This window comes from Lactobacillus sp. ESL0259, assembly GCF_003693045.1.
In the GTDB taxonomy this organism is placed as follows: Bacteria; Bacillota; Bacilli; order Lactobacillales; family Lactobacillaceae; genus Lactobacillus; species Lactobacillus melliventris.
In genome coordinates, this window is the sequence record NZ_REHP01000002.1 from 1 (window position 1) to 42,439 (window position 42,439).

At 35.9% G+C, this 42,439-nt stretch carries 39 protein-coding genes, 3 tRNA genes, 1 rRNA gene, 1 pseudogene and 1 riboswitch; of the genes and pseudogenes, 23 read left to right on the top strand and 21 right to left on the bottom strand.

The window, feature by feature from the left end:
• Window positions 1–19: 19 nt before the first annotated feature.
• The 6 genes from rrf (at window position 20) to F5ESL0259_RS00525 (ending at window position 6,263) form a co-directional block, all read left to right on the top strand.
• Window positions 20–136 (top strand): 5S ribosomal RNA (rrf, locus tag F5ESL0259_RS00500).
• Between the two features lie 10 nt (window positions 137–146).
• Window positions 147–219 (top strand) — tRNA-Asn (locus F5ESL0259_RS00505).
• Between the two features lie 260 nt (window positions 220–479).
• On the top strand, window positions 480–1,322 hold the full coding sequence (locus F5ESL0259_RS00510) for a PRD domain-containing protein (protein ID WP_122037115.1): 843 nt from the start codon (window positions 480–482) through the stop codon (window positions 1,320–1,322).
• 39 nt (window positions 1,323–1,361) lie between these two features.
• Window positions 1,362–3,248, top strand: coding sequence for a beta-glucoside-specific PTS transporter subunit IIABC (locus F5ESL0259_RS00515; RefSeq protein WP_122037116.1), 1,887 nt, complete (start codon window positions 1,362–1,364; stop codon window positions 3,246–3,248).
• Between the two features lies 1 nt (window position 3,249).
• Window positions 3,250–3,960 (top strand): glucosamine-6-phosphate deaminase, encoded by a 711-nt coding sequence (locus F5ESL0259_RS00520; protein WP_122037117.1) that lies wholly within the window; start codon window positions 3,250–3,252, stop codon window positions 3,958–3,960.
• 422 nt (window positions 3,961–4,382) lie between these two features.
• A complete protein-coding gene (locus tag F5ESL0259_RS00525; protein ID WP_122037144.1) occupies window positions 4,383–6,263 on the top strand; it encodes a flavocytochrome c in 1,881 nt (626 codons plus the stop codon).
• A gap of 42 nt (window positions 6,264–6,305) precedes the next feature.
• Here the strand turns inward: F5ESL0259_RS00525 and F5ESL0259_RS00530 are convergent, their stop codons facing one another.
• A complete protein-coding gene (locus tag F5ESL0259_RS00530) occupies window positions 6,306–7,145 on the bottom strand; it encodes a triphosphoribosyl-dephospho-CoA synthase (protein ID WP_233558031.1) in 840 nt (279 codons plus the stop codon).
• 149 nt (window positions 7,146–7,294) lie between these two features.
• Window positions 7,295–8,209: a LysR family transcriptional regulator gene (locus F5ESL0259_RS00535; protein WP_122037118.1), complete on the bottom strand. Its 915-nt coding sequence runs from the start codon at window positions 8,207–8,209 to the stop codon at window positions 7,295–7,297.
• A 518-nt stretch (window positions 8,210–8,727) separates the two neighbouring features.
• On the opposite strand from F5ESL0259_RS00535, the gene F5ESL0259_RS00540 reads away from it, so the two are divergent.
• The 5 genes from F5ESL0259_RS00540 to F5ESL0259_RS00560 all read left to right on the top strand — a co-directional run bounded on the left by F5ESL0259_RS00540 (window position 8,728) and on the right by F5ESL0259_RS00560 (window position 14,624).
• Complete coding sequence (locus F5ESL0259_RS00540; protein ID WP_122037119.1) at window positions 8,728–9,927, top strand: MFS transporter; 1,200 nt, start codon at window positions 8,728–8,730, stop codon at window positions 9,925–9,927.
• Window positions 9,928–9,948: 21 nt separating this feature from the next.
• A complete protein-coding gene (locus tag F5ESL0259_RS00545) occupies window positions 9,949–11,718 on the top strand; it encodes an FAD-dependent oxidoreductase (protein ID WP_122037120.1) in 1,770 nt (589 codons plus the stop codon).
• 40 nt (window positions 11,719–11,758) lie between these two features.
• Entirely contained in the window at window positions 11,759–12,673 is a 915-nt protein-coding gene (locus F5ESL0259_RS00550; protein WP_046324097.1) for a shikimate dehydrogenase, read from the top strand.
• A 15-nt stretch (window positions 12,674–12,688) separates the two neighbouring features.
• Window positions 12,689–13,447: a type I 3-dehydroquinate dehydratase gene (gene aroD / locus F5ESL0259_RS00555; RefSeq protein WP_122037121.1), complete on the top strand. Its 759-nt coding sequence runs from the start codon at window positions 12,689–12,691 to the stop codon at window positions 13,445–13,447.
• Between the two features lie 151 nt (window positions 13,448–13,598).
• Window positions 13,599–14,624 (top strand): alpha-L-fucosidase, encoded by a 1,026-nt coding sequence (locus F5ESL0259_RS00560; protein ID WP_122037122.1) that lies wholly within the window; start codon window positions 13,599–13,601, stop codon window positions 14,622–14,624.
• Window positions 14,625–14,880: 256 nt separating this feature from the next.
• Here F5ESL0259_RS00560 and F5ESL0259_RS00565 read toward each other — a convergent pair whose 3' ends face one another.
• The 6 genes from F5ESL0259_RS00565 to F5ESL0259_RS00590 form a co-directional block, all read right to left on the bottom strand.
• Window positions 14,881–15,114: a type II toxin-antitoxin system prevent-host-death family antitoxin gene (locus F5ESL0259_RS00565; protein ID WP_122037123.1), complete on the bottom strand. Its 234-nt coding sequence runs from the start codon at window positions 15,112–15,114 to the stop codon at window positions 14,881–14,883.
• A 375-nt stretch (window positions 15,115–15,489) separates the two neighbouring features.
• On the bottom strand, window positions 15,490–15,720 hold the full coding sequence (locus tag F5ESL0259_RS00570) for a cytochrome b5 domain-containing protein (protein ID WP_110445406.1): 231 nt from the start codon (window positions 15,718–15,720) through the stop codon (window positions 15,490–15,492).
• Between the two features lie 70 nt (window positions 15,721–15,790).
• Window positions 15,791–16,678, bottom strand: coding sequence for a lysophospholipid acyltransferase family protein (locus F5ESL0259_RS00575; RefSeq protein ID WP_122037124.1), 888 nt, complete (start codon window positions 16,676–16,678; stop codon window positions 15,791–15,793).
• Complete coding sequence (locus F5ESL0259_RS00580; RefSeq protein WP_122037125.1) at window positions 16,675–17,622, bottom strand: glycosyltransferase family 8 protein; 948 nt, start codon at window positions 17,620–17,622, stop codon at window positions 16,675–16,677. The genes F5ESL0259_RS00575 and F5ESL0259_RS00580 overlap by 4 nt, the downstream gene beginning before the upstream one ends.
• A gap of 21 nt (window positions 17,623–17,643) precedes the next feature.
• Window positions 17,644–18,483, bottom strand: a complete 840-nt coding sequence (locus F5ESL0259_RS00585; RefSeq protein WP_110445409.1) for a glycosyltransferase — start codon at window positions 18,481–18,483, stop codon at window positions 17,644–17,646.
• A gap of 10 nt (window positions 18,484–18,493) precedes the next feature.
• Window positions 18,494–19,258 carry a 1-acyl-sn-glycerol-3-phosphate acyltransferase gene (locus F5ESL0259_RS00590; RefSeq protein WP_122037126.1) on the bottom strand — a complete coding sequence of 255 codons (765 nt, stop codon included), beginning with the start codon at window positions 19,256–19,258 and terminating at the stop codon, window positions 18,494–18,496.
• A 304-nt stretch (window positions 19,259–19,562) separates the two neighbouring features.
• Here F5ESL0259_RS00590 and deoC point away from each other — a divergent pair.
• Window positions 19,563–20,159 (top strand): annotated as a pseudogene (gene deoC / locus F5ESL0259_RS00595) (deoxyribose-phosphate aldolase); the annotation flags it as partial.
• 109 nt (window positions 20,160–20,268) lie between these two features.
• Window positions 20,269–20,988 (top strand): GntR family transcriptional regulator, encoded by a 720-nt coding sequence (locus F5ESL0259_RS00600; RefSeq protein ID WP_122037128.1) that lies wholly within the window; start codon window positions 20,269–20,271, stop codon window positions 20,986–20,988.
• 55 nt (window positions 20,989–21,043) lie between these two features.
• Here the strand turns inward: F5ESL0259_RS00600 and F5ESL0259_RS00605 are convergent, their stop codons facing one another.
• The 8 genes from F5ESL0259_RS00605 to F5ESL0259_RS00640 all read right to left on the bottom strand — a co-directional run bounded on the left by F5ESL0259_RS00605 (window position 21,044) and on the right by F5ESL0259_RS00640 (window position 28,417).
• Window positions 21,044–21,784 carry a DUF4097 family beta strand repeat-containing protein gene (locus F5ESL0259_RS00605; protein WP_122037129.1) on the bottom strand — a complete coding sequence of 247 codons (741 nt, stop codon included), beginning with the start codon at window positions 21,782–21,784 and terminating at the stop codon, window positions 21,044–21,046.
• A 359-nt stretch (window positions 21,785–22,143) separates the two neighbouring features.
• On the bottom strand, window positions 22,144–22,878 hold the full coding sequence (locus tag F5ESL0259_RS00610; RefSeq protein WP_046324114.1) for a DUF4097 family beta strand repeat-containing protein: 735 nt from the start codon (window positions 22,876–22,878) through the stop codon (window positions 22,144–22,146).
• A 203-nt stretch (window positions 22,879–23,081) separates the two neighbouring features.
• Window positions 23,082–23,972, bottom strand: a complete 891-nt coding sequence (locus tag F5ESL0259_RS00615; protein WP_122037130.1) for a DUF4097 family beta strand repeat-containing protein — start codon at window positions 23,970–23,972, stop codon at window positions 23,082–23,084.
• A gap of 80 nt (window positions 23,973–24,052) precedes the next feature.
• A complete protein-coding gene (locus F5ESL0259_RS00620; RefSeq protein ID WP_122037131.1) occupies window positions 24,053–24,850 on the bottom strand; it encodes a DUF4097 family beta strand repeat-containing protein in 798 nt (265 codons plus the stop codon).
• 2 nt (window positions 24,851–24,852) lie between these two features.
• Window positions 24,853–25,497, bottom strand: a complete 645-nt coding sequence (locus F5ESL0259_RS00625) for a DUF1700 domain-containing protein (protein ID WP_122037132.1) — start codon at window positions 25,495–25,497, stop codon at window positions 24,853–24,855.
• Window positions 25,478–25,804: a PadR family transcriptional regulator gene (locus F5ESL0259_RS00630; RefSeq protein ID WP_046324117.1), complete on the bottom strand. Its 327-nt coding sequence runs from the start codon at window positions 25,802–25,804 to the stop codon at window positions 25,478–25,480. The genes F5ESL0259_RS00625 and F5ESL0259_RS00630 overlap by 20 nt, the downstream gene beginning before the upstream one ends.
• 561 nt (window positions 25,805–26,365) lie before the next feature.
• Complete coding sequence (locus tag F5ESL0259_RS00635) at window positions 26,366–27,454, bottom strand: DUF4097 family beta strand repeat-containing protein (protein ID WP_122037133.1); 1,089 nt, start codon at window positions 27,452–27,454, stop codon at window positions 26,366–26,368.
• Window positions 27,455–27,541: 87 nt separating this feature from the next.
• The gene (locus F5ESL0259_RS00640; protein ID WP_122037134.1) at window positions 27,542–28,417 is read right to left on the bottom strand and encodes an alpha/beta hydrolase; all 876 of its coding nucleotides are present in this window, start codon (window positions 28,415–28,417) and stop codon (window positions 27,542–27,544) included.
• A gap of 139 nt (window positions 28,418–28,556) precedes the next feature.
• Between F5ESL0259_RS00640 and F5ESL0259_RS00645 the strand changes: the two genes are divergently transcribed.
• The gene (locus tag F5ESL0259_RS00645; RefSeq protein ID WP_122037135.1) at window positions 28,557–29,078 is read left to right on the top strand and encodes a zeta toxin family protein; all 522 of its coding nucleotides are present in this window, start codon (window positions 28,557–28,559) and stop codon (window positions 29,076–29,078) included.
• Window positions 29,079–29,141: 63 nt separating this feature from the next.
• On the opposite strand, the gene F5ESL0259_RS00650 is transcribed toward F5ESL0259_RS00645, so the two are convergent.
• Together F5ESL0259_RS00650 and F5ESL0259_RS00655 are read right to left on the bottom strand one after the other, a co-directional pair.
• Window positions 29,142–29,217 (bottom strand) — tRNA-Lys (locus F5ESL0259_RS00650).
• Window positions 29,218–29,494: 277 nt separating this feature from the next.
• Window positions 29,495–29,567: transfer RNA gene (locus F5ESL0259_RS00655), tRNA-Lys, on the bottom strand.
• A gap of 140 nt (window positions 29,568–29,707) precedes the next feature.
• On the opposite strand from F5ESL0259_RS00655, the gene yycF reads away from it, so the two are divergent.
• From yycF to F5ESL0259_RS00695, 8 genes are all read left to right on the top strand, one after another.
• Window positions 29,708–30,424, top strand: a complete 717-nt coding sequence (gene yycF, locus F5ESL0259_RS00660) for a response regulator YycF (protein ID WP_046324122.1) — start codon at window positions 29,708–29,710, stop codon at window positions 30,422–30,424.
• Window positions 30,425–30,485: 61 nt separating this feature from the next.
• On the top strand, window positions 30,486–32,339 hold the full coding sequence (gene walK / locus F5ESL0259_RS00665; RefSeq protein WP_122037136.1) for a cell wall metabolism sensor histidine kinase WalK: 1,854 nt from the start codon (window positions 30,486–30,488) through the stop codon (window positions 32,337–32,339).
• A complete protein-coding gene (locus F5ESL0259_RS00670) occupies window positions 32,329–33,663 on the top strand; it encodes a hypothetical protein (protein ID WP_122037137.1) in 1,335 nt (444 codons plus the stop codon). Before walK ends, F5ESL0259_RS00670 begins: the two co-directional genes overlap by 11 nt.
• Window positions 33,664–33,665: 2 nt before the next feature.
• Complete coding sequence (locus F5ESL0259_RS00675) at window positions 33,666–34,493, top strand: two-component system regulatory protein YycI (RefSeq protein ID WP_046324125.1); 828 nt, start codon at window positions 33,666–33,668, stop codon at window positions 34,491–34,493.
• A gap of 15 nt (window positions 34,494–34,508) precedes the next feature.
• Complete coding sequence (locus tag F5ESL0259_RS00680; protein WP_122037138.1) at window positions 34,509–35,306, top strand: MBL fold metallo-hydrolase; 798 nt, start codon at window positions 34,509–34,511, stop codon at window positions 35,304–35,306.
• Between the two features lie 64 nt (window positions 35,307–35,370).
• A complete protein-coding gene (locus F5ESL0259_RS00685; RefSeq protein ID WP_122037139.1) occupies window positions 35,371–36,579 on the top strand; it encodes a S1C family serine protease in 1,209 nt (402 codons plus the stop codon).
• 491 nt (window positions 36,580–37,070) lie between these two features.
• Entirely contained in the window at window positions 37,071–37,550 is a 480-nt protein-coding gene (rlmH, locus tag F5ESL0259_RS00690; protein ID WP_122037146.1) for a 23S rRNA (pseudouridine(1915)-N(3))-methyltransferase RlmH, read from the top strand.
• A 33-nt stretch (window positions 37,551–37,583) separates the two neighbouring features.
• Window positions 37,584–38,999, top strand: coding sequence for a sucrose-6-phosphate hydrolase (locus F5ESL0259_RS00695; protein ID WP_122037140.1), 1,416 nt, complete (start codon window positions 37,584–37,586; stop codon window positions 38,997–38,999).
• Window positions 39,000–39,041: 42 nt separating this feature from the next.
• Here the strand turns inward: F5ESL0259_RS00695 and F5ESL0259_RS00700 are convergent, their stop codons facing one another.
• Window positions 39,042–39,695 carry an energy-coupling factor transporter transmembrane protein EcfT gene (locus tag F5ESL0259_RS00700; RefSeq protein ID WP_122037141.1) on the bottom strand — a complete coding sequence of 218 codons (654 nt, stop codon included), beginning with the start codon at window positions 39,693–39,695 and terminating at the stop codon, window positions 39,042–39,044.
• Window positions 39,696–39,704: 9 nt separating this feature from the next.
• Window positions 39,705–41,063, bottom strand: coding sequence for an ATP-binding cassette domain-containing protein (locus tag F5ESL0259_RS00705; protein WP_122037142.1), 1,359 nt, complete (start codon window positions 41,061–41,063; stop codon window positions 39,705–39,707).
• 40 nt (window positions 41,064–41,103) lie between these two features.
• Window positions 41,104–41,195, bottom strand: a riboswitch (TPP riboswitch).
• Between the two features lie 160 nt (window positions 41,196–41,355).
• Here F5ESL0259_RS00705 and F5ESL0259_RS00710 point away from each other — a divergent pair.
• Window positions 41,356–42,294 (top strand): helix-turn-helix transcriptional regulator, encoded by a 939-nt coding sequence (locus F5ESL0259_RS00710; protein ID WP_122037143.1) that lies wholly within the window; start codon window positions 41,356–41,358, stop codon window positions 42,292–42,294.
• Between the two features lie 49 nt (window positions 42,295–42,343).
• Here the strand turns inward: F5ESL0259_RS00710 and F5ESL0259_RS09055 are convergent, their stop codons facing one another.
• A complete protein-coding gene (locus F5ESL0259_RS09055) occupies window positions 42,344–42,436 on the bottom strand; it encodes an IS3 family transposase (protein WP_370448790.1) in 93 nt (30 codons plus the stop codon).
• Between the last annotated feature and the right edge of the window lie 3 nt (window positions 42,437–42,439).

Consider the following 42,439-nt stretch of genomic DNA (forward strand, 5'->3'; position numbering starts at 1 on the left):
AAAAGCTCACAAGGAAAAGTACGGTGGCAAGAGCAAGAAGGAAACACCTGTAACCATGCCGAACACAGCAGTTAAGCTTCTTCACGCCGAGAGTAGTTGGTGGGAGACTGCCTGCGAGGGTAGGACGCTGCCGTGCTTTTTAGTATTCCGGCTTAGCTCAGTTGGTAGAGCGCTTGACTGTTAATCAAGATGTCGTCAGTTCGAGTCTGACAGCCGGAGCAAAGAGAGAAGAGGACCAAAAGGTCCTCTTTTTTTGTGTTTTTAATGTCTTGATATAGAGCATAGACTAAGATATCTATTAATAAAATTTAGAGTTAAAATATTATAATTTAAATGTTGTAAACGCTTTTTTTATGTGGTATATTTACTACGTAATGGAATAGTTACCAACTTTTGTTGGGCATAACCATAGCTATATTTTAGACTTATATGTCTCAAATATGGCTATGGTTTTTTGCTTTTTAGGAGGTTAAGTTAATGTGAAAATTAAACGAAGAATTAATAACAATGTAGTGCTTGCAACAGGAATCGGAGCAGGAAGAACGGAAGGTGTGATAATTGGCAAAGGACTCGGTTTTAAGGCACATCCAGGGGACATAATAAAAAAGAATCTAGTCCAGACGATTTATGTTTCTAGTGGTCAAAGAAATCTTCAACAAATGGCTGCAGAATTAGGAAATGCTGATGAAGAAGATATTAGTTTAACATATAAAATAGTTAAATTTATTGAAAAACAAATTGGAAAAACAACAGGTGAGGGTCTTTTTTTTGGTCTTTTAGATCATTTAACTTTTACTTTTCAACGTTATAATCAGGGAATAAGCATTAAAAGTCCCCTTGATTGGGAAATAAAAAACTTTTATCCAAATATTTATAAAATTGGGCTTAAAGTTGTAAAGTTCATAAACGACGAACGTAAAATTAGTCTTCCGTCTTCTGAAGCAGCATTTATTTCATTACATGTGATAAATAATGTTGAAAATCTGATTTCTATTGATACTACTATTGACTGGCTTCAAGTGTCAAAAGATGTAAACCTATTAATTAGAATTAATAGTAATAAGAGAATAGATCAACAAACTATTTCTTATAAACGGTTTAATAAGCATTTACGATATTTGGTTTTAAGGTTAGCTAGTAAGGAAACTGTGCCGACCACTACAAATAATGAACCATTAATGCAAATGATTATCGAACAGTATCCTATTGAGTACAAAATCAGTAAGAAGATTAGCCAGTACTTAACAAAGAAATTTAACTCAAAAGTCAGCGAAGATGAATATCTTTATCTTACTTTGCATTTGGTACAGTTATTAAATTAGCTAAAAATTTCTAATATTAAAATATATTTTGGAGGAAAAATGTCTGAAGATAGTTTAGCAAGGGAAATCATTGAGTTAGTTGGCGGTCAATCAAATATTCAATCGCTGACTCATTGCGTTACAAGATTACGCTTTAATTTAAAAGATGATTCTAAGGCTGATGATAAAAAAATAGAGTCTTTAGAAAATATAATGGGAGTTCAACAAAGGGGTGGACAATATCAAATTATTATCGGTCCAAAAGTAAATCAAGTCTATAAATCTATTATTAAAGAAATTCCGATACTTAGTGAAAATAACAGTAAAATATCAAATAAAAAAAAGGAATCACTTGTTAATAGAATGATTAACGCTTTATCAGCAATCTTAGTTCCTAGTTTATCACCAATAATTGGTGGAGGAATGCTTAAAGGCTTTTTATATTTGGCAACTACTTTAAAATGGACTAGTCCTAATAGTGGTACTATGCAAGTGCTGAATATTGCTGCAGATGCAATGTTCTATTTCTTTCCATTTTTGCTGGCTGTAAGTTCTGCTCATTTTTATCGAACAAATGAATATATGGCTGCAACTTTAGCAGGAGTATTATTATATCCAACTTTAATAGCTGCTGCTACGGCAGGAAAAGTTACGCAAATTATGTTTTTGGGATTTTTACCAATTCCAATATTTAATTATAGTCAATCAGTACTTCCTATTATTTTATCAGTTTGGTTTTTAAGTTATATTTATCGTTATTTAGAGGATCATCTTCCTAGCATGATTACGGTTATTTTTACGCCATTAATTTCTTTAATAGTAGTTGTACCAATTATGCTTTTTTGCATTGCACCTCTCGGATTTTATATTGGAGATTATGTTGCAAAGGGCTTACAAATATTAATTGATTTTTCACCTTTGTTAGCAGGAGCAATAGCTGGTGGCTTGCGTCCAATACTTGTTCTAACTGGTATGCATCATGCTTTAAGAACATTAACAATTCAACAAATTTCAACTTATGGTTATTCAACACTTGCTGCAATGAACTTTATGAGTACTATGGCACAAGCCAGTGCAGCTCTTGCAATTTACTTTATTGTTAAGAGCAAGAAAATGAAGCAAATTTCTTTATCTGCTACAATTTCAGGCTTCTTAGGAATTACTGAACCAGCTTTATATGGAGTTTTGGTAAAGTATCGTGCAGCATTTGTTGGTGCTTGTATTGGAGGAGCTTGTGGTGCCGGAGTTGGAGCAGCAATGGGAGCAAAGGCAATGGCAATGGTAATGCCAAGTGTACTTTCTGTTCCAGTATTTTTAAATGATAAAACTCTCGGCTTTTTAATTGGCGCAATTGTAAGTGTTATTAGTACACTGATTATTACCTATTTGCTATCTAAAACAGTCTTAAAAATCGACGAGGTTCAAACTAAAAACACAGAATCTAGTGTAACAAATTTAAACTCTTTTGAAATTAAAAGTCCTGTAAATGGTGATGTTTATTTAACAGAAGATATTCCAGATGAAACCTTTTCAAAAGAATTGATGGGTAAAACAGTAGCAATTATGCCTAAGGATGGTAAGATTGTAGCACCGATAACTGGGAAGATTAAAATGGTATTTAAGACAAAACATTCAATTGGTTTGTTTTCTGACGACTTAGGCGTCGAAGTCATGATACATGTTGGTGTAGATACTGTAAATTTGAATGGGCAGTACTTTGATTGCTTGGTTAAGGAAGGAGACCATGTTAAAGTAGGACAACAAATACTAAAATTTGATTTAAATAAAATTAAGGAAAATAAATATGATCCCACAGTGATTTTGGTAGTTACTAATTCTGATGACTATTTGTCTGTTCTAACTCCTTCAGATAGTAAGCCAATTAAATCAGGAGATCCATTAATTGAAATCATACCATATCAAGATTCAGTAAGGAGAGCAAACTAAAATGAAAATTATTAAAGTAAAAGATAAAGCAGAATTAAGTGTTTTAACTGGAGAAATGCTGATTGGTTTAATGTTAAGTAAATCTACTAGATATAATCTTTCGATTACTGCGGGGTCCACTCCTGTAATGACATACGAATACATGGCACCACAAATTAAAAAAAGCCATGCCTTTGATCATGTTCATTACTTCAATTTTGATGAAATTCCGTCAACTGATCCAAATTTCATCGGAATAACAATGCGAGATTTAAAAAAACTATACTTTGATCCTGCTGAAATAAGTGCTAAAAGAATCCATCATTTAGATAGTTCAAATTATCAAGTACACGATCGAAAGCTGGCACAAATTGGTGGCCTAGATGCAATGCTGTTGGGTATTGGCAAAGATGGACACTATTGTGGCAATTTACCAGGAGCTACTAATTTTGAAGATCAGACAGTAAAGGTTAGTGCAAAAGGTGAATTAAGAAAGAAAATTAGTGGCCATTTTAGTAATTCAAAATTGGTACCTGACCATTGGATTACAATGGGTCCACGAAGTGTAATGGCTACACGAAAATTAATTTTAATTGCTACAGGAATTGAAAAAGCCGAAGCAATATGGCATTTAGTTGCAGGTCCTGTTGATAAAACATATCCGGCATCTATTTTGAAATTACATCCTGATTTAACAGTGATAGTGGATCAAGAAGCAGCAACAAAAATCTGATTTTTCTGGGAGTAACTGATATTAGCTAATCGATTTGATTTTAAATTATGTATGATATTTTTTTAGTAATATGGTATCGCAGAAATTGATTTATAACGAAGCACTTAAGGTGGTTAATGTAGAGTAACTTGACTTAAAATCTTTTTTAATTAAATATATAAAAAGACAAAAAGCAAAATTTCATTACAAGAAAGAGTATAAGTAATTAAGCCCAAAAGTTAGATAACTTTTGAGGCTTTTTTATGATTAAGTTATAGTTTTAACAAATATTGGATTACTCTAATTAGACCAAAAGTTTATAACTTTAAAATAATGATATAGAAAACAAACTTATATTTAATAAACTTTCTTGATTTGAAGTACAGCTAAAAAGTTAGTAAAATTTAACTGATAAGTATTTAAAGAAAGGAAGTATATTAATGATGAAACCTGGTACTTACAAAGTTAAGGCTAAAGGTCATGGCTCCAGTTTTATGCCTATGGAAGTGACCCTTTCTGAGGATAAAATCAAAGAAATTGATATAGATTCAAGTGGTGAAACTGCAGGAGTAGCCGATGAAGTTTTTAAACGTTTGCCAAAGCAAATTATTGCTAGCCAAACTTTAAATGTTGATGCGGTTAGTGGAGCTACTATTTCCAGCCATGGAGTAGTCGATGGTGTGGCTCAGGCAATTAATAAGGCCGGTGGAGACGCACAAGAATGGTTAAACAGGCCAAAACCTCAGACCGCTAATAGTTCAGACACTGAATACCAAACTGATGTTGTGGTGATCGGTGCCGGCGGGGCTGGTCTTGCTGCAGCCGCAAGAACAATTCAAAACGGTAAAAAAGTAATAGTATTGGAAAAATTCCCTCAAATCGGTGGTAATACTACTAGGGCTGGTGGTCCTTTAAACGCTGCTGAGCCAGAATGGCAAAATAAGTTCAAGGCTTTACCAGGTGAAAAAGAAAGCTTGGAAAAATTAGCTGCTACGCCGATTGCTGAAATTGATCCAGAATACCGTGATGATTTTAAAGAATTGCAAAAGCAAATTAAGGCTTATGTGGATTCTGGAGAAAATTATCTTTTTGACTCGGTATTATTACATGAGATACAGACTTATTTAGGTGGCAAAAGAACTGACTTAAATGGTAATGAAATTCACGGCAATTATGCTTTAGTTACCGAGCTTGTCAATAGCGTACTTGATTCGGTTAAATGGCTAACTGATTTAGGAGTAAAATTTGACCGCTCTGATGTCACTATGCCGGTTGGTGCTTTATGGCGTCGCGGTCATAAGCCGGTTGAACCTATGGGCTATGCATTTATTCACGTTTTAGGTGATTGGATAAAAGATCATGGCGCTACGGTTTTAACTGAAACTAGGGCACAGCATTTAATTATTGAAGACGGTAAAGTTACAGGTGTTGTAGCCCAAGGAAACGATGGCAGTAAGGTTACTGTTCATGCCCAAAAAGTAATTTTGACTTCTGGTGGCTTTGGTGCAAATACTAAAATGGTACAAAAATACAACACTTACTGGAAGCACATTGATGATGACATTGCTACTACCAATTCACCAGCAATTACTGGTGATGGGATAGCTCTAGGCCAAGAAGCAGGTGCTGATTTAGTAGGTATGGGATTCATTCAATTAATGCCTGTTTCTGATCCTAAGACTGGTGAATTATTTACCGGTATCCAAACTCCGCCTGAAAACTTTATTATGGTTAACCAAAAGGGTGAACGCTTTGTTAACGAATTTGCAGAGCGTGATACTTTAGCCAAGGCAGCAATTGCTAATGGTACTTTGTTCTACTTAATAGCAGATGAAAAAATAAAAGGTACTGCCTATAACACAACTGAGGAATCACTTGAGGCTCAGGTAAAGGCCGGTACACTGCTGAAGGCTGATACTCTTGAAGAACTAGCCGAAAAAGCCGGTATGGATCCCGCTACTTTGGTAAATACCATTAAAAAGTATAATTCATACGTTGATGCTGGTAACGATCCGGAATTTGGTAAAAGTGCATTTAACCTTAAATGTGAAGTTGCCCCATTTTACGCAACGCCTCGTAAGCCAGCTATTCACCATACAATGGGTGGCTTGAGGATTAATCCAAAAGCACAGGTATTAAATAAAGAGAGCCAGGTTATTACTGGTCTATACGCTGCTGGTGAGGTTGCTGGCGGCTTACATGCTGGTAATCGTCTAGGTGGTAATTCACTAGCTGATATCTTTACCTTTGGTAGAATAGCTGCTGATACTGCATGCGATGAAATTGCACATAATGATGCCGTGACTGGTGCATCTGAAAAATAATATTTTGATTCTAGTAAAAAGGAAGGCGATTTGCCTTCCTTTTTATATATATCCTCTTTCAAAAGCAACAAAAATGGTGACAATTAGTAAATCTGCACAACCGCCTAAGCTGTAATTATGTACTAAGCACTCTTTACTTAATTTTTGCAATTGCTTTTTCCCAGCTGCAGCAGCATAGCCGCCAAGATCTAAATATTTTGTTGCTTCTTGGTGGAGCCATTTAACTACATCATAATTTCCGGCCCGTTTAATTAGGTTACTGTCAACCGCTACTGTAGCTATTTTCATTAATGTGTCAAGAAGCCTGGTTTGAACAGTCCCAGTACTGCTTTTTAAAAAAGGCAATGCCACTTCTCTAACTATGGGATAGCCCTGCTCTGCCTGTGCTCTGGCTCCGCCTATCTTATATTTAACAAATTCTTGTTCACCAGCTGTTTGTAATTCATTATTTTGAACTAAATCATGCTGTACAAGCCCTTTACACATCTTGGTAATAGTAAGAAACAGTTCGGTCTTGTTTGTCATACTGTAACTTTCGGCACAAACAAAAATTCCTAATGCAAAAATAGCACCTTTGTGTGTATTGGCACCATGGGTAGCGGTAAACATTTCTTTTTCAGCAGTAATGCCTCTTTGCCTTAATTGCTGAAACATTTGGGTTAAGTCAGTTGAGTGAAAAGTCTGGCCAATTTTAACAGCAGTGGCAAAATACGATTCTAAACTGATAGAGCTGTCAATAAAAGTATAAATATCCATGTCGGGATGTGGGCCTGGGCTCCCAGGATCTACCAGACCAGGTTTGGGTTCAGTAACAACTTCATACAAAAGCGAGCGTAAAGCGTTTTGAGTAATTGAATTAGTCATATTATAGGTTTGATTCATTAGTTAATTAATTCTTTGACAACTTGTTGAACGATTTTAATAATTTTTATGTTATAACTCTTTGCCATAATATCAGTATATCCTATTTCAAGACCCCGCTACCATATATTTATTAATTTCTGATAGATGTCAGTTTTACTTTTTATATTTTAGTTGACAGGAATGTTATCAACAATTTTTTGAATATCTGGTTTATGACTTTTAAGAAAGTCAATGAAATCAACAGTTCCTGGTGAAAAATTTTGGCTGGAATCATAAACTAAATAAACCTGACGAGTATTTTGGGGTAAATCCAGTTTGATAATGTGAATATCGAAACCACTCAGATAAATAGTTTTGGCAACGATGCCTACAATATCATTGGTCAATACTTGTCCTGCAATTGCTAATTCATCATGTAGTCTATTCGTGATATTTAGATCAGATGCAGTCGCCAATAAAGCATTAGTTATGTCTTTACCAATCTGAATTTTTTTAGAGTAGGTAATAATTGACTCGCCTTGTAATTCTGCAGGCGTAATTTCTGTTATTTTAGCCAGGTTGTTTTCTTTTGAAACGATAGCAATAATTTCTTCAGTGTAAAGGGGAATATAAGTAAAATAACTAAATTCAGGTACAAATGAGGAAATTCCAATATCATACCAACCATTTTTAATACCTTCGCAAATTTGATATGAAGGATTATCGTGGTAGATGAAGTGAGGGGAAATATTACTTTCTTGTTGATACTGCTTAGTTAAGTGGGGCAATATAGTTCCAATTGCTGTAGGGATGCCGGCAATATGGATATTGCCCTGATCCTGACTGATACGCTGCTCAATCTGCTTTTTACCACGATCTAAAGTATTTAAAGATTTGGTTACAGTATCATAAAAAATTCGCCCATATTCAGTTAATTGCACATAACGTCCATTATGGTTAAACAGTTTGCATTGGAGCTCATTTTCCAGTTGCTTAATCGATATCGAGAGGGTAGGTTGACTGATGAACAAATTGTCTGCTGCTTTTGTGTATTGTTTTTGGTCTGCTAATTCACGAAAATAATAAAGTTGATTTAGATTCATGATGTTACCTCAAAATTATTTTTATATTCAATATTCATATTAATAAATACTATACTTAGCTTGATAAAGCCTTTACAAAATTTATTTATATTATTATTGCTGAAATTAATATTCATACGTTATTGTTAATTTTACTATGTTTTGACGCTTTTAACTAATGAGTCTTTTTTATTATTGGCAACTATTTACGGCTAAACTTTACATTTTTGTTTCCTTTATCTGACTGCTGCAAAAGAATTAATTGACATAATTCAAAAAAATAGTTTTGAGTTAAAGTAACGGTTCAGTTTTTATATGCGTAAACTATTAATTAGTGGTATAAAGACAACTTGCTATTCAAAATGAGCCTAAAAATTAATAATCTGAAATTATGAAAATGAAAAATATTGTTGTAGTAGCGCTTTTAACTATAGTTATTTTTTATAATTCCGTAACCAGAAATAATTATTCGTATCAGCTTTAATAGGATATATTTATTTTTGAGATTATCAGCAGTCTTAATTTTGAAAGGTAAAGCTATGAGAAAAGGAAAAAGTTATAGTGGCGTTGCTGCTTCTGTTTATACCCATTTTGCAGTTGTGGGAGCAGCTACCTTATTTATTAGTCAATACAGAGAAATATTGGCCCATTCTTGGAATGCCAGTGCGACCCAAGTTTCACTTGTAATTGCAATGGTAGGCTTGGGTAGAATTTTCACAATTCTATTTGCTGGTGCTATTTCAGATAAGATTGGTCGTAAAAGGGCCTTGTTAATTGCATTGCTTAGTGACGCAATTTTTCTTCTTGGTGCTGCTTTTGCAAACAATATTTGGATAGCGGGGTTAGCAGCAATGTTTTTCGGTGCAACCAATTCATTTGGCGATACAGCCGGTTATCCTGCACTAGCAGATGCTTTTCCAGACAAAACAGCCACAATGAACTCGTTTGTTAAAGCCGCAATGCAAGTCATGCAAATGTTATTTCCATTTTGCGTAAAAATAATTAAAAATCCTAAGATTACAGCGTTAATATTAGTCATTATCATTTTACTGGATGTTGTTTTTACAATGAAAACAGCTTTTGCCCCACAAGCTGAGGCAAAAGAGGCTCCTGCAGAAGAAAAAAGCCTAGAAACTGGTATTAGTGAGCAGAATCAGCCTAAGTTAGCTGTTGATGGCTTAATGATCATTGGTTTAGGTTTTACAATTTGTTTTACATTCTATATTTTTTCTCTTTATGCTCCCTACTATGGGCAGTATGTGTTAAATGAGTCCGCTGCTAACGCCAATCAGCTTGTATCATGGTATTCGATTGCTTCCTTAATATCTGTGTTTGTGACCTCAGCTTTAGTAACTAAGGTAAAAAGGTTGAATTTGATTATGATATATTCGGCTATTAGTGCTCTTGGTTTGCTATTGATGGTCTTAAAGCCGTCTCTACTAGCTGGTGAAATAGGTTCTTTAGCTGTCGGCTTCTTTACTGCAGGGGGAGTGTGGCAAGTTGCACTTTCAGTCTTGACTTCTTATTTCCCCCAAAGTCACGGGAAAATCACTTCATACTACAGTTTTGCGCCAGCCGTGGTTTATTTTGTAGCACCACTTATAGCCGCGTTTGTATTAAAGGCCAATGCTGCAAGTACGCTGATGGTATTTTGGATAACTACAGTGATAACGATCATTTCGGTAGTTCTGTGTGTTGTCTTAATTAGTCGTAGTAAAAATTTCAATATCAAAAATTAATATAAAGTAGAAGGTGAATTTATGTCAGAAAAAACAATTAAAGCAACAGCAGAAGGCAGAAATGGTCAAATCGACTTTGATATCAAAGTCGAAGACAATCAAATTACTGATATCAAGGTAACCAAAACTGCCGAAACCCCGGGTATCTTTAACCAGGTTGTAGGTAAATTAAAAAAGAATATTCTAAATAATCAAAGTTTCGCTGTTGATGCTATTTCCGGTGCTTCGATTATGACACAAGCTATGCTTGACTCTGGTAAAAAGGCCTTAAAAGCAAATGGTGTAAATATTGCTTCTCAGCCTAGCAATCAGTCACATCAAGATGTAACCTATGATGTGGATGTAGCCGTAATTGGTTCGGGGATGGCAGGCTTAATGGCTGCCTCTCGGGCATTATCAATGGGTAAAAATGTTCTTTTACTTGAAAAAAATGGCTATCTCGGTGGAGCTACAATTTTAAATGGTTCAAACGTAGTTGGCACTGGTTCAAAATTAGCAGCTACTTTATTTGGTGAAGAAGCAAAAAAAGATTCTCCGCAGCTCTTGGTTCAAGATATTGCCCGAGAATGCCGGGGGACAAATTATCCCCTGCTTTCAGATTTACTAGCGCAAAACATTGGTAAAGCAGTTGATTTTATTACTGAATTTGCAGATCTGACCTATCAAAAGGCCGAAACACAAACTATTGAGCATTCCGTTGACCGCCAAATTGAAATGCCAACTGAAAGTTCTTATGAATTGATAACTAAAGTGGCAAATGCTTTTACCAAAAAGGGTGGCAAAATTTTACTTGAAACTCGGGTGGAACAACTTAATAAAAATAAACAGGGCCAGCTTGTCTCGTTAGTTGCTGAAGGCAAGCACGAAACTGTTACCGTAAACTTTAACTCCTTAATTATGGCAGCTGGCGGCTGGGGTGCCCGTGATTACCTTAAACATAAGACCAATATCCCTTATTACGGCCCGATGACTTCTACTGGTGATTATTTTGATTTTGCTAAAAATATGAATTTGGCTTCCCGCAATCTTGACTGGTATAAAGTTTATCCTCATGGTTTAGAAGTTGAACCTGGTATCGCCAAACTAACCACCTATTCAACAAAAGAAGCGACGGACATGGGTGCTATTTTTGTTAATACCAGTGGTAAACGAATTGTAAATGAATCTGCCCCATATACTCATTTTCGGGATGCCATTGCAGAGCAAAAGGATAAAATTGCTTTTGTAGTAATGGATGAAAGAACATGGAACAGATTTTATGAACTGTTACTTAAATATGGTTTTAGCAAAGATGAAGTTCAAGGCTTCTTTGATCTTGACGGCAAGAAGAGTCCGATTTTAGTTAGCGGAGACCTGCAGACGGTGGCTCAAAAAGCCGGCATTGATTATGAAAACCTCAAGAAGACTTTAACTGACTACGATAAATATGTGGATTCAGGTGATGATCCTGAGTTTGGTCGCCCTTGTCAGTTTATGCATAAATATGAAGGCGAGACCTACTTTGTAATTGAGCAGAAATTACGCTTTTGTACTACCCTTGGTGGCTATGAAACTAATCAGCGTATGCAACTTTTAGACCAAGATTTAAAAGCGTTAGACAATTTCTATGCCGCCGGAGAGATTGTTGGCGGTGCTAACGGTCATGATTCAATGCCAAGTATGATGAATTCTTGGTCTTATGCTTCAGGTTTTGTGGCCGGAACAGAGGCTGCTGATAATGCCAATTATCAAAAATTGGAAAAGACTGCACCTGATCCAACTGATGCAGTGTCTGGTGCTTCTAAAAATTAGTATAGAATAATTATTTTAAATTTAATAAAGGAGAAAAATGATGACTAATAAAATTACTGGTGTTAATGGTCCTATTACTGGCTGGCTCGATGGTCATACCTACTTAATTGGGTTGATGGCTTATCCTATTCGGCATTCAATGTCACCAACAATGCACAATAATGCGTTTGCTAAGCTGGGCTTGAATTACACCTATCTTTGTTTTGAAGTTGGCAACGATAAATTAAAAGGCGCAGTTGACGCTATTCGCACGTTAGATATGCGTGGTTCCAACGTTTCGATGCCTAATAAAAAAGAGGTTATTCAATACCTCGATAAATTATCACCTGCTGCTAAAATGTGTGATGCTGTTAATACTATTGTGAACGATCATGGCGTTTTGACAGGCTACACCACTGATGGTATCGGTTTTGTGCAATCACTTAAAGATGAAGGCTTTGATATTAAAGGTAAGATTATGACCTTAACTGGTGCAGGTGGTGCTGCAACACCGATAGCGGTTCAGTCAGCTTTAGATGGTGCTAAGGAAATTAGAATGTTTAACATTAGAGATAAAAATTGGCCTCAAGCTGAAAAGACTGTTAAAACTATTCGTGAAAACACTGACTGCAAGGTTTCTCTGACTGAATTATCTGATCAGGAAGCATTCAAACAATCAATTGCAGAAAGTGATATTTACTGCGATGCAACTAGCATCGGAATGAAGCCGTTTGAAGATAAGACATTAGTTTCAGATCCATCATGGTTCCATCAGGATATGGTAGTATTTGACACGGTTTACTCTCCAAGAACTACTAAGTTAATGAGAGTGGCACAAGAGGCCGGAGTTAAGCATGTCTATGATGGTATCGGCATGATGATTGATCAAGGTGCAGCATCATTTAAGCTATGGACAGGTAAAGAGATGCCAACCGATTATATCCGTGAGATTATATTTTCAGACGACAACGATTAGTTGAGGGATTAACTAATGGCTACTGTAAGGATTAGAAATACTGTTTTAGGTGCAGGGCTGCCCAAAATTGCCGTCCCTAATGTCGGAACAACCGCAGAAGAAATTTTGACTGCAGCTGAAAAGATTAAGTCTGCCAAACCTGATTTAATGGAATGGCGGATTGATTATTATGCTGCGGGAGTTAATGACTTTGCCAAACTAAATACTACTGCCAAGAAATTGCGGCAGGAAGTGGGCGAGCTGCCTATTTTGGTCACCTTTCGCACTAAAAATGAAGGTGGGGTCTGCAGTCTGGCTGAAGACGAATATTTAAATTTAATAGAATATGTCGTTACTAATAGGCTGGGTGATGCAGTTGATATAGAACTTTTTCATGATGAAAAAAGAGTAAAGTCTTTAGTAAACTTAGCTCATGACTACAATGTCGTGGTAATTATGAGTAACCATGACTTTGAAAAGGTGCCAGCTAAAGATGTAATTGAATTTCGCTTACGAAAAATGGCTCAACTTGGTGCAGACGTCCCTAAATTAGCCTGCATGCCTCATAGTGCTACTGACGTTTTAACTCTTTTAGCAGCAACGGCGGAAATGAATGCAGAAATTGCTAATCCCTTGATTACTATGGCCATGGGCGATATTGGTAAAATTACTAGAGTAGCCGGTCAAGTTTTCGGTTCTAGTTTGTCCTTTGGTGCTGTTGGCAAAACTTCTGCACCAGGTCAGCTGTCGATTGCAGATTTGCGGAATGCGGAAAAGTATTTGGCAATACAGTAAATTTTATTAAGATAATAGATATTTTGAGTTAGCTTTGAGTATTATAGCTAACTCTTTTTTGCTGAAACCAAATTTACATGAAAAATAAGTGTTAAACTTTTTAATAATAATATTAAGTATTTTCAGGGTAACTTTAGTAATGGAGAAATGTATGACTGCAAACGGGAATATTGAATGGTTCAAAAATGCTAAATATGGCATGATGATTCATTGGGGATTATATTCTCTTCTTGCTGGTGAATATGAAGGAAAATCTTCAAGTTATTATGCCGAATGGATTCAATCTAAATTGCAAATACCTATTGTTAAGTACCGCCAACTTGCAACAGCTTTTAATCCAATTTATTTTGACGCTGATAAGATTGTCGCATTTGCTAAAAATTGTGGTATGAAGTATCTAGTAGTAACTACCAAACATCATGATGGTTTTGCAATGTATCATTCACAAGTTGACCCATATAACGTTTATGACGCGACACCTTTTCATAGAGATGTAATCGGAGAATTAGCAGAAGCTTGTCAAAAGGCAGGTTTGAAATTTGGTCTTTATTATTCGCAAGACCTAGACTGGCATGAACCTAACGGTGGCGGCTACCTTTCAAATGATATCGAATCAGCTGGTACTACTTGGGATAACAGCTGGGATTTTCCACAGAAAAACAAGAACTTTGCTCAGTGTTTTAATGACAAAATCATCCCCCAAATTAAGGAAATAATGAGTAATTACGGTGAGATAGCTACAGCCTGGTTTGATGTACCAATGACTTTAACTGAGGCTCAGAGTCAGGAAGTTTACGACACGGTGAAAAAACTGCAGCCAAACTGTTTAATCAATTCCCGTCTTGGTAATGGTAAATATGATTATGTTTCACTTGGTGACAATGAAATTCCAAGTGACAAAGAAGAAAATCAACAAAATGTTGATTATAATTCAATTGAAGGATTTAAACCGTCTCCTTATGGCTTATATGAAACGGCTGGTACAATTAACGATTCTTGGGGCTTTTCGTACCGCGATCAAAATTGGAAATCTCCCGCAACAATTTACCAATACCGCAAACATTTAAATAGTTTAGGAATCAATTATCTTTTAAATGTTGGACTTGATGGCTTAGGCAGAATTCCTTTACCAGCCCAAGAAAATATTGCTGCTGCAGCAAAATTGGTTGAAAATTAATAAAATGTTTTAACAATGATATGACCTCCGAAATTAAGTCAGTTTCGGAGGTCGTATTTTTTAGTTATTTAATACAATAAAGGGAGTGCGTCCTAAATGGATGCGTTTAATTAATGAAAGTAATTTTGGATTTTTGGAATGAGATCTTCTCTAGCTAAAACTTCTTTTTTTACTTTTTCATCGAAGCTAGTCAATAAGTATGTTTTTAACTTTTCAAGATATTCTTTAGAAGGACTTGATAATTTTAATGAGAACGTTAGCTGAATAGTTTTCCTTTAATTTCATCAAAATTATAGTGCTTTGATTTTTCAGCTTTTTTCAGCTTATTTACTAGCTCAAGAGCAGTAGTAAATTCATCATATTTTTCGATATCTATGAGCGCAAATTTGCCATAGCCATTTTTGGTAAGAAAAACTGGATTATCTTTTTTAACTTTATTAAGGACTTTATTGTAATTTCTTAATTCTGAAACGGGTTGGATTTGTAGCATAATCATCACTTCCTTTTGACAGATATTGTGCGCTGATTTTTAAAATGTCTCATTACTGTACGTTATTAACATTAATTATTCGTTAGACACGGTGATTTTTATAAAACTAAAATAAGATTTCTTCCATGATAAAGTTAAATAATTAACTCTATCAATTGTTATAAGTGTTAGGAAGTTAAGCTTGCACACTAATTAAATCCGGCAATAAAACTGGAATATATTATTTTTACGATTACAATTCCAAAGTAACTGGCAATTTTGCACAGAGAGCAAGACTTTGATTTCGATTTGGTGTAATTTAACCATAATAATACCAATAATACCCCCAAATTTATCTAAAATTTGGGGGTATTATCATTTTACTTGTTTAGCTAATTAGTCTTCGTAAGTGCCAACCTTTTTCAGTTTACCTAGAACACTCTCACCGTGAGGTGATTGTCCTATTGCAACAGTTAAATCACGGCCGGCTAGATTGCCATGGTGCTCACCATCAGTCCAGTGCGGATTACCAGTTACATCATAAACAACACCTTTAATAGCAACATAGGCTGGATTGCCATTTTTGCCATCATATTTTGCTAAAGACTCTTTTGTGAATTTTTCCATTGGAAATATCCCCTTTCCAAATACACTTACTAATTGTCACCTCAATTATAGTCGCAAAAAAATCACAAGTCTAACTTTTATTTTGATTTTTTTGATAGTTGAAACGCCAGCCAGCAATATCCCAGGGGGCAAAAGTCAGATCCAACTTACGCTGGTAAGCCTTTTCATAGGCTGCAACTTTTTGCTGATAATCACATGCCATCATCTTCTTGGAATTTTCATTGGCACTCAGTTTAACGTCTGGAAAAATTGGTGGTAAAACATGGACTACATATTTTGTTTGATAAAAATTAGGATGATCTTTTTCTAGTTTATCGATTGTCTGGATTTCAATAAAAGTTGAAATAACGGGAACATTTTGCTTAGCCGCAAAATAGTACGCGCCCCGTTTTAATTCACGTGGTTTGCGGTAATTCCACCACATTTCCTGTTCAGGATAAATTAAAACCCAGTTGTTTTGCTCTAAAGCATCATGCAGGTGATTCGGGAACTCGTTACCAACATAGCTGGGAGTTTCTATTAAGGGAATAGTGCCCACATAGTTCATTAAATAGCATAAAATTCCCGGTAATTTCAAATTAGTATCTTCAATGGCAATTGTTAATGAATGATGAGTTTTATTTGCTAAATGTTTAATTGGCAGGGAGTCAATTTGATTAAAATGATTGGCCGTAATAATTGCCCCGCCTTGAGGTAAATCAGCCAGGTTTTCGAGTCCGGTAAATGTGGTCGATGATGTTAAAATACGCATCAAAGTATTGAAAAGCAAGTGACCAATTCGATCATTTATTTTTCCCTTGACAGTTTTTTGTTCATGCCAAAAATTGTTGACTAATTCTTTACTCTCTTTAAGGGATAATACAGGGTCACCAATTTCGACTTTGGCATGCCAATCCCTGTTAGCAACAGCTTTTTTAATATTTTGAATTACTTGTTCACGATTGTCACCGATAATCATAAACTAACAGGTCCTTGTTTTTTTACATTAGCCCAGTTATGAGGGTCATTAATGGTTTTATCTTCTTTGGCCAGCATATGATCCAATTTGTGCCGGTCTTCATCACGCTGTTTATCAGTATAATTATTTAATTCTGCTAACAAATCATTGTAAAACTTAGTTTCTTTGGCACTGTTCCAAAAATATTCTTCATACTGCACATTTTGAAAATGCCACGGTTTAAAGAAAAGATTATAGTGAATTAAACTGGGATTAGCTAGGGGCTCAGTATTATCATTTGGCATGGCGTCCCATTTGGGATCTAAATGTAAAATTCTTTTATCGCCAATTTCATTTAAGTAGTCTTGATCAGGAGCAATACAGTCAAAATGATATTTTTTGAGTAAACTCATAAAATGGTCAATAAAGTGTTCGTCGCGAAAGGCTTTGCAGTTTAAAACCAGCATTCCGGAATTAATATATTTTTTCGGATCAAGCACTAGCACTTCTTTAATATACTTCACCATTTTTGTCACATGTTGAATTGAAGAGTCGGTGCAGGCGGCAAAGAGGTGACTACCTAGCTTAGTGTCATACAGTCTGCCAATATCATCGTTAACGATTGTGTCACTGTCGATATAAATAGCCTTATCGTATTGGGGAAACAGATCAGGAATGAATAAACGGTAGAAAATGGACATGGTAAAAAAGTCAGCCCGCAAAAAGTTTTCGGTACGATTCTGAATAGGGGCAACTATTTCATCATTAATATTAAAAAACTTAACGTGAACGTTGCTGGTGCCTATTTCTTGTAAGTCCTGTTTATGCTGAGCAGTTAGAACCTGACTTAAAAAATAAACTGTATAATCTTTATCAATAGCGGCATTTTTAACCAAGGAATTGAGCGATACTGCCGCGTATTTTGTAAAGTCATCACTGATAGCATAAAAAACTGGAATTGTCATGTTGTAATTTTTCTCCAAACGTTATTTTTTTATTAAATTGCTTTTAACATTAAGATAATTAGTCAAAATGTCGTCATATTCATGCAATTTTAGCACTTTATGTACACGTTGAACATCCCACGGCTTAACCGTCAAGGTATGAAAGACAGGCCAAAAGCGAAAACTCGTAGTAAAGTGTTGGATTACAGTATCTGGCTGCAATTTATACTGTTCATTATAACGCCTGGGAGCAATTTTCTTTTCTCGCGCATAACGGTTAAGTGCAGTTTGATCTGGCATTAAAACAGTTCTGGTTTGTAAGAGATGCCGAATGCGGGCAAATAAGTTAGTTTTCCTGATTTCAGGCAGGTTAAGCAGCAAAACGCCGGAATTAACGTAATCAAACACTTTGTGTTCGTGCAAATTGTGGAAAAAGAAGCGCCCCCAGTAATCAAGGACACCAACAAGTTCAGTGCCAGTTAAATCTTGCTGGTAAAAGTTGACTAAGCTGCGTCTGACAATCACGTCAGCATCAAGATATAATATTTTATTTGGCAGCTGCGGTATTTCATCCGCAAAAAGTCTGAGCATAGCATAGGGAGTAAAATGAGTACTCATATTTGCTATGAGAGGTTCTCTGACAAATAAACCAGTACAGTCCATCAATTTTAAAGTGTTTTGGGGATTTTGCTTTACTAAGAGTGATTTGAGATAATCAGCCGCGTGCTTACTAAAAGGCTGAAATTTTTTATGATAACTTTGAGTATACATTGTTAGGATGTATATATGGAGTTCTTGGGCACCACTGTTTTTCAATAATGAAAGGGTAGCGATAAGAATGCCATCTTCGGCGTTATGGTCACCGCAAAAAAGAATATTCATTGAGAACTCCTTAATTTATTTTTTGGTACGTGCAATATTCATAATTACTTTTTAAGGCTCGTTTTTGCATTGTTTGATAAATTTCCTGTTGCAACTTTTCTTGTGCCTGCTTTTTACCAATGTGTGAATCTGGGTAAAAAGGGCCATCTAGATACACAATTATGCGCGGCCTTTTACCCCATTTGGGCTTAGTATAAGTTGTAGTCATAGTAAAACTGGCCACGCCAAGTGTAACGGGAAAGTGCATACTGGTTGCAGGAAAAGGCCTGATTTTAGTGTAATAGGGCCAAACGTGAGCTTCAGGATAGATGACAACTACTTTTTTAGCCTTAATAACGGTAGCTACTGCCTTAATTAGTTTACCAGATTGCTGTAAGTTCTGACCCACAGGAAGCCCAAAATAAGGCAAAACCAGTTTGCCTAACACAGGGATGCCCCAATTTGATTGTGCCCCAATTGCATAATAATTTTTGGTTGGAATAATACTTAGCGGTAAAACCACGTCACCAAAGGCTTGGGTATGGTTGCCATAGATAAAGTAGCCTTGATTTGCGGCAGCTTGCAGCTTATCCTTGCCAACTATCTTTACCCTTAAAACCAACTTAATATAGATTATACTAATTAAATGCCCTAATGAACGTACAATTTTTGCCCAGACTTTTCCACCTAAAGAATGGGGGAAAATATTATAGCTATTTGGCAAGTGATAATCCTGGCTCTGGCTAACTACCAAATCATCAGTTAAATGATGATAAAAGTATTTGTGCTTACCCATGAAACCCTTCTTTCGATAATGCCATCAAGTAATTCTATCATGAATCTTGTAAGATTAAAAAGGGGGGGCGATATAGGTTAGTTGTCATAATTTATAATCTAATATAAGTATTTATATAATACTGATAAGAATAATTTTTCTAGATAAATACTCATCTGCTTTATAAAATGAGCTCGGATAAATGTAATATTTTGTAAATACATATTTATAATGCGATTTTTTATTAATTGCTATATAATAAGAGTATAGCCTAAATAAAAAGTAACTAGTATTATAGCTAATTATGCTAATTATATTATGTAAATACAAAATGGTAGCAATTAATGAAGTCCAATCTGAATTTTGTGCCCAGCAACTAAAGGGGACGGATATTGATACTGGGGCTGCGATCAGTTTTCCTTTGGGCCAAACTACAATAACTTGTAAATTGGCAGAAACTAAAGATGCATTACAAAATGGTGCTAATGAAATCGATTATGTTGTTAATTTAACGCAAGTGCGAGCTCATAATTGGTCTTATATCGAAGATGAAATGACTCAAATGGTTAAACTTTGCCGTGACCATCATGTACCATGTAAGGTTATTTTTGAAACCTGCTACTTGACTAAGGCTGAAATTAAGCAGCTGGCCTTAATTGCTAAAAAGGTGAAACCAGATTTTGTCAAAACTTCAACTGGCTTTGGCACCGCTGGTGCAAAAGTAGAAGATGTTAAGCTAATGAAAGAAAATGTTGGCCCAGATGTCAAAGTCAAAGCAGCAGGCGGCATCCGTAATACTGATGATTTCCTGGCAATGATCGCAGCTGGGGCCGAACGTATAGGTACCAGTTCAGGTGTAAAGATTATTGAAACTCTTAAACAACGATTTGAAAAAGACGGCATTAACGCAATTGAAATTTAAATAAAAAGTCAGTGTAAAAAAAGTAACAGCTAACTCTTTACACTGGCTTTTTGCATGGTATATTATTTTTATAATGACATAATTAATAATGTGAAAGTGATGGAATAAATTGGCAGAAAAAGAACTCCCTAAATACCAAGTAATTGCCAATGATCTTTTGAATAAAATTCAAACTGGTTTTTACCCGCAAAATACAATTATTCCACCGGAAACTGTATTAGCGGGTAAATATCAGGTAAGCAGGCCAACAATGCGGCAAGCAATTTCATTGTTAGTTAATCAAGGTTATCTGGAGCGAAAACGTAAGCGAGGGACACTAGTTAAAAAAGTTAAGATTGAGCAAGAATTTACCCATTTGATTGAAAGCTATAGCGCAGAAATGAGTGCTAAGGGTATCTACCCTAAAACCAACTTGCTTTATTTTGATGAAGAAAAAGCTACACCCGAAGTATGCAAAAATTTACAGCTGCCTGAGAAAGCACCGGTTTTTAAATTAGTGCGGCTGCGCTATGCTAATGATCAACCGATTGTTTTAGTTACAACTTATGTGCCTAAACAGAGGATACCTGAGTTGATTAATTATAATTTTGCCCAGGAGTCTTTATATAGTACTCTTGAAAAATACCATTTAAAAGTTACGCGAGTAGTGAGGCGATTGGAAGTAATAGAAGCTGACGAAACTACCGCCAACTTATTAAACATTGCAGTTAATAAGCCGGTGTTCTACTTTCACACTCAAGGACTGACAAGGGATGAACGGCCAATTGAATATTCGATTGCTAAATATCGGGGAGATATTAACTCGTTTATAATTGATGTCCAGCGCTAATTTTATACATTAAAAAAGTCTTACTTTGCCTGTGCAGGTCAAAGTAAGACTTCTTTTATTGAATTTTGATTGAGCCCACCGAGCTGATAGCAGTTAATTGGTTGGCACTGCCTTCATGCTTGTAAAAGTGCTTGCCCATTCTACTGCCGTGAAAGTAGATTGAGCCAAGAGTAGTAGATAAATCATAATCAGTCTGATCATCTCTGTCGTCTAACGTTTTTAGTGATCCGGCAGCTAGTTGAAAGTGGTTTTTTCCTTGTAAACCTTTGATCTTGACAGATCCGGCAGCTAGATTTGCATTAGAATTCATCTTACACTGGTAGATATCTAAATTACCCGCATCTAAACGTATTTTAGTATCATTTTGAATCGTGACGTCCTGTAATTTTAAGGAACCAGCATTTGCTCTGACATCAAGTTTCTGCATATTCAGGCCACTCAAATTAAGTCTACCGGAAAAGTCGTTTATTCGTATCTCATTGAGCACGGCAGTCTGGGGAACCGTAATTGTCATTTTATATTCGGCTTTGCAAATATAAATTTTTTTCTGATGATTATGAGGATAATGAGGCTTTTGCTCACGAATAAAAAGAGTTTGTTCTGCCACACTAATTTTCATGCGCTCAGGATTAATGTCATGAGTTGATATATGAAAATCAGCGCCCACTTGAACAGTAACATTAGCAACATATGTTTTTGCATCTATGTTGCTAAAATTTTCCAAATCAATTTCTTGTGATTCTACTTTTTCATCTTCAAATTCTTGATCAAAGTCTCCGTCAATATGTATTTCCATAATTAAGCTATCTCTTATCTTTTAACACTAATTTAATTTTTCCTTATGATATCATGCTAGTTTAAGCTAGGCAATAAAAAATTAAACTTTGTATTTATTACTTTGATCTAGACAGTTAGAAAGATTTGAATTAATTTCAAAAATCAATTCAAATCTTTTTGCTTTATGCTGGTAATTAGCTGCAGATTGTATAGAAGTTAAATCTATAAGAATGTCACCGTCACCACAGGGAACTTTGAGTAGCGACGCACCCCTCTTAATTTTTTAGTAAAATGTTTGTGATAGGTTATTACCGTGAATACAAGTTCATCCTCAGAAGAAATTGCCAACTGGTAACTGGCCTTAGATGGTCTACTCATTTATTGAATTTTGATTGAGCCCACCGAACTGATAGCAGTTAATTGGTTGGCACTGCCTTCATGCTTGTAAAAATGCTTGCCCATTCTATTACCATGAAAGTAGATCGATCCTAAAGTGGCAAATAAATCGTAATCTGTCTTATGCTCTTCATCATCTATCATTTTTAATGAACCAGCGGCTAGATTAAAGTGGTTTTTCCCTTGCAAGCTTGTGACCCTGATAGTTCCGGCAGCCAGATTTGCATTAGAATTCATCTTACAGTGATTGATGTATAAACTACCAGCGTCTAGCACCATTTCGGCTTTATTTTGGATCATGATGTCCTGTAATTTTAAGGAACCAGCATTTGCTCTGACATCAAGTTTCTGCATATTAAATCCAGCTAGGTCAATGTTGCCAGCAAAGTCAATTATCTGGACTTCATTGAGCTCTGCAGCTTGAGGTATGGTAATAGTTATTTTAGGTTTAATTTTGCGAATATAAACTTTTTTGTTAAAATGAGGCTTTCGTGCACGAATAAAAAGGGTTTTCTCTACCACACGAATTTTTATCCGATCAGGATTAATGTCATAAGTTGATATATGAAAATCAGAGCCTACTTGAACAGAAACACCAGAGGCGGCTATTTCAACATCTATGTTGCTAAAATTTTCTAAATCAATTTCTTGTGATTCTACTTTTTCATCATGAGTTTCAAATTCTTGATCAAAGTCTCCGCCAATATGTATTTTCATGATTAATCTGTCCCTTATCTTTTTAACACTAATTTAATTTTTACTTTATCTTATAATATAATGCTAGTTTAAGTGAAGCAATAAAAAATAAAGTATTAGATTTAGTCAACTAAAATAACCAATTAAAGAGACTTGGATTAATTTTAAAAATTAATCCAAGTCTTTTGCTTTATGAGTTTAATCAGCTGCAAGATGTATAGAAGTTAATTTATGAGAATGTCACCGTCACCACAAGAAACTTTGAGTAGAGGCGCACTCTTTAATTTTTTAGCAAAATGTTTGTGATAGTTATTACCATGCAATATAAGTTCATCCTCTGAAGAAGTTGTCAACTGGTAACTGATCTTAGGAGGTCTGCTCATTTGGAAATCTCCTTCACTTAAATTAAAGGAGCTGTCAGCCAATAATTTGGAATCATTGACTCTTACATCACCATCACCCAAAGTTGCCTTAATTTTAAATTGACTATTTGTAATAGTTAAATCACCTTCATTAAAGTTTAAAGTACTATTCGTTAAAATTGAATTATTAACTTTTAAATCACCGTCGACCAGGTCAAAATTGGCTTTGCGAGCTTTCACGTTTTCAGCACTGACATTACCATCTTCAAGCTGCAAGTTGAGGTCAGAAACAGTTAAGTTAGTTAAATGAATATTACCTTCAGAACATGATCCTGATATTTCTGTGATAGAGTCATCTGCCGGAACGGTAACATTTACCTGATAAGTCCCGTCCTCATAAGCATTATTGTCAGAAATGGTCAGCTGGTCGTCTTCAACTTTAGCACTAATCTTTTTGATATTAGGACCGCTGATGGTAACTTGAAAGTCGTTTCCTTTAGTGATTTGGATATTGGGCTCTTCGGCGTCAATATTAATCTTAGAAAATTTGCCTACATTAAAAGTACGTTTTTTGGCTACTACGTTGTGGGATTTTCTACTTCTTTGATTATGATTAAAAAAATTGCCAATATTAGTTGTCTGGCCCGAATGAATATTATTGATATCTTCATTGCCACCTTTGGCATGGCCAAAAATAAATAAAATTATGCCAATAATGACGATCAGCCCGCTAATTTGGTAAAACTTTTTCATTGCTCTCCTCCTTGTTTGGGCTACGTTTTTTTGAATAGGTGCTACTTACCAAGAAAGCATCTATGTAAATTACTTGCCCACTAATTAATTAGAATATCGCCATCCATACTGGTAACTTTTAGTACGGGTTTATTTTTAACTTTTTTTGCAAAATGGTTGGAATGGTAAGAACCTTTAAACATGATTTTATCATCCGAATGGTTGGTCAATACATAGTTGATTTTAGGGGCATTTGACATTGAAAAGTCGCCGTCATTCAATATAACTGAGCTGTTATTTAGTATTTGAGAGTCGCTAATTTTAACATCGCCATCATTTAGTTTTAGTGAACTACGTGAAAAAGTTGACTGGTTTACTTTGAGGTCACCGTCATTTGAATTTAGGTCAAGGTTTTTTGCAGTAAGCTTATTAAGCAAAACGTCGCCATCTTCTATTGTCAAATTGATGCGGGGAACATTTAAACTGTTGATATAAAAATCGCCTTCTTCACAAAAACCAGTTATCTTTTTCACTGCGTTTTTAGCAGGAATATAAATGTCGACTGCATAATAACCATCATTATAATGATGTTCTGGCTGATCCGAAATAGTGAGCTGATTGTTAGCGACATTGGTTTTTATTTTTTTGATGTCTGCTCCGTGACCACCTCTAACCACCACTTTAAACTTGTTAATATCCTTAAGTGAAATTCTGATATCGGGTCTGTAACAGGCTAACTTAATACTGTCGAACTTATTCACGTAAAAAGTCTTGCTTGCATTATAATGAGTGCGTTTACCATTATAATCATGTGACGGGTTATCATTTAATCTAAATACGAGTAGTAGAATCAGCCCGATAAGCAGTATCACACCACCAATTTTATAAAACTTTTTCATTTTTATTTTTCCTTATCTGTATTTTTGTCAGAACTCGTCTGAAAGTAATTTTTCTTAAGCAGGTTTTTACCTAAGTTTCTAATAATTTGGGTACACTTGGCAATCAAAATTTTGCCTAGTTTGACAATAAACGGGAGTAACAGCAGGATGACGCCGATATAAATTAACGATTTACCTAAATAGACGCAGCCTGTTGGCCAATCACTGGTGAATAGGAGAGATAGCGACTTCAGGAAGTTAAAACCACCACCAACAAAAAAATTAAACAAAAATCTTATTAAGGCAAAAAATAAGCCAAAGAAAATAGCCAGTAAAAAGAAGATTGCGAATAAAATTACCAAAATAAGCGGTATCCCGATCGGAGCAGCACAAATTCCCAATAATATATACCAGCTGGCCTTTAAGTTTGACTTAGGAGTTTCTGTTTTGGCAGGTGCTGAATCATCTTTAGTTGAATAATCAGCTAAGATATTGATTGCCAGCTGTTTAGGAGTTCCTAATTCCGCCTCAATTGTAGAACGTCTGACGAAGTCGCCATCTAATAAAAATTCACGGTAAAATTCAACGACATCTTCACGGTCTTTTGCAGGTAAATCGACTAAGTTTTGTTCAAGTTCGGCAATATAATCAGCAATTACTTTGGTCATTTTGTCCTCCTAATACTTGATTAACTTTTGCACTAAAATCTAGCCATTCATCTTGAATTGAGTTTAGCATCGTTATTCCTTCAGCAGTAATATGGTAGTAGCGCCGGTTTCGCCCCTGATAAGGCTCATCATAAGTTGTTAAGCAGTTATCCTTTTTTAGTCTTCGTAAAACAGGGTAAATAGTTGACTCGGAGATAGAGAAAATCTTTTGCACATTTTGCGTCAAAGCGTAGCCATACAGATCATCTTGTTTTAGAAAAGCTAAAACCGCACCATCTAGCAAACGAGTTGGTATTTGGATTGCCATGCTTTGCCTCCCCTAATATTATATGTTATATAATATTTTAATTTAGGCCGCAGAAATTAGCAAGTACCAAGCCATAACTTTTTTATAAATATACCGAAAAATTAACAATCGACCTTTCTCAAAATGTTAGGACAAAAAATAACCGTCTCTGTGCTGGCATACTTTGGCGGTTATTAATTTGGCTCTATAATTTATCCTGTTGATGACTTATCCATGTGGTAAGCTGTTAAGTTTACCTGTTACATTATTATATGTAACCCACACATATGATGATGACTTAATAGCTAAAGCGGATGAGGTTATTCGATTTTAAAATGTTGTAGTAGTGCAGCTTTTAGAGGAAGCTTTATAGCTTGAATAAAATAGAAAAAACCTGATAAGCACAAAGTTATCAGGCTTTTTGCTAGCAATAATACTAGCTAGAATCTAAATTAATGATCAAAGTGGGCTATTCCAAATATATGTCGAGAAACAGGTGAACTTTTTCTTGTTAATGAGCGAAATATAAGAACATGTGTAATAGTAAATTGATTAGACGATATCTTTTTAACAGATGTATTTCTAACTGATGATAATATCTCCGTCTCTTGAGACTGCTGTTAGGGAATCACTTTGTGTGTTTTGACTATTAAAGCTGTTGCCAATATTCGAATGGTGATAAATGATGTCTCCATCACTTGTTTTTAATTGTACGCTGATCTCGTGAGCAAGATGGCTTAACCTCAAATCACCATCTACAGTTTTAACAATGTTTTTGCTAGTAAGCTGACTGCGCTCAATTTTAATATCTCCGTCTCTTGCTTCTAGGTTGAGGTTAGCGTGACATTGGTTAATTTTTACATCGCCATCACCTGTTTTGACGACTATTTGCTTAAGGATACTGCGTTTAAAGCTGAGATCTCCGTCATGAACTCTGCTTGATAACTGAGCAACTTTTGATTGAGTGACAAAGAAGTCAGAGTCTCTGCCAAAAAAGGTTAGTTGGTCTGAGACTTGAACGTTATTTAAGTATAAGTCGCCATCATGCAAGTTAAGTACAAGATTATTGAGACTGAGATTTTGTAACATAACGTCGCCATCGCGGTTATGTCCGCTAATTCCAGTTAACGAATCTACATTAGGAACGGTAATTTCTACACGGCTGGCATTGGTAAGTCTGTTGAATATAAGCACATGAGTTTTTTGTTTAGTAGGAAACTCTTTAACTACTAATGTCTGCTTAACTAAATCTATTTGTATTGGCCGACTACTATAATCTGCCACTACTACTTGAAATTGCTGACCTTGACGAATCACTACATCGGTGTCCAATACTTCCAGTTTTACTTCACTAAAGTCTCCAAGAGCAATAGTACGCTCCCTGCGCGGATATTTTTTAACACGCAAGCCGTTAAAATAATTATCACTGGCATGCGGAGCATTAGCAGAAGATGTGGCTGCTATTAAAAACCTAACATAATCATGTTTAATTTGTTGGGCCAAACTGTCTGGAGTTCCTAATTCTCTGTTAATTTCTTCTTTTGTTTGAAAGTCACCATCAAGTAGAAAATCACGGTAAAAATCTAATGTGTATTTTTGCTCAGCTGTGGACAAAGTTGATAAATTAAGAGCTAACTTTGAGATAAAATTTTCAAATAGTGGATTCATCATTTTTCTCCTGTTACTAAAAACGTACTTTTCCTTTTATTATACGCTAAAAATTATGATAAAAATATTAAAATTACTTAAAATAAAAAATTAATTAGACCACAAAAATTGCCCAATGATCCGATCTACTTTGTAATTTTCATGTAATTTACTGTGTTGACCATTTGCGCCCTTAATTTTGATTTCATGATACTTGCCTTTGCCTCTTAGTAGATAACGTAAAGATTGCGCTGAAACACAACTGACATCATCATCTGAATTAGTACCGTCTTCTTTATTACCAAAAATATTTAATATAGAAACATTATTGGGAAAACTATGACGGTGCATTAAAAAATATTTGTAGGATTGGGTCATGTACTTTGGCCGTCCATTTTTGAGTAGGTAATTATGGTTAGGTTCCTCATCTATGCCAATGATGCCATTAAAGGGTGCACCAAGATTAACTTGCTTTTTTAATCGCGGTAAGTTACTATCTTTACCATATTTTAGCTGGTAGGCAAGTGTCATAATGTTTCCCATGGAATGAGCAACGGTATTATAGTATTTAATATGATATTTCTGTTTTAAAAGTAAAATCAAATTATAAAACCACTCGCGGGTAGTATAATAATTACTGTTTTTGTTGTCCTGTAAAATCACTTGAATAAGTGGTCGTTTAGTAGCGCGGGGCCAACTTCCTCGTAAATCAACTTTGCCGCTAGCAGAAATTCTGGCCGTTAAGACTTTATGAGCACCATTATGCTGCTGAGCATATGCAATCATGCCCGCAGTAGATCGTGCTCCCGCACCATAGCCGTGCAAATAGATGGTAGGCACTGCTGCAAAAGGAGTTTTTTTCTTGAATGTGGAGCTAACTTTTTCATCCGGCTCAAGGTTTGTCTTTTTAAAAGTATGGCACAGCATGGTTGCAAGCAGCAGCACACTAAGAATACTGCCTAATCCAATTAACCATTTTTTCTTCATAATATTACCTTTTTTATAATTGATTATTAATTATATCTTACGTGTATTATTCTAATATTAAAATGGCAAAGTGCTAATAATATAGCTTAAATAGCAACGCTAGCTCTAGATGTTCTTACATTGAAAGGAAATTTATTTAATGGCACCAATTTTTATTTTAATCAGAGGAAACTCAGGCAGTGGTAAAACCGTTTTAGCTAATTATTTGCAAAAACAGTTTGGCTACCAAAGATGTTTACTTTTGCATGAAGATGTATTGCGCCTTGATCTTTTACATGTTAAGGAAAAAGTAGCAGCACCAACTGCCAGTCTAATAGACTCATTGGTAATGTGGGGCCGGCAGTATTATCCCATAATTATATTAGAAGGGATATTGCCCAAAAAGATTTATGGCCCAACTCTAACTAAAATAATTCATGAATTCGGTGCAGGAGCTTTTGTTTATTATTTAGATATTTCTTTTGCACAAACAATAAAAAACAATAATAAAAAGGGCAATCCTTTTCCACTCGCAACTCTTCAAAAATGGTGGCTTGAAGAGGATATACTTGGCGGAAATGAGCGTAAACTGGCAGAAGGCTCGATCAAGGAATCGGCAGAGGCAATTTTGACAGATATTGCAGATTATAAAATGAAAAAAGGTGACCGGAACGTCACCTAAAATTTAATTAATTAAAAAAGGCAATAAAAAAAGCACCGACTACTTGCAGTGCTATTTTTATTATGGTGGGTGGCCAGGGGCTCGAACCCTGGACCCACGGATTAAGAGTCCGTTGCTCTGCCAACTGAGCTAGCCACCCGTTATCATTTCTGTTGACAGTTAACTATGATAACAATTAATTTGCTTTTTGACAAGGCTTTTGTGTAAAAAAGTATGAAGAATTCTACTTAGCCTTTGACTGACTCCAAAATTTTAGTTAGGCATCTAAGAGATGATTTTGATATTTTATAAAATTTATGATGTTTTGCAAAATTAGAGCAAGATTATCAGAATTGACAAATAAAAACTATTTGATACTATATAAAGGTTTAACAAAAAAAGACAGCAATCAAGTAATTGCTGTCTTTAATAATCAATGGGTGGCCAGGGGTTCGAACCCTGGACCCACGGATTAAGAGTCCGTTGCTCTGCCAGCTGAGCTAGCCACCCATAAGCGTTATTACAAATAACCAACGGAGACTATTATGCTATTATTTTCGATGAAATGCAAGTTTTTTTATTAAATTTTGATGACTTTTTTGGCTAATAAACTAAAAACCAGTATAATGATAACAAAAGGGGGCTTTTCGATGTCAAAGAAAATTCTCGTTGTTGATGATGAAAAACCGATTTCTGATATTATTAAATTTAATTTGACAAAAGAGGGTTTTGACGTTGACACTGCATATGATGGTGAAGAAGCCATCAAAAAAGTTGACGAATACAATCCTGACTTAATGATTTTAGACTTGATGTTACCCAAAAAAGATGGTTTGGATGTAGCTCGTGAAGTAAGACAAACACACGATATGCCCATAATTATGGTTACGGCTAAAGATACTGAAATTGATAAAGTTTTGGGTCTGGAAATGGGTGCAGATGATTATGTGACTAAGCCTTTTTCTAACCGTGAACTAGTGGCACGGGTGAAGGCTAATTTGCGTCGGCGTAATATTGTTAAAAAAGATGAAAGTGCTGGCGATGATAGTTCAACGAAAAATATTACCATTGGCAATCTGGTAATTATGCCAGATGCCTATATTGTTGAAAAAGAAGGCAAAAAGATTGAGCTGACTCACCGTGAATTTGAGTTGCTCTATTATTTAGCCCAGCACATGGATCAGGTAATGACCAGGGAACATCTTTTACAGACTGTTTGGGGTTATGACTACTTCGGTGATGTCCGGACAGTTGATGTTACTGTGCACCGTTTACGTGAAAAAATTGAAGATAATCCAATTCAGCCGCAGATTTTAGTAACTCGTCGCGGTGTTGGCTATTACGTTAAGCAGCCTAATGAAGACTAACAAAGAAAGCCCCGCAGTATTTTACAAGCGCGGCTTTCTTTTTATTTAATTTTGTAAAACTATGAAAAAATTCAAGAATAAGTTTAAACATTTAACCATTTCGATAAATACTACTTTAGCCATTGTGTTCATGGCGATGATCATCGCTACTATTGAAGTTATTGGTGCCTATTTTACCCGCCAATTGGAACAAAACAGTATTGAAAATTTTCAATCATCCATTCAGGTTTTGCCAATAGTTTCTAACCAGTTGTCAACGCAATTACTAAAAGACAATAAGCATACTGACAGTAATTTAAACAGAATTGTCAATGACTACAGCAATGGTATAGGTACGATTAGTGAAATTATTGTGGTAGACAATAAGGATATTATTCGTGCAGTTTCAAACCTAAATGATAAAAACCGGATTGGTCAGCGTGTCAATAATACTTTAGTTAAGCAGGTAACTTCAACTGGCAGACAGGCAACTAAAGTTGTCAATGAAAACGGAGACTATATGGTGCAAGTTACCCCTTTGAACGCAGGTAACGGCTCCGCCAACACTGTTGGTGCAATTTATGTCCGAGCGTCAATGCAGGGGGTTTTTAATGACCTGCGCAATATTTCATTGATGTTTTTGGTCACTTCTATGATTGCCGCAGTAATGGGGGCAATCTTATCTTTAGTAGTCTCCCATGCGATTACTAAGCCCATTGAGGAAATGCAAAGCCAGGCACTTAATATTGCCGATGGTGATTATTCAAGTCAGGTAAAAATCTATTCCAACGATGAATTAGGGCAGTTAGGTCAGGCCTTTAATACCTTGTCTGTTAGAATTGAGCGCTCTCAAGAAGAATCTGAAAGTGAACAGCGTAGGCTGGACAGCGTACTGTCTCATATGAGTGATGGCGTTCTTGCAACTGACCGGCATGGTAATGTTAATGTTGTCAACCAAATGGCGCTCAATTTTTTAAACCAAACGGAAGATGAAATCATTAATCAGCCGATCGCTACAGTTTTAGGCTTAAAAGAGTCCTCACAAGATTTAATTGCCAATCAGAAAGGCATAGCAATCACCCTGAGTAAGGGAACAAGGGATGAAGTCATTCTACACGCCAGTTTTTCTCTTATTAAAAGAGTTACGGGCTTTGTTTCTGGTAGTGTCTGTGTTTTGCATGATATTACTGAACAACAGAAGAATGAAAATTCCCAAAAGCAGTTTGTTTCTAATGTTTCCCATGAATTACGTACGCCACTTACTAGTTTACACGCATATATTGAGACGTTAAATGAAGGAGCATGGAAAGATCCCAATGTTGCCCCCAAATTTTTGCAGGTAACGCAAGAAGAAACTGAGCGCATGATTAGAATGATCAGTGAACTTCTCAGCCTGTCAAGAATGGACAGGGGAGTTTCCAAAGTTGATTTAGAGTGGGTTAACTTTAATGATTTTGTAGCTCATATCTTGGATCGCTTCGACATGATTGTTAAAACGGATAAAAAAGAAAATAAAAAGTACACCATTACTCGTGAGTTGGGTACGCAGGCGTTATGGGTAGAAATTGATACTGACAAGTTTGCGCAGGTAATTGATAACATTATGAACAATGCCATTAAATATTCGCCTGATGGTGGCGTGATCACAGTAAAACTGCACTCAGAGCAAAAGCGCATTGTTTTGAGTATTGCCGATCAGGGCTTGGGTATACCGCGAGAAGATTTAACTAAAATTTTTGATCGCTTTTACCGCGTTGATAAAGCTCGCTCACGGGCTCAGGGTGGTACAGGATTAGGCTTGGCGATTGCTAAAGAAATAGTGGAAGAACATCACGGTCATATTTGGGCCAACAGCAGTGAAGGAAAGGGCTCTACTTTTTATATTTCTCTGCCTTATGAGCCAATGAGTGAAGGGGATGATTGGGATGAAGTCTAAATTTAAGCTTGGCGACGCGTTGCTTTTAATAGGAACTTTGGCGGTTTTTGGTCTGTCAATTGTACTCTGGATATTCATTATGACTAATGACCAGTATTTCAATCGTATTAGTCAAACCAGCAGGGTTGCAGAACAAACACGAAGCCACCGCGATCGGATTGTTTCCAATCTTTATATTCCAACTAATTCTTATGGCTTTAAAAATGGTCAGTTGTACCGCTTGTATGATGCTAAAAAGAATTTACCTCTGGAATTTGTCAAAGAAATAAAAGGGGTAAAGTACCGTAATATTAAGAAAATTAGCACGGATAAAAAACAATATGAGGAAATGTTGCATAATTCGGAGTGTGTCCAGTTAAGCTTTCCAAAAGAAGTCAGCATTAATTTGTTCACTAAGAAAAACGTTAAAAAAGGCGATCCTAAGTTTCGTCGTATCTTCATCACAAATAGTAATGATTTCCTTTATTTAGGTAATGATAAGACTTATACCATTTACCGCATTAATTTAATTAAGGGTGACTTTAATAAACTGCGTAGTTATGCCAGTAACGCTCGGGGCAAGATCCCCGTTGAGTTTGTGCGCCTCAAAAATTGTTATGAAGTTTTTTTCACCAAACAAGACCACTGGCGCATATACAGCTATCTGACAAATACGCAAACCGATTCTTACTTTGTTTCTCGCCTTCTAGGTACGACAAATGTAACTACACGCTCTAATAAAAAAGGCTGGGTTACGTATTCGCTTAACTACTATACTAACTTAAGAGTGCCAAAGGCTAAAACCGACCGGCATGATTTTCACTATACTCGTTATGAAAAACGCAAAGACATAACATTAAATGACCAATTGCTGGAAAGTGTCAATTTTGTTCATAAGCTTGGCTTGAGTGAACAAGATTTACGTTATTTTGATACAACGGATGATTCCATTAGCTATGCTAATTATGTTGAAGGGATACCCGTCTTTTGGGATAACAGCAGTCCTCAAGTGATGACATCATTTACTGGAGATGCAGTTAAAGTTGATTTTAACAATACGGATTTACAAATTCCGATACCTTTTGATGGACAAACAAAAACCCTGCCAGCAAGTGCAACGGTAATGCAAAGATTAGTTAATGCCGGTATGAGAAAAGAAGAAATTCAACGCATAATAGTGGCTTTTGGTGTGGAAAAGGATAATTCACATGATCACCTGGTTAATCTAGTACCAGGTTATTATGTGAAAGCTTATAATCAATGGAAGAGTTTAGCTGAATGGGAAAAAGTTGATTTTCTGAGTTTAAATAAATATAAACAGGCAATAATGGAAGAAGGGAAATAAAAATGGACCGTAAAAGAATAGAATGGTTATTTTTCATTATTTTCTTGTTAATTGATATTTATTTAGGAATAGAAATTTGGCGTTCTCCTATTAGCTTAAGTGATACCTCCGGTTCCACTGCAACAAGTATCCGGGCCGAGATGCGTGCTGACGGCATTGATATTCCCCTCCATATTTCGCATAAGCAACAATCTGGTTATTACTTAGCTGTTAAGAATCGTGACTATCTTTCTCGTAAAAGCAGCAGTTTAACGCAAGTTACTACTCATTATTCCAAGAGTGATAATTCTTTAACTGGTACACCAAAATCCCTGATTTTGCTTAGTGGGAATCGTAAAAAAAATTTACAACAACTAGAGGATTTTAAAAATGACCCTAAAAATGTTCCTTACGGTAAAGAATTTAAATTCGAACCCAGTATGTCAGGAGATAATACTTATTGTTATGTCCAAAATACTGATTATGGTCGGATTTATGATAGCGATGCTCAGCTAACAATTAATGTGCGCGATAATCAAATTGTTAACTATACTATTTCTTATATGGGTCCTATTAATGCTGTACGTGAACCACAATTAATTATCAGTGCCTGGCATGCTGTCAAAGCAATGTATACTGATAGGGAAATTGTCAACAATTCACGTGTGATGCAAGTTAGCCTGGGTTATTCTAAATTAACCGACGTTCGCGGGAGCACTATTTTATTACCAACTTGGTTAATCCAGGTAGAAAATAAGACTACTAAGAATATCACTGTTAAAAGAGTTAATGCATTTACAGCACAAATCTTGCAGGGCAGCTCATATAATGTTAATGTACAAAAAAATTAGGAAGGAAAGAATGCGGTGCAGGTTTCCGTTTTGGCCAGCGGTTCGACTGGCAATACCAGCTTGATTAAAACTGGGCAGCATAAGATTTTGATGGATGCCGGCTTGTCAGGCAAAAAAATCAAGATGTTGCTAAGTGAAGTTGGCGTTGATATTAACGACATTGACATGGTTTTTTTAAGCCATGACCATTCAGATCATAGTAAAGGATTGGGGGTTTTGATGCGACGTTACCCTCAAATTGCTGCTTTTGCTAATAGTGGTACCTGGGAATATTTAACTGAAACGCAAAAGATTGGGCAAATACCGGTTGAACAAATTAATGTTATTGAACCGGGACAAACTAAAACTTTTGGTGATTTGGATGTTACTGCATTTGCGACCAGTCACGATGCGGCTCAGCCACAATATTATGTTTTTACAAGCGGCGGCAAACGAATGGCCTTTTTGACAGATACCGGTTATGTTTCCCGTAAGGTAAAAAGTGTAATTGCAGACGCAGATGCTTATCTAATGGAATTTAATTATGACGACATGATGCTGCGTAATGGCCCGTATTCTTGGGGCTTAAAACAACGCATATTATCGGATGTTGGGCACTTATCAAACGATGATGCAGGGCATGCTCTGCTGGATGTGGTAACAAGTAAAACAGAACATATTTTTTTGGCACACAGGAGTCAGCACAATAATACGGCAAAGTTAGCTTACAATGCTGCTAAAAAAATAATGGTTGACGGAGATGCTAATTTGCCCAGTGATGTTAAAATTGTTTTGACCGACCCAGTCCAGCCAACTAATTTAGTACAAATTTAAGGAAATTTTTTACCTTTTTTCAAATTTTGTTAGTATAGTAAAAAAGATGTATAAAGGAGACTAAATGATGAATAATCAAAACTCTGGTCGTCAGCAACATGGCATTTTGAAGACTGCTATTGTTGGTGTTGTAGCCGGACTTATAGGTGGTGGGGCCTCATATGTGGCCTTAGATCAAATAAATAATGCTAATATGAATAATAATGCACAGACTAGTATTAGTTCCAGCAGTGCTAAAACCTCTAGAAACAGTGCTAAAACCAGCGGCACAATGACGCCAGCTTATAATGATGTTAAAGGTGCTGTGGTTTCAGTTATTAATATGAAAAGGCAGACAAACAGCAGCAATTCCCTTTTCGATTTTTTCAGCGATTACGATAATGATAATAAGGGCAAAGGAAAGCTGCAGACATACAGCGAAGGTTCAGGCGTAATTTACACTAAGTCCGGTAATAAGGGCTATATTGTTACCAACAACCACGTTGTTTCTGGTAGTGATAAAGTTCAGGTTATGTTGTCTAATGGTAAAACAGTCAATGCCCGTATCATTGGTACGGATGCTACAACAGACTTAGCTGTACTTTCTATTGATAGCAGCTATGTTACTCAAACGGCTGAATTTGGCGATTCCAAGAGCTTACAGGCAGGACAAACAGTAATTGCGGTTGGCTCTCCTCTGGGCAGTGAATATGCTTCTACGGTTACGCAAGGGATCATTTCGGCTCCGGCACGTAGCATTACTACTTCATCTGCTAATCAGCAAACGGTTATTCAAACGGATGCAGCAATTAACCCTGGTAACTCGGGTGGTGCATTAGTTAATTCCGCGGGACAGGTTATTGGGATCAACTCAATGAAGCTTTCGCAATCAAGCGACGGTACATCAGTCGAAGGAATGGGTTTTGCTATTCCTTCCAATGAAGTAGTAACTATCGTTAATCAATTGGTTAAGAAAGGTAAGATTGTGCGTCCACAATTGGGAGTTAAAGTAATTGCTTTACAAGGCATTCCTTCCAGTTACAGAAACCACCTTAACATCAAATCTAATCTTAAAAATGGTATTTATGTAGATTCAGTTACTAAGCACAGTGCGGCTGCTATAGCAGGAGTTAAAGCAGGCGATGTAATTATTAAGGTTGACAACAAAGCTGTTTCAGATGTCGCTTCGTTACACAGCATTTTGTATAATCACAAAGTCGGAGATAACGTTAATTTAACCGTTAATCGTAATGGAAAAGAAATCAATTTACGAGTTAAATTGCAATCAGACTAAATCAAAAATATTCTAGAATTAAGTAAAAAAAAGGCTATACTATGCGGTTTGAAACATAAGTATAGCTTTTTTCTTAATATTATTGTTGGGAAACAAATTAAAGTTCGGAATTAATAGCTGTCAAGTAAAACACAAAGATAAAAATCTTGTTGATAATTGTGGATAACTTTGTGGATTGTGCATAAAATGCGAAAAAGTAGTTGGGACAAATTGTGGAAAACCTGTGAATTGTGTGTAAATAATAGTGAAAATTAATTAGATCAAACAGTTGTTCAAGGCTTAACAGCAGTATTTGAGGGTAAAAAGTTTGTGAAAATCACCTATAATTAATCTCACTGTGGGTAAATTTAATTTGATAAATTTAAAAAAATAAGCAAAACACAATTTATTCGCTTACTAAAGGTAAAAACCACAAAATGTAGTTTTTAACTTTACACAGTTGTGGAAAAGCTAAGTGGAAACTTTGGGAATTGGGGGATAAAATAGCAGTTATGAATATTAAAATTGTTTGTGTGGGTAAGCTAAAAGAAAAGTATTTTAAGGATGCTATTGCTGAATATCAAAAAAGGCTGAGTAGGTTTGCCAAAGTTCAGGTAATAGAAGTGCCAGATGAAAAAGCTCCTGAAAAATTTAGTGCGGCAGAACAGGAAAATGTTAAAAAAATAGAAGGACAAAGGATCTTGAGCAAAATAAAAGATAAAGAATACGTTTTTGTGACCGCAATTAATGGCAAGCAGCGAACTAGTGAAGAATTTGCGCACGAGATAAAGGATCTTGCAACCTATGGACATTCTGATCTTACTTTTGTTATCGGTGGCAGTTTAGGTACTAGTTCAGAAGTGGATAAAAGAGCGGACGATTTAATGAGCTTTGGTGAAATGACTTTGCCCCACCAGTTAATGCGGGTCGTTTTGATTGAACAAATTTATCGCGGCTTTATGATTAATAGCGGCAGTCCTTATCATAAGTAGATTTAATTATGCGAAAGGCAATAAAAAATAAAAATGCAAACTCCGGCTAAAATTACTAACAAGCGGTATCGGCTAAATTATCACATAACAACACCTTCTGGATGGATGAATGATCCCAACGGCTTTTCATATTACCAAGGGTATTATCATATTTTTTACCAATACTATCCTTATTCATCTAAAAGGGGCCCTATGCACTGGGGCCATTATCGTAGTCAAGATTTAGTTCACTGGGAAGAATTGCCAATTGCACTGACCCCGGATAGTCCTGAGGATAAAGATGGCTGTTATTCTGGTAGCGCAATTGAAAAGGATGGTCGCTTGTATCTGATTTATACAGGTAATCATTACTACGATGTCAATGATCATAGTCGCTTTTATCAAACACAAAATGTTGCCTATAGTGATGATGGCATTCATTTTAAAAAGTATAGCAAAAATCCTGTGATTGCATTGCCACCGACGGATAACTCACAGCACTTTCGTGACCCTAAAGTATGGCAAGATGGAAATGAATATTATATTGTTGTGGGTGGTCAGGATAAGAAAGGATTAGGCCGTGCAATTACTTATAAGTCGACTGATTTATTGCATTGGGATTATTTAGGCCCGATAGCCGTTTCTCAAGGAGCCGATATTGAAGGCTACACCTGGGAATGCCCTGATCTTTTTTCATTGGGCAGAGAGGACGTTTTGTTATGTTCACCTCAAGGAATCGTGGCAAAGGGTAAAGAATATCTTAACTGCTATCAAGCGGGATATTTTATCGGTAAAATGGATTATTGCAACAATCAATTTAAACATGGTGCATTTCAAGAACTTGATCACGGACACGACTTTTACGCTGCCCAAACCATGTTAACTCCTGATGATAGGCGCATTGTTTTTGGCTGGCTCGATATGTGGCACGCAGACTTTCCCGAGCAGGCTGACGGCTGGTGTGGGGCATTAACTTTGCCGCGAGAATTAACTTTGAAAAATAATCAGCTGTATATGACGCCAGTCAATGAATTGAAAGAATTGCGGCAAGAAAAAGTAGTTGACGAAAAACAAACGAGTTCTTCAATGCAAGTTAATGTTTCTGATCCACAGCACTTGGAGTTGCTTTTAACTGCTAAAACTGAAAATTGGTCAGGTAATGAGATTAGCTTCATTTTTAAAAATGAACAGGAAAATCTGGTTACACTATCTTGGAATAAGGAAAATAGCGAAGTAATTTTGACCAGAGCGGATAAAGCGCCATCTGACGCGCAACGTTATGGCAAACTAAGACCAAACTTCAAACTAAAAATTCAAGTTTTTATTGATACAAGTTCAATTGAAATTTTCTTAAATGACGGAGAGCTGGTATTTTCAGAACGCTATTACACAACCAAAAAGCCGGCAATTTTTATCACTGCAGACGAGCCGGTTAATATTAGTGTTGCAGGTTATTCTTTAGCTGAATAAATTAAGGGATAGAAAAAAAGTGGACTATGCACGTCCACTTTTTTATTTTAACGTCAATAATGCTAGATTTACTAAAACCAAAATTGCAATTGACTGTAGCCAGTCACTTTTTTTAACAGGAACAGCTGCAATGACAGAACGTTTGGCATTTTCGCGGTAACCATGGGATGCCATACCCTGGGCTAAATTTTCTGCAGAATTCAAGGCAACTAAGATAGCTTTAAAATAAAGAACCGGTGACCAAAAGCTCAAATATACTCCCCGCATCATGCCAGCAGTGCGAATTTGCTTAACAGCCTCTTTCATTCGGGGAACGATATTAAGAGCAGCTAAAACTCCATAAGCAAACTTGCTGGGCAAATGAAAATTTTGTTCAAAAGAGCGGGCAAATTCTGTAGCAGTAGTGTCTATTGAAACGCAGTAGATAGTCAAAGTATAAACATAAATTCGACTAGATAAGCTTAGTGCGTTCTGTAAGCTGGGCTGTGGCGAGAACCAGTATAAGGTCGCAAAAACTGTAAAAGCAGCAATTAAAGGCATAAATAGAGTTAAAAGCAAATTGCTTAATTTAATGTGTTTGCAAATTAAATAGACCAATGCCAAGAATATGATTAAGAGGTTTGTTAGTAAACTTGATTTCAGTGATATTTCTACAGAAATAATCAGAGCCAAGATAAATTTAAAACTAGGATTCATGATAGTACCTCACTTGTTCGTGTAAGCTAGATGCTGGTTTTTAAAAATGAGGTGATAGTCACACCAATCAGCTAAATTCCTTAACTCATGGCTGATAATTAAAAGCGTTTGCTTCCGTGCTTTCTGACTTTCTCTTAATAAAGACATCACTTTGACGGCAGAGTCTGCATCCAGGCCGCTAAGTGGTTCGTCAATTAACAATACATCCTGATCTGAAATCAACATTAACAAGATTTGCAGTTTCTTTTGTTGCCCACCGGATAATGAATATACGACATGATCAAGCAGTGAATCAAGTTCAAGAGAGGATAACGCAGCAGCTATTTTATCATCAGTAAAATAAGAATTAGTCCGCTTTTTTTTGCTGAGGTTAATTTCATCTGCAACAGAGACATTGATAAACTGGTCACTCGCAGTTTGAAATATTTGGCCTACATGAAGCAAATACTTACGAGTAGATAATTTATTAATTTCACGGTTGTGGTAGGTGATGCTGCCTGAATAAGGGATCATTTTAGTCAGAGCATTAAAAAGCGAAGTTTTGCCCACACCGTTAGCTCCTGTAATCAGAGTGGTTTTACCAGAGACAATCTTTAACTGTTGCTGCTTTAAGAGTAAACGATTTTGCCTAATCTGAACGTCTTGCAGGGTAAAGCATGACTTCTCATTTTGCTTTGGTAAGGAAAAATTATAGGAATTAGAATCCGTACTTTTTCGCAATAATTTTTCCTGTTCTGCTTGAGAAAGCTGCACCAGGCGTTTACCCTGAAATTGAAAAAGATTGTCGCAGATTCCTTCATAACCAGCTAGCACATGGTCACTTAAGATGATTGTTTTTCCTTGATCGCGCAGATGTGCTAGTTTAGCGATTAAGAACTTGCGGGCAGCGGGATCACAGCTGGCGAAAGGCTCATCAAGTAAAAACAGGTCAACATTCATTGCAATGAGGACAGCTAATGCCACTCTTTGTTGTTCACCACCAGATAATGTGTTAATTTTTTGATCAAGTAAATAATCAATTTGGGTAAACTGAACGGCTTCATTTAACTGTTTTAGATACTGGGCCTTATTAAGGCAGAGGTTTTCCAGTGCAAAAATAATTTCTTCTCGAGGAGTTGCCATAGTAAATTGCTCACTGGCATTTTGAAACATCATAGCAGCCTTTAACCCGCCCAGAGTAACAGTGCCGCTTAGTTGTCCCGCAAATTCAGGATATAACTTTGCTATTATTTTCAATAAGGTAGATTTACCACAGCCAGTTGGTCCAACTAACAATGAAAACTGCTTTGTAGGAATATTTAAGTTAATGTCTGTTAAAATTTGGTTTTGTTTATCATATGAAAATGTTAGGTTATTTAATTTAATCAATTTAGTTACCAAAAAAATCGTCAGGATAATAGCCTGACGATGTAAAATCTTTCGTTTTCCCTTCGCTGGCATTATCCATAGCAGGTTCTGCGGGTTTAATCTCAGCCTTTACAGGCACCCCAATGTTAAATTTTATTATACAGAAAAGAAAATTAGTTGTCTAGATGCACAAGGACTTTCCGTTACCCATGTAGCAATGATAAAGGTAAAATAACAAAATTATATTAGTAAGATGAAAATTTGCTATATAATAAAACTATATAACCCCAAAATTGTATAAGAGGTGAAAGAAATGGCAGCAGTTAAATTGGAACAATATTTAGCCAGTATCATAGATGCGGCTAGGTCTGATACTAATGAAGTGAAAATAAAACCAGGTAACAGCAACTTTGATTTGTTTATAGCCTTTTTAGAAAATCGTAATACGGGAATTCATCGCTACCAAACAACAGGTCTGACTATTCTGTATGAGGCAAAAGGTTCAACTAAAGTGAGAATCAATAGTCAGGATTTTATGCTCAATGATGGTAATATCATCTTTTTACAGAAAAAGAGCAATTATGAAATATTAAAACCTGGTAGTAAAGATATTTTAGTTAAGCTTGAATTTGATCCTAATATAGATGTCCGGAACTTTTTTGACAACCTAACCGTAATGAACAATTATGAGAAAAAATTGCTTAAAAAAATCAATACCACTTTTGAGCAAAAAAGATTATTAGGGCTAAACGGAACCTTAATGTCAGAGTCTGCCCATCTACTTAAAAAGATAATTAATGAATATCTTAATTATGACTTGTTTACCCGTAACGCTATCATGGCAGAACTTACTTTGCTTTTCGTTTCTGCTGTCAGAAATCAAAATTTAACTTCCACTCCAGCAACAAGTCATCAATTTGCACAGACGGATCTGGAAAAATATATTGATGCCCATTTTACTAACATTACGCTTAATGATGCAGCCAAGCATTTTGGCTTTAATCCTAATTATTTTTCAAGTTTGGTCAAACAAAAAACTGGTAAAAGTTTTGTGGAACATGTCGATGAAAGGCGCATGCTGGAAGCGCGAAGTTTACTTGCTCGTCCAGATATTTCCGTCAAAGAGATAATTACCCGTGTTGGTTATAGCGGCAAATCCTTCTTTTATAAGAAGTTCAGTGAATATTATCATGAAACACCAGTACAAATGCGTGCAGAGCTATTCAGACAGGCGAATATTAATTTGAAATAAAAAACAACCTTGAGTAAATGAAGCTAACCCCTAAAACTGGACGTTAGTTTTATATCATTTTACTTAAGGCTTGATTCCGATATTGAATCGGAGTTAAGCCTTTTAGTTTGTGCCGAATTCTATCTTCATTGTAATAACTTATCCA

Excerpts from the sequence above, each read along its gene's own strand:
- F5ESL0259_RS00545 (WP_122037120.1), top strand. The coding sequence starts at position 9,949 with ATGTCAGAAAAAACAATTAAAGCAACAGCAGAAGGCAGAAATGGTCAA.
- F5ESL0259_RS00560 (WP_122037122.1), top strand. The coding sequence starts at position 13,599 with ATGACTGCAAACGGGAATATTGAATGGTTCAAAAATGCTAAATATGGC.
- F5ESL0259_RS00640 (WP_122037134.1), bottom strand. The coding sequence starts at position 28,417 with ATGAAGAAAAAATGGTTAATTGGATTAGGCAGTATTCTTAGTGTGCTG.
- F5ESL0259_RS00625 (WP_122037132.1), bottom strand. The coding sequence starts at position 25,497 with ATGACCAAAGTAATTGCTGATTATATTGCCGAACTTGAACAAAACTTA.
- F5ESL0259_RS00695 (WP_122037140.1), top strand. The coding sequence starts at position 37,584 with ATGCAAACTCCGGCTAAAATTACTAACAAGCGGTATCGGCTAAATTAT.
- yycF (WP_046324122.1), top strand. The coding sequence starts at position 29,708 with ATGTCAAAGAAAATTCTCGTTGTTGATGATGAAAAACCGATTTCTGAT.
- rlmH (WP_122037146.1), top strand. The coding sequence starts at position 37,071 with ATGAATATTAAAATTGTTTGTGTGGGTAAGCTAAAAGAAAAGTATTTT.
- F5ESL0259_RS00630 (WP_046324117.1), bottom strand. The coding sequence starts at position 25,804 with ATGGCAATCCAAATACCAACTCGTTTGCTAGATGGTGCGGTTTTAGCT.
- F5ESL0259_RS00535 (WP_122037118.1), bottom strand. The coding sequence starts at position 8,209 with ATGAATCTAAATCAACTTTATTATTTTCGTGAATTAGCAGACCAAAAA.
- F5ESL0259_RS00525 (WP_122037144.1), top strand. The coding sequence starts at position 4,383 with ATGAAACCTGGTACTTACAAAGTTAAGGCTAAAGGTCATGGCTCCAGT.
- walK (WP_122037136.1), top strand. The coding sequence starts at position 30,486 with ATGAAAAAATTCAAGAATAAGTTTAAACATTTAACCATTTCGATAAAT.
- F5ESL0259_RS00530 (WP_233558031.1), bottom strand. The coding sequence starts at position 7,145 with ATGAATCAAACCTATAATATGACTAATTCAATTACTCAAAACGCTTTA.
- F5ESL0259_RS00675 (WP_046324125.1), top strand. The coding sequence starts at position 33,666 with ATGGACCGTAAAAGAATAGAATGGTTATTTTTCATTATTTTCTTGTTA.
- F5ESL0259_RS00610 (WP_046324114.1), bottom strand. The coding sequence starts at position 22,878 with ATGAAAATACATATTGGCGGAGACTTTGATCAAGAATTTGAAACTCAT.
- F5ESL0259_RS00605 (WP_122037129.1), bottom strand. The coding sequence starts at position 21,784 with ATGGAAATACATATTGACGGAGACTTTGATCAAGAATTTGAAGATGAA.
- F5ESL0259_RS00670 (WP_122037137.1), top strand. The coding sequence starts at position 32,329 with ATGAAGTCTAAATTTAAGCTTGGCGACGCGTTGCTTTTAATAGGAACT.
- F5ESL0259_RS00645 (WP_122037135.1), top strand. The coding sequence starts at position 28,557 with ATGGCACCAATTTTTATTTTAATCAGAGGAAACTCAGGCAGTGGTAAA.
- F5ESL0259_RS00700 (WP_122037141.1), bottom strand. The coding sequence starts at position 39,695 with ATGAATCCTAGTTTTAAATTTATCTTGGCTCTGATTATTTCTGTAGAA.
- F5ESL0259_RS00515 (WP_122037116.1), top strand. The coding sequence starts at position 1,362 with ATGTCTGAAGATAGTTTAGCAAGGGAAATCATTGAGTTAGTTGGCGGT.
- F5ESL0259_RS00585 (WP_110445409.1), bottom strand. The coding sequence starts at position 18,483 with ATGAATATTCTTTTTTGCGGTGACCATAACGCCGAAGATGGCATTCTT.
- F5ESL0259_RS00620 (WP_122037131.1), bottom strand. The coding sequence starts at position 24,850 with ATGAAAAAGTTTTATAAAATTGGTGGTGTGATACTGCTTATCGGGCTG.
- F5ESL0259_RS00710 (WP_122037143.1), top strand. The coding sequence starts at position 41,356 with ATGGCAGCAGTTAAATTGGAACAATATTTAGCCAGTATCATAGATGCG.
- F5ESL0259_RS00685 (WP_122037139.1), top strand. The coding sequence starts at position 35,371 with ATGATGAATAATCAAAACTCTGGTCGTCAGCAACATGGCATTTTGAAG.
- F5ESL0259_RS00550 (WP_046324097.1), top strand. The coding sequence starts at position 11,759 with ATGACTAATAAAATTACTGGTGTTAATGGTCCTATTACTGGCTGGCTC.
- F5ESL0259_RS00575 (WP_122037124.1), bottom strand. The coding sequence starts at position 16,678 with ATGATTATCGGTGACAATCGTGAACAAGTAATTCAAAATATTAAAAAA.
- F5ESL0259_RS00565 (WP_122037123.1), bottom strand. The coding sequence starts at position 15,114 with ATGCTACAAATCCAACCCGTTTCAGAATTAAGAAATTACAATAAAGTC.
- F5ESL0259_RS00540 (WP_122037119.1), top strand. The coding sequence starts at position 8,728 with ATGAGAAAAGGAAAAAGTTATAGTGGCGTTGCTGCTTCTGTTTATACC.
- aroD (WP_122037121.1), top strand. The coding sequence starts at position 12,689 with ATGGCTACTGTAAGGATTAGAAATACTGTTTTAGGTGCAGGGCTGCCC.
- F5ESL0259_RS00590 (WP_122037126.1), bottom strand. The coding sequence starts at position 19,258 with ATGGGTAAGCACAAATACTTTTATCATCATTTAACTGATGATTTGGTA.
- F5ESL0259_RS00635 (WP_122037133.1), bottom strand. The coding sequence starts at position 27,454 with ATGATGAATCCACTATTTGAAAATTTTATCTCAAAGTTAGCTCTTAAT.
- F5ESL0259_RS00580 (WP_122037125.1), bottom strand. The coding sequence starts at position 17,622 with ATGACAATTCCAGTTTTTTATGCTATCAGTGATGACTTTACAAAATAC.
- F5ESL0259_RS00520 (WP_122037117.1), top strand. The coding sequence starts at position 3,250 with ATGAAAATTATTAAAGTAAAAGATAAAGCAGAATTAAGTGTTTTAACT.
- F5ESL0259_RS00570 (WP_110445406.1), bottom strand. The coding sequence starts at position 15,720 with ATGGAAAAATTCACAAAAGAGTCTTTAGCAAAATATGATGGCAAAAAT.
- F5ESL0259_RS00615 (WP_122037130.1), bottom strand. The coding sequence starts at position 23,972 with ATGAAAAAGTTTTACCAAATTAGCGGGCTGATCGTCATTATTGGCATA.